The organism is Micromonospora sp. NPDC049559, from assembly GCF_040676675.1.
GTDB lineage: Bacteria > Actinomycetota > Actinomycetes > Mycobacteriales > Micromonosporaceae > JBFAPK01.
The window spans coordinates 113,458-169,846 of record NZ_JBFAPK010000002.1 but is presented as its reverse complement, the minus strand read 5'-3'; the positions used below and the strand labels follow the sequence as shown (position 1 = coordinate 169,846).

Here is a 56,389-nt window from a genome sequence, read left to right as displayed (position 1 = left end):
GGCACCACCCCCACCGCCGCGCCGCCGGCCAGCAGCAGCCCGATCGCCAGCAGCATCGTGACCGGGGTACGGGACGGACGGCTCTCGGTCTCCGACTCCCGCGCGGCGCCGGTGGCCTGCTCCGGGTGCGCCGCGCTGGGTCGGCGCCCCCGGCCGAGGAAGATCCGTACGCCGGCCCGGAGCACGGCCCCGCCGGTGGCCGCCGAGACCAGCACGAAGACCGCGACGAGCCAGGGGTGGCCGGCGGCCTCGGCCGCCTCCTCCGCGACCGCCTTGCCCAGTCCCGGTCCGGCCGGGGGCAGCCCCGCCAGCGCCAGGCCGCCGAGCAGGAAGTACCAGGTGCCGGTGTTGCGCCAGCCGCCGCCCCGGCCGTAGAGCTGGCCCTCGTCGAGGGTCTGGAACCGGCTCAGCAGCGCCCCGGCGACCAGGAAGAGGGCGCCCTTCACGCCGGCGTGGCCGAGCACGTAGAGGGCGGTGCCGGCGACGGAGTCGGGATCGCCGATCGCCACGCCGATCAGGAAGAGGCCGACGTGCGCGATGGTGGAGTACGCCAGCAGCCGCTTGAGGTGCCGCTGGCCGAGGCACATGACGCTGCCCAGCACGGCGGTCAGCACGCCGAGGGTCAGGAACGCGGGCCGCACCGCCGACGCCGGGACGGTCGCCGCGAAGACCGTGGTGTGCACCCGGGCCACCGCGTAGACACCCAGCTCCACCATGACGCCCGACATCAGTACGCAGACCGGCGTCGGCGCCACGGCGTGCGCGTCGGCGAGCCAGAAGTGCAGCGGCACCATCGCGGCCTTGACCAGGAAACCCGTGAGCACCAGGACGAACGCGGCGACCACGAGCCCGTCCGCCGGGCGTCCGGACAGCGCGGCGCCCAGCGGTGCGAGGCCGAGCTGGCCGGTACGCGCGTAGAGCAGCCCGATCCCGGTCAGCATCAGGTACGCCCCGAGCGAGTTCACCACCGCGAAGTTGAACCCGCCCTGCACCGAGTCCGGCTCCTCGATGCGCAGGCCGGTCAGCGCGTACGCGGCGGCCCCCATCAGCTCGAAGAAGACGAACATGTTGAACAGGTCGCCGCTGAGCGCGAAGCCGGTCATCCCGGCCAGGAAGAGCAGCATCAGCGCCTGGTAGTGGGCCTCGGCGTCCTCCAGGTACCGGTAGCTGTAGAGCAGCGCGCAGCAGCTCAGCAGGGCGGCCAGGCAGGCCAGGCCGGCGCCGAACGGGTCGGCGACCAGCACCACGCCGACCGAGACGCCCTCGCGCGGGCGCCACCCGCCGGCCCACTCCACCGCCCGTCCGCCGACCGTGGCCGCGACCAGGGCGCTCGTCAGGGTGGCGACGACGACGGCGGTACCGATGGCGAAGACGTCCACGGCCGGGCGCGGCACCCGTTCACCGGCCACCAGCACCAGACCGGCGGCGACGATCGGCAGTACCACGGCCAGCGGCGCCAGCCCGCTCAGCGACTCGGGCCGCACCTCAGCCCCGCAGGCTCTGCAACCGGTCCGGGTCGACCGTGCGGTGGGTCTTGTCCACCTGGATCGCGAGCGCCAGCAGCAGCGCGGTGACCGTCGCCGAGACGACGATGTCGGTGAAGGCGAGGGCCTGCACGACGGGGTCCACCACCGGGAGGCTGACCGGCGAGCCGGGGCTGAAGACCGGGGCGGGGGCGTCCCACTGGTAGCCGACGGCGAGCAGCAGCACGTACGTGCCGGACTGCGACACCGACAGGCTGACGGCGGTGTGCACCAGGTTGTGGCTGCGGACGATGCCGAGGGCCCCGACGAGGACCAACCAGCCGGCGACGCCGTACGCCAGCACCCGCACCGCTACCGCCTCTCCTCGGCGACGGCCTGGGTGAGGAACTGGCCGAGCAGCACGACCGCCCCGGCGCCCACCGCCAGGCCGACGACGACGTTGAGCACCGGCACCGTGCCGGCGGACAGGAGCTGCTGGAACGGCCCGTACGGCAGCACGTTGGCGAGCAGGCCGGCGCCGAGCGCGAGCCCGCCGAGCCCGACCCCGGCGAAGGCGAGGGTGCTGGCCCCCTCGACCCACTGGTACCACTCGATCGGGCGCAGCCGGCGCAGGCTGCGGTAACCGCCGGAGAGGTAGAGCAGGTGCAGCCCGGTGGCGAGCACGACGCCGCCCTGGAAGCCGCCGCCGGGCGTGAGGTGCCCGTGCACGACCAGGTTCAGTCCGATCAGCAGGATCAGCGGCAGCAGCAGGTACGCGACGAGCGCGACCGCCTCCGGTTGCCTCGGGTCGGCCAGCGGATGGTGCTCGTGCTCGCCCGGCCGGGTGCGCAGCAGCGCCGCCGCCCCGATCACCGACGCGAGCAGGATGACCTCCTCGCCCAGCGTGTCCAGCCCGCGCTGGTCGAAGGTGACCGAGGCGACCACGTTGGCGGTGGCGTGCCCCAGCGCAGCCGGCACCGCGAGGTCGCGGTACGGGTGCGCGGCCCCGCCGAACGGCGGCATCCCCGCGACCGCGAGCGCGAACATCGCCGCGAGCCCGGCGGCGCCGACGGCGAAGACGAGCAGCCGTACCCGTCGGTTCACCGTGGTCTCCGGCCGATTTTGCGTACGGTGAGCATGACCATCAGGGGCACCAGCGCGGTGCCGACGGCGAGCTGGGAGAGCGCCACGTCCGGGGCCTGTAGGACCAGGAAGAGCAGCGTCAGCAGCAGGCCGTACACCGACAGGGTGATCGCCTGACGGCCCGGGTCCCCGGTCAGCGCGACCGCCGTGCCGGCGACGGCCACCAGGACCAGCGCGACCGCGATCAGGGCGGCGTTCATTCGGGCGACCCTCGCGGTACGAGCCCGCGCTGCTCGGCCACCGCCTGCCCGATCGCGGCGTTCAGCACCGGACCGGCCAGCGCGGCGACCGCGACGGTGAGCACGACGAGCGCGGCGGCCAGGTGCCGGCCGAGGTCGACGGCGAGGCCGAGCCCCACCAGCGGGGTACCGAGCGACGTCACCGGGGTCACGAAGTGCAGCCGGTCCAGCAGGTCCCGGCAGGCCACCGCGCCCAGCGCGGACGCCACGCAGACGAGCACGCCGGCCGCGACCGCCGCCCGCGACGCCAGCTGCCAGCCGTTCATGGCCGCGACGCCAGCAGCCGCACGAAGACCAGCGTGCCGGCGAACGACAGCGCCGCGAGCACCAGCGGCACGATCAGGTACGAGGTCTGGCCGTAGCCGACGGCCAGCAGCAGGAGCAGCGGTACGAGCAGCGCCCCGACGAACTGGAGGCCGACCAGCCGCGCGTAGGGTTCGCCGCGCAGTCCCAGCCGGAGCGCGGGAGCGAGCGCGCCGAGCAGCAGGACCAGGCCCGCGACGAGCCAGGTCACCGGGTGACCGTCCGCTCCGGACTCGGCCGGCCCGATCCGAGCACGTGCAGCACGGCCGGTCCGTCGGCCGGCCAGCGCAGCACCACGCTGCCGGGGGTGGCCGAGAGCACGATGGTGCCCCAGGCCCGCCGGAGGTCCCGCCGCGCGGCCGGTTCCCCGGGCGGCGTCGCGGTGCCACGGGTCCGCCCGGCGCTGCGGTTCCGGCCGGCGGTGCCACGGGTTCGCCCGCCGGCGGCGCCGCGGGTCCGCCCGCCAACGGCGCGGGTCCGCAGCAGTCCGGGCAGCACCCGGCCGAGCAGGCGCGCGGTGTCGGCCGGCACCGCCGGAACCAGGAGCAGCGGCCAGGTCGCCCAGGCCGGCCGGGGCCGCCAGGCGCGCCGGATCGCCCGCCGGGCCGCCACCGCGACCACCGCGGTCGGCAGCGCGCAGACCGCGCCGGCGACCAGCTCCTCGGCCGCGCGGGAGGAGAGCATGGCGAGCCACGCCAGCAGCAGCACCGCGTACCAGGTCGCCGTCTCCGCCACCCACCGCATGCGCACCTCCCCGCCGGAGCCGAATATATCCCGAAAGCCGGCAAAGCCCCCTTAGATCGCATTAGTCTCCTGAAACGCAACTATGGGATGTGGACGCACGATCGGGGGCGGGCGGTGGCGGCGACGAGCGGACTCCGGGCGACCCGTCGCCGGTATGCGCCCGTCGTCGCCGGCTGCGGCCTGCTGCTCCTCGCCGGGTGCGCGGGCGACGCGCCCTCGACCCTCGACGCGGCCGGCGGCGGGGCCCGGCGGGTGGAGGGGCTCTGGTGGCTGCTCTTCTGGGTCTCGGTCGCCGTCTTCGTCGAGGTGATGGCGCTGCTGGCCTGGGCGTTGGTCTTCCGCCGGGGCCGCAGCCGCGCGGTCGACCGGTCCGATCCGATCCGGTTCGTGGCGGTCGCCGGCGCCGGCGTGCCGGTCGTCATCCTGCTGACCGTCTACGGGTTCGGCCTGCGGGACCTGGCCGCGCTCGGCGCCCAGCCGGCCGCCGGGGCGGTGACCGTCGACGTGACCGGGCACAAGTGGTGGTGGGAGGTGCGCTACGACGGGGTCGATGGCGCGACGGCCAACGAGGTACGGATCCCGGTGGGGGAGAAGGTGCGGGTCCGGCTGCGCACCGCCGACGTGCTGCACAGCTTCTGGGTGCCGCAGCTGATGCCGAAGACCGACCTGATCGCCGGCAAGGTACGCGAGACCTGGCTGCGCGCCGACCGCCCGGGGGAGTACCGCGGGCAGTGCGCCGAGTACTGCGGCCTCCAGCACGCGCACATGGCCCTGCTGGTGGTGGCCCAGCCCCGGGCGGAGTTCGACGACTGGCTGACCCGGCTGCCGGCGCCCGCCCGGGCGCCGCGCACCGACGCCGAACGCCGGGGGCAGCAGGCGTTCCTTCAGGCCGCCTGCGCCGGCTGCCACACCGTACGCGGCACCGCCGCCGCCGGCACGGTCGGACCCGACCTGTCCCAGCTCGGCGCCAGGTGGAGCCTGGGCGCGGGCGCGGTACCGAACGACGCCGGCCACCTGGGCGGCTGGATCGCCAACGCGCAGACCGTCAAGCCCGGCAACGCCATGCCGCCGCAGCCGGTGGACGCGGCGCGACTGCCCGACCTGATCTCCTACCTGCGGTCGCTGCGGTAGCCGGCCGGCCGAGGATAGTGATGTCGTCCATCGCCGAACAGGCACCCACCGGCCCTCCCCGGGAGGCGATCGAGCGGCTCGCCGGCCACTGGGAGGAGGCGCCGACCCTGCGCAACTGGTTCACCACGGTGGACCACAAGCGGATCGGCCGGCGCTACCTCGTCACCGCGGCGACCTTCTTCGGTTTCGCCGGGGCGAGCGCGCTGGCGATGCGGACGCAGCTGGCCCGACCGGAGGCCGGGATCCTCTCGCCGGGCGAGTACAACCAGCTGTTCACCATGCACGGCACGGCGATGATCTTCCTCTTCTCGACGCCGATGCTGTTCGGGTTCGGCAACTTCCTCGTACCGCTGATGGTCGGGGCGCGGGACATGGCGTTCCCGCGACTGAACGCCTTCGGCTACTGGGTGTTCCTGCTGGCCGGGCTCTTCATGTGGGCCAGCGTGCCGGCCGGCGCGGCGCCGAACGGCGGCTGGTTCGCGTACGTGCCGCTGACCGACGAGCGGAACCTGCCCGGGCTGCACCTGGACGTCTACACGCTGGGGCTGCTCTTCCTCGGCGTCTCCACCACGGCCGGGGCGATCAACTTCATCGTCACCGCGCTGAAGCTGCGCGCGCCGGGCATGTCGCTCAACCGCGTACCGATCTTCGTGTGGGCGATCGTGGCGACCTCGTTCATGGTGGTCTTCGCGCTGCCGCCGCTGAACCTGGACAACATCCTGCTCTTCCTCGACCGCCGCTTCGACACCCGCTTCTTCGACCCCGGCCTCGGCGGCAACGTGCTGCTCTGGCAGCACCTCTTCTGGATCTTCGGGCATCCGGACGTCTACATCATCGTGATGCCGGCCCTCGGCATCGTCTCCTCGGTGCTGCCGGCCTTCTGCCGGCGCGGCATCGTCGGCTACCCGCTGATCGTGCTGGCGATCGTCGCGATCGCGATCCTCTCCTTCGGCGTCTGGGTGCACCACATGTTCGCCACCGGACTGCCGCAGTTGTCGCTGAGCTTCTTCAGCGCCGCCAGCACCATCATCACGATCCCGTCCGGGCTGCAGATCTTCGCCTGGCTGGCGACCATGCTGCTGGGCCGGATCAGGCTCGGCGTGCCGTTCCTCTTCGTGGTCGGCTTCATCGTCACCTTCGTCATCGGCGGCCTCACCGGGGTGATGTTCGCGCTGACCGCCTTCGACCAGCAGGTCACCGACTCCTACTTCGTCGTCGCCCACTTCCACTACGTGCTCTTCGGCGGCGCCGTCTTCCCGATCCTCGCCGGCGTCTACTACTGGCTGCCCAAGCTCACCGGCCGGATGTACGCCGAGCGGCTGGGCCGCTGGGCGTTCTGGCTGGTCTTCGTCGGGATGAACGTCACCTTCTTCCCGATGCACCTCTCCGGCCTGCTCGGCATGCCCCGCCGCGTCTACACGTACCCGGGCGGGCTCGGCTGGGACCCGTGGAACCTGGCCGCCACCGTCGGGGCGTACCTGCTGGCGGTGGGGTTGCTGCTGGTCGCGCTCGGGGTGCTGCACGCGCTGCGGCGCGGCCGGCCGGCCCCGGACGACCCGTGGGGCGGCGACAGCCTGGAATGGGCCACCACCTCCCCGCCGCAGCCCTACAACTTCCCCGTCCTGCCCCGGGTGCACAGCCTGCACCCGGTCTGGGACCCGCGTACGGCCGAGTCGACGGGTCCCGGCGCGACCGAGGACCGGATCCTGTCCGAGGGCCGCAAGACCCTCCTCACCAGCGAGTTCGACGGCAACCCCGAGCGGGCGGTGGAGATGCCCGAGGAGACGTGGGTACCGCTGATCACCGCGCTCGGGCTGCTGGTGGTCTTCCTCGCCCTGCTCTTCGCCTGGTACCTGCTGGCGGCCGCCGCCGGGGTGCTGGTCGCCGGCGCCGTCGCGGTCTGGCTGCTGCCGCTGCGGACACCGGCCGAGGCGGGGTGAGGCGATGAGCGAGCAGTCCGGTACGCGGCGGCCGGGGCCGCCACAGCAGCGGGGCGCGCGGCCGGTGCGCGACGCGGCGGGCGCGCGAGGGCTGGCGACCGAGGAGCCGGCCGGCCGGTCGACGGCCTGGTGGGGGATGGTCCTCTTCGTCGCCACCGAGGCCACCCTGGTGGCGTCCCTGCTCGGCACCTACTTCTACCTGCGGTTCCAGTTCGGCGAGCCCTGGCCGCCGGGCGGCGTCGCGCGGCCGGAACTGCTGCACCCGCTGATCATGACGGGCCTGCTGCTGGCCAGCGGCGTACCGCTGCTCTGGGCGCAGGCCGGCGGCCGGCGGGACCGCTGGGGCCGGCTGCCGGTGGCGCTCGGCGCGGCGGCGCTGCTCACCGCCGGCTTCCTGGTCGTGCAGGGCATCGAGTACGCCGACCAGCTCGACCGGTTCACCCTCACCAGCCACGCGTACGGCTCCCTCTTCTACGGCGTCACCGGCCTGCACGCCGTGCACGTCTGCGTCGGGCTGCTGCTGCTGTTCTGGCTGCTCGCCGCCGTGGCCCGGGACCGCACCGGCGCCGGGCGGCGGGAGCGGATCCGGCTCGCCGTCGTCTACTGGTACTTCCTCGAGGTGGTCTGGCTGGGTGTCCTGTTCACCGTCTACCTCTCGCCGAGGCTCTGATGGGCGACCGCGCCGAGACCGTGCCGAGCGACCCGGGCGCCACCGGCGCCTCCCGGCTGGGCGGGCTGCTGCTCTGGTTCGCCGTCCTCGGCGGCACGCTGGCCTGGGCGGTGCACGCCCTCGCCGCCTGGAGCATGGACGAGCTGGCCTGCGAGGCGGGGCACGACGACCTGGCCGGCTTCCCGCTGTCGGCGGCGGTCGGCGTCGCGGTGGCCGTACCGGGGGCGGTCGCGCTGGCCGCGCTCGCCGTCTCCTGGCTGGCCTGGCGGCGTACCCGGGCCGGGACGCCCGAGGGGCGCGAACGGCCGGTCGGCCGGGCCCACATGATCGCCTTCGTCGGGCTGTGGCTGAACCTGTTCGCGCTGGCCATCATCGCCCTCGGCGGGGTGAACACCCTGGTGTTGCCGGCATGCCAGCGGTGATCGGGGCGAGCCCGGCGGCGGTGGCGCTGGGGCTGCCGCCGGGGTTGGGGTTGCCGGTGGCGGTGCCGCCCGCGCCGCTGGCGCACGGGCCCACCGGCGCGCGGGCCTGGTCCGACCTCGCGCTCGTGGTCTCGCTCGCGCTGCTCTGCGCCGGGTACGCGCGCGGCGTGCACGAGCTGTGGCACCGCCGGGGCCTCGGCGCGGTCGTGCCCCGCTGGCGGGCGGTCGCCTTCGGCCTCGGCGTCGCCGCGATCCTCGCCGCGCTGACCGGGCCGGTGCACGAGCGGGCCGAGCGCTCCTTCGCGGGTCACATGGCCCAGCACATGATCCTGCTGGTCGTGGCCGGTCCGCTGCTCGCCGCCGGGGCGGCCGGGCTGCCGCTCGCGCTGGCGGCACCCCGACGTCTGCGCCGCCGCTGGGCCCGCTGGCGCGGCGCCCGGGTCGGGACCTGGCTGCGCCGCCCGGGCCGGCTCGCGGTGACGGCCGCGCTCGCCCACGCCGGCGCGCTCTGGGCGTGGCACCTGCCCGCCGGCTACCGGCTGGCCGAGCGCGACGAGCTGGCGCACGCCGTCGAGCACGCCTCGTTCGTCGGTACGGCCCTGCTGCTCTGGTCCCTGGTCTGGGGCGCCCGGCGGCAACGGCTGCCCGGACCGGTCGCCGTGCTGCTCCTCTTCGCCACGATGCTGGCCGCCTCGGCCCTCGGCGCGGCGCTCACCCTGGCGTCCGCGCCGATCTACCCCGGGGACGTACTCGCCCGGTACGGCGGAGACCCGCTCGCCGACCAGCAGCGCGCCGGCCTGGTGATGTGGATACCGATGGACGTGGTCGTCCTCGCCGCGGCCGTGGCGCTGTTCCTGCGCTGGCTGTCGCGGCTGGACCGGGCCGCGCCGGCCGGTCGCGACCTGTTGCCTCCGGCCGCCCCGCCGGTCCGGTCCACGGCACGGTCGTCGGCCGGACGGGAGACGCCGCGATGAGGACCGGGCGTCACGTTTCGTACCGGGCGCTGCTCGCGGTGCTGGCGGCGGTGGTCGGGCTGGCCGCCTGCGCCGAGGTGCCGCCCCCGGCGCCGCCGGAGACGCGCTCGGGCTTCCCGGAGCGGGGCGCGAAACTGATCTCGCAGTACGGCTGCGGCGGCTGCCACACCGTACCCGGGGTCGACCGGGCCGAGGGCCTGGTGGGACCGCCCCTGACCCGGTTCGGTTCGCGCTCGTACATCGCCGGGGAGCTGCCGAACAACGAGGAGAACCTGCGCCGCTGGATCCAGGACCCGCGCGCGGTCGAGCCCGGTACGGCCATGCCGGACCTCGGCGTGAGCGAGACCGACGCCCGCGACATCGCCGCGTACCTGTTCACGCTCGACTGACCGGGACGGAGTGCCAGGACGATGAGGGTCGGACAGCGGCGGCGGTACCTCCGCGCGTCGGTGATCCCGATGATCCTCTGCCTGGTCGCGGCGCCCGGACCGGTGCTGCCCGTCGCGGCGGCCCCCGTACCGACGCCGGGCGCCACGACGACCGGGCCCGCGACGACCGGAGCCGCCACGACGCCGGGCGCTACGACAGCCGGCGCCGCGACCGCCCGACCGGTCGGGCCGGACGCCGGCCGGGGCGAGCGGCTGTACCTCAGCTCGTGTGCGAGCTGCCACGGTCCGGCGGGGCAGGGGAGCCAACGCGGGCCGTCGCTGGTCGGGGCCGGCCCGGCCGCGGTGGACTTCTACGTCGGTACCGGCCGGATGCCGCTGGTGCTGGAGGCGGACCAGGCGCCCCGCCGCGCCCCGGTCTTCTCGCCCGACGACATCCGCGCCCTCGTGCGGCACGTGGAGAGCTTCGGCGGCGGCGGGCCGCCGATCCCCGAGGTCGCCTCCGGTGATCTGCGCGACGGCCGGGAGCTGTTCCAGGCCAACTGCGCGGCCTGCCACTCCGCCACCGGCGCGGGCGCGGTACTGACCAACGGCTGGGTCGCCCCGTCGCTGGACCGGGCCACCCCCGTCCAGGTGGCCGAGGCGATCCGGGTCGGTCCCGGGCTGATGCCGGCCTTTCCGGAGACCGTGCTGAACCGCGCGCAGGTCGACGCGGTCGCCGGCTACGTGCAGGAGCTGCGCGGGCCGAGGCTGGACCGGGGCGGCGCCTCGCTGGGGCGGCTGGGACCGGTCACCGAGGGGCTGGTGGCCTGGCTGGTCGGCCTGGTGCTGCTGGTGCTGGCCGCCCGCTGGCTGGGAAGCCGGGCCGACCGGTGACCGGGCGGCTCGACCTGGCACCCGCGGCGACGCCGGAGGAGGACGAGCGGCGCGAGGCCGCGCGGCGGGAACGGGCCGCCAGCCGGTGGATCGGCCTGGCCTTCGGCGCCAGCGCGTGCGGCGCGGCCGGCTTCGCCGCCGTCTACGCCACCGGCGGCCAGACCCAGCTGGAGGGGCTGTCGCTGGCGGTGGCCTTCGCCGGGCTCGCGGCGGGGCTGGGGCTCTGGTCGCGCCGGCTGCTGCCCAGCGGCGGGTACGTCGAGGAGCACGAGCCGTTCGACTCGCCACCGGTCGAGGTGCGGCTCACCACCGAGGCGCTGGCCGGTCCGGAGAGCCCGCTGCGCCGGCGGGGCCTGCTCGGCCTGCTCACGCTGGCCCTCGGCGCGCTGGCCGGCGCGGCGCTGTTCCCGCTGCGCTCCCTGCTGCCGTTCGACCGGGCCCGGCCCGCGCACGCGCTGCGGGTGACCCCGTGGGCGGCCGGGGTGCGGCTGGTCCGCGCCGACGGCAGCCCGGTACGCCCCGACGACGTTCCCGCCGAGACGTTCGTTCCCGTCTTCCCCGAGGGGCACCCGGACCGCGGCGACACGCCGGCCTTCGCGGTACGCCTCGACCCGGCGCGGTTCACCACGCCGCCGCCGGGCGGGCACGTCGACGGCATCGTGGTCTACTCGCTGCTCTGCACGCACGCCGGCTGTCCCGTCGCGCTCTACCTGCGGGGCACCGCCCGCGTGCTCTGCCCCTGCCACCAGTCCAACTTCGACCTGCTCGCCGCCGCCCGGGCCATCGCCGGACCGGCCTCCCGACCGCTGCCCGGGCTCCCGATCGCCGTCGACCCGGCCGGCTTCCTCGTCGCCACCGGCGACTTCACCTCCCCGCCGGGGCCCGGCTTCTGGAGCCACGAGTGATCACCAGGTGGCTGGTGCGCGCGGTGCTGCGGTCCGTGGACGGGCGGCTGCGGGTCGCGCCGCTGCTGCGTCGGGGGCTCGCGAAGGTCTTCCCGGACCACTGGGCGTTCATGCTGGGCGAGATCGCCCTCTACAGCTTCGTGACGCTCGTGCTGACCGGGGTCTACCTGACGCTCTTCTTCGAGGCGAGCACGGTGGAGACCACCTACACCGGCTCGTACGCGCCGCTGGACGGCGCCCGAACCTCGGCCGCGTACGCCTCGACCGTACGGCTCAGCTTCGACGTACGGGCCGGGCTGCTGATGCGCCAGACCCACCACTGGGCGGCGCTGCTCTTCGTCGCGGCGATCGTGCTGCACCTGCTGCGGATCTTCTTCACCGGCGCGTTCCGCAGACCGCGCGGGATCAACTGGGTCATCGGCGTCACCATGCTCGCGCTCGCCCTGTTCAACGGCTTCACCGGCTACTCGATCCCGGACGACCTGCTCTCCGGCATCGGGCTGCGGATCCTCTACTCGGTGGCGCAGTCGATCCCGGTCGTCGGGGAGTGGCTGGTCTTCCTCGCCTTCGGCGGCGAGTTCCCGTCCGACGACGCGGTACCGCGGATGTTCGTCACCCACGTCCTGCTCGTCCCCGCCGCGTTGGCCGTACTGATCGCCGCGCACCTGGGCATCCTGGTCCGGCAGAAGCACAGCCAGTTCCCCGGACCCGGACGCACCGAGAACAACGTGGTGGGCTCGCGCTTCTGGCCCGCGTACACCATCCGCACGCTGGCCCTGTTCGCCTGGGTCTTCGCCGTCCTCTTCGGCCTCGGCGGGCTGGCCCAGATCAACCCGATCTGGATCTACGGCCCGTACGACCCGGCGCAGGCCACCTCGCCCGCCCAGCCCGACTGGTACATCATCTGGGGCGACGGGGCGCTGCGCCTCTTCCCCGGGGTCGACTTCGACATCGCCGGCCACCTGGTGCCCGCGCCGTTCTGGCCGGGAATCGTGCTGGGCGGACTGACCTTCGCGGGGCTCTACCTCTGGCCGCTGCTCGAACGCCTCGCCGGGGCCGACCGGCGCGCCCACGAGCTGCTCGACCGGCCGCGCGAGCACCCCGTCCGCGTCGGCGTGGGCGTCGCCGTGCTGACCTTCTTCGCCGTGCTGCTGGTCGCCGGCTCCGACGACGTCATCGCCAAGCTGCTGAAGGTCCCGGTGCTGGACGTCCTCTCCGTACTGCGGGTGGTGGCACTGGCGGCGCCGGTCCCGGCCGGCCTCTGCGGCTACCTGGCCGCCCGCGCGCTGCGCGCCAACGGCGGCCGGGGGATCGGCGAACTGACCCGGCGGGACCTGCGGGCCGCTCCCCAACAGCGGACCGGGCCGGGGGAGCGGGACGCCTCCGCCGCCCCCGCCGGACCGCTCGACGGCGCGGACGGTCGGGTCGAGCTCTGGCGGGACCCGGACGGGACCTGGCGCTGGCGGTACCGCTCCGGCGAGGTCACGCTCACCGCGAACCTGGCGTACCTGTCGCGGGAGGAGGCCGAGCGGAGCGCGACGACCGCGTACCGGCGGGCCCCGGTCGTGGCGGTCGAGCCGCCCGTGCCGGCCGTCGCCACCGCCGCGCGGCGAACCGCTCGCCGCGCCGCGCCCGTGGGCGGGTGGCTGGCCCTGCTGGCGATCGGCACCTGGCGTCGCCGGCGCCGCTGACCCGGCCTCTGTTGCCGGACCGCCGCCCGGCGCCGGCAGCGCCGCTGACCCGGGCTCCGCACCCGGCCGAGGGCGTGGCCACGGCTCAGGTGACCCCGGCGCCGCCCGGCGCGGACAGGGTCACCGCGGTCTCCAGCAGCAGGGCGTGGACGAACGCCTGGGGCAGGTTGCCGCGCAGCTGCCGCTGCTGGACGTCGTACTCCTCGGTGTAGAGGCCGGGTGGACCGCAGCCGGCGCGGTTGCGCTCGAACCAGCGGTGCGCGCCGACCGCGTCGCCCGCCTGATGGCTGGCGAGCGCGGCGATGAATCCGCAGAGCAGAAAGGCGCCCTCGGCGTCGCCCAACGGTCGCTCGTCCGGCCGGTACCGGTACAGGTAGCCGTCCTCGGCGAGTTCGGTGAGGACCGCGCGCCGGGTCGCGACGCTGCGCGGGTCCTCCGGCGGGAGCGCCCCACGGACCACGGGCAGGAGCAGCGCGGCGTCGACCCGGGCGTCGTCGTACGCGCGCTGCCAGCGTCCCGAGCCGTGCAGGGCGCGGCGGCCGACGTCGGCGAGGATCGTGTCGGCCAGCGAGGACCAGCGGGCGGCCTGGCTCGCGGGAGCGACCCGGGCGGCGGCCCGCAGACCGGCGACGCAGGTCAGCTTCGAGTGGGTCCACTGTCGCGGCGCCAGTTCCCAGATCCCGCTGTCGGCGTCCCGCCACCGCCGCTCGACGGCGCCGGCCGCGACCTGCGCGGCCTGCCACGAGCCCGCGTCCAGGCGGTCCCGGCGGGCGGCGGCGGCCAACAGCAGCAGGCACTCGCCGAACGCGTCGAGCTGGAACTGGCCGCGCACCCAGTTGCCGACCCGGACCTCGCCGCCCGGATAGCCGGGCAGGTGCGGCAGCGGGCGCTGGTCGGGCACCGGCAGCCCCTCGGCCGTGTAGGCGGGTGCCATCGCCGCGCCGTCGTCGGCGAGCCGGGTCCGGACGAACTCCACCGCCCGGTCGAGCAGGTCTTCCGCTCCCGCGGCCGCCGCGGCCAGGCCGGTGTAGCACTGGTCGCGGATCCAGGCGTACCGGTAGTCGTAGTTGCGGCCGGTGCGGGCCCGCTCGGGCAGCGAGGTGGTGACGGCGGCGACGGTACCGCCGCCCGGTCGGGTGAGTCCGCGCAGGACGGCGTGGGCGAACCGCGCGTCGCGGCGGGCGACGCAGTCGGAGAACGACGGGATGCCGGACCGCCACGCGTGCCGCGTGCTCCGCCACGTGGACTCCGGGTCGGGCGGGGGCTGCCGGATCGGATCGGCCGAGATCTCCAACACCAGATCGCACCGGTCGCCCGCGGCGATCCTGAGCGTACCGGTCAGCGCGCACGCGTCCTCCGGACACAGGCGCGCGGCACCGCTGAAGCGCAGGTACAGGTCGCCGCTGCGGGCCGACCAGCCGGCGCCCTCGCGGCGCAGCTCGCTCAGGCCGGACCGCCCGAAGTCGGCGGCCGGTTCCAGCCGCACGGTCAGCTCCGCGTCGTGGTCGAGGGCATGGACGCGGCGCAACAGCACCAGCCGACGCTCGTCGCCGGGGAAGGCGAGGGCCTCCCGTGACTCCACGATCCCGCCGGTGGTGACCCACCGGCTGGTCCAGACGAGGGTGCCGGGCTCGTAGTAGCCGCCCCAGACGGTACGTGGATCCGTGGGGGTGAGGCCGTATCGGCCGCGGGCGCCGAGGAGACCGCCGAAGACGCTGGCGCTGTCCCAGCCCGGCGCGCAGAGCCAGTCGATGTTGCCGGCGGGGTCGACCAGGGCGCCGCGGTACCCGTCGGCCAACAGCGCGTACTCGCGCAGCACGGACGGGCCGGCCGGTCGACCGGCGACGGGGTGTCGCACGCCGTCGGCCCCAGGAACGATCATGACCGAGGGGGTGCGAGCGGTTCCATGCGTCCTCCCCGCTGGTCGTGGGCCGGCCGGCGTGGATACCCGGACGGGCCGGCCTGACACCCGCGCGAAGTGATCCCGTCCCCGGGTGGGTGTGCCGCCGGACCCTCGCGCCCACGCCGACGTCGGCCCCGGCCGCTCGGACGATCGGCCTTGATCAATGAGAGGGATTACCATCGGCGAGCGGGTGGTGACCGGTCGCGGCAGCCCGACCGGGCCGGCCGGAGGAAACCGCGTTCGAGGTGGTGGGTCGTGGTTGGACGGCGACGGTACGGCATCGTCCTCGGGCGCTTCCAGCCCCCGCACCTCGGCCACGTCGAGTACCTGCGGGCGGCCCGGCGACGCTGCGAGCGGCTGGTCGTCGGTGTCACCAACCCGGACCTGTACGCGCTCGCCGACGCCGCGGAGGACCCGGCCCGCTCGGCGGGGCGGAACAACCCCTTCACCTACCACCAGCGGGCGCTGATGCTGGAGGCGGCCTGCGCCGACGACGGCTGGTCCCGGGACGACTACCTGATCGTGCCCGCGCCGATCAACCAGCTCGACCGGCTGGGCCAGTACCTTCCCCCGCCCGACCAGGCCACCTTCTTCGTGACGATCTACGACGCGTGGGGAGAGGCCAAGGGGCGGCACCTCGAAGCGCTCGGTTACCCGGTCGAGACGCTGTGGCGACGGACGATGGCCGAACGGCTCACCACCGGTACCGAGATCCGCGCCGGCCTGCGCGCCGGAACCCTGGACTGGAAGCGGTATGTCTCCCCGGGGGTGGCCGCGCTGCTGGAAGGCTACGGGCGTGACCTTTGAGGCGGGTGGCGCGACGGCGGTCCGGCCGCTGGGCGCCGACCGGTCGCCCGGCGCCCGGACCTCTGGACGGCGTACCACCGCGTGCGCCGCGCCGGCGAGTTCGACGTGCTGATCGTCAACCTCGCCGACCTGGCCGCGTCCGCGAGCCTGCTCGCCGTCACCGACCCGGTCTGGCAGGCCCGACTCGCGCGGCGGTTCGGCGTCAGCTTCACCGATGGTGCGGGCTGGGCGGACGGGTTGTTCCTCCGCAAGACACACCTGGTGCCCCTGCTCGACCTCGCCGGACGCTAGGCCGTGTCCCGGGCCGCCGAGGGACGGCGGAAAGTGTCGGAGAAACGGCATGATATTCCGGTCTGTCCGTTCCCGTGCCGGTCGGGCGCGGCCGGGCCGAGATACCGGGCGGGCGCCGGCGCCGGGCGTGAAGTGGACGAGGCCGGGTAGCCCTGGTTGCGGCGACTCGGCGACGGCGGGAGGTTGTGGCGATGACGGGACCCGGGCAGACCGGCGGTAGCCCGCCCCCGATCGGCGACCGGCTCGCCTTGGACCTCGCGGACCTGGTACGCCAGGAGTTGTCGCGACTGCGGTTCGAGGCGCTGGCCGCCGTACGCCGTGCCGGGCCCGGCGCCGGGTGGGGAGGCGCGTTCGTGCTCGGTGCCGGGGTGGCGGCGGTGCTCGGGGTGGGCGCCACCTCCACGGCGCTGCGTAAGTCGTTCGAGTCCGCGCTGCCGCCGGGCCGGGCGGCGGCAGTCCTGGCCGGTGCGTATTTCGCGGGCGCCGCGGCCCTGGGCGTCGTCGGCCTGCGCCGGCTGCGCGCGGCCGGCTGCCGGCTGCGGCTCGTCTGAGCCCGAGCCGGCGCCGGAGGGGCACCGCTTCCGCTGGGCCGGACCAGCCGCCGGTCGGAGCGGCCGGCCCCCGTCGGGGGCATTCGGGCAGGCGCTACGGTGTTAGCGGCCGGAGGGATCATGAGGGTGCTCCTCCGGAGCCGCTGAGGGGGTACGCGCCGTGATCGGGGTCGAGGAGATCGAGGCGGCGGGCCGACGCATCGCCGGTCACGTGGTGCGTACGCCGACCGTGCCGAGCCCCGGGCTGTCGGAGCTGCTGGGCGTACCGGTGACCGCGAAGCTGGAGCTGCTCCAGCGCACCGGCTCGTTCAAGGCGCGCGGGGCCACCGCGAAGCTGCTCGGGCTCAGCGAGGCGGAGCGGGCGGCCGGGGTGGTCGCGGTGAGCGGCGGCAACCACGCGATCGCGGTGGCGGTGATGGCGGGCGCGTTGGATGTGAAGGCCACGGTCGTCATGCCCCGCTCGGCCCCGCGCCGCGCGGTCGAGATCGCCACCGCGGCCGGGGCCACGGTACGCCTGACCGACGACATGGCCGGGGCGTTCGCGCTGATGTCCCGGTTGCAGGCCGAGGGGCTGACGCTGCTGCACCCGTTCGACGATCCGGTGGTGGTCGCGGGTCAGGGCACGGTCGGGCTGGAGCTGGCCGACGACGCCGGCGAACTGACCGACGTGCTGGTCAGCATCGGCGGCGGCGCGCTGATCTCGGGGGTCGCCGCCGCCCTGGCGGCCCGCCGCCCCGGGGTACGGATCTGGGGCGTGGAGACCGTGGGCGCCCAGGCGATGTCCGACGCGCTGGCCGCGGGCGGTCCGATCCCGGTCACGCTCTCCTCGGTGGTTTCCACGCTGAGCGCGCCGGCCGTCTCGCAGCTCACCTTCGACCACGTCACCGCCCTGGTCGAAGAGGTGCTCGTGGTCCCCGACGCGGAGGCGGTACGGGGCAGCCTCGACCTGGCGAACCACGCGAAGGTCTGGGCCGAACCCGCCGCCGGCTGCCTCCTGCCCGCCGCCCGACGGGTGATCGAGCGGGTCGGCGAGAACGTCCGGCTGGGGCTGGTGATCTGCGGCGGCAACGCCACCACGAGCGACGTCGCGGCCCTGGCCGAGCGCTTTCACCTGGTCTGACGCGGCCCGCCGCGCCGGCTTCACCCGGCTGACCGTTTCGGCTTCACCCGGCCGGGCGCGCCGGCCTCGCGGGCTCAGCCCTGGTCGCGGCGGGCGCGCCGCCGGCCCTCCCGCAGCGCCTGCACCCGGGCGACCGGGATGGTGTGCCCCTCCGCGATCAGGTCGGTGGGGATGGCCTGCGGCGGCGGCATCAGGTCGGCCCACGGATCGCCCTCGGCGACCAGCGGCGGCACGGTACGGATGGTGAAGTCGGCCGGGGTGACCCGGTCCAGTTCCGCCCAGGACACCGGGAACGAGACCGGCGTCCCCGGTCGCAGGCGCGGGCTGTAGGCCGCCACCACGGTCGCCCCGCCGGCCCGGGTCGAGTCGACGAAGACCCTTCCCGCCCGGTCCTCGCGGATGAACGCGGTGGTGGCGAGCGCGGGGTCGAGGCGTTCGGCCCGCGCCGCGAGGGCACGGGTCGCCGCGGCCACGTCGTCGACCGGGACCGAGCCGTCGATCGGTACGAAGACGTGCACTCCCTTCGCGCCGCTGGTCTTGACCGCCCCCGCCAGCCCGGTCTCGGCCAGTGCCTGGCGTACCAGGTGGGCGGCGCGCACCGCCAGGGCGAACGCGTCGCCGGCCGGCGGGTCGAGGTCGAGCACGAGGTGGGTGGGGCGGTCCCGGGGCTCGACGCGGTGCAGCGTCGGGTGGTACTCCACCGCCCGCTGGTTGGCGAACCAGAGCAGCGTACGGCGGTCGTCGCAGAGGGCGTACCGCACCTCGCGCCGGGACGCCTCCGCCCACACCGGCACGGTCCGCACCCAGTCCGGGGTGTACCGGGGGACGTTCTTCTGCATGAACGGCGCCTGGCCGCGCAGCACCCGGATCACCGAGAGGGGCCGGTCCCGCAACTGCGGGAGGATCCGGTCCCGGACCGAGTCGAGGTAGTCCACCAGGTCCCGTTTGGTGGCGCCGGCCCCGTCGAACAGCGGCTGGTCGAGGTTGGTCAGCGGTACCCCGTCGCGCGTCTCGTCGTTCCCGCTCATCAGCCCACCCTCACGCCGCAGCCCGGGGAGGTCAACTCGGCGGCCCGGCGCGTCCGCGTGTTGCGGACATGTTGACTCCGCATGACGGATTTCGATACCTTCACGTGAACGCCTGCCCGCCTCGCGACATCCTTCCACATATGTGTACAGGAGGCAGTGTGGTGAAAAGACGCCCTGTGGTGACGGGACCGGTTGCCTGGGCCGCCGTCGCGCTTCTCGCGCTCTCCGGGTGCTCGTCCACCAGCCCCGGCAACGGCCGGCAGAACCCCGACGCGCCCATCGAGATCTGGATCCGCCAGCCGCCCGCCTCCGACTCCGAGAAGACCGCGCAGCGCCTGGCCGAGGCGTTCACCAAGGAAAGCGGCGTACCGACCAAGGTGGTCGCGATCTTCGACGACTTCGAGACCAAGCTCCAGCAGCAGGCCACCCAGCGGAACCTGCCGGACATCGTCATCAACGACACCGCCGGACTCGGCAACATGCAGCAGCAGGGCTGGCTGCGCGAGGTCGACCGGGCCGCCTTCCCCGGCGCGGACAAGCTCTCCGACCGGGCCTGGAAGGCGGCGCAGGCCAGCGACAGCAGGTACTACGGCGTGCCGTTCTCGGCGCAGGCGTTCGCGCTGCTGGTCCGCGCGGACTGGCGGGCCCGGCTCGGCCTGCCCGAGCCGAAGACCTGGCAGCAGCTCGCCGACCTGGGCAAGGCCTTTACCGAGCGCGACCCCGACGGGAACGGCAAGAAGGACACGTACGGCTTCGACATTCCCGGCACCACCCAGCGGGGGTACATGTCCTGGTACTTCTCCTCCCTGCTCTGGGCCAACGGCGGCGACTTCATCAGCGCCAGCGGCCCCGGCAAGTGGCGCCCCGCGATCGACGGCGACCGGGCGGTGGAGGCGGCGACCTGGTTGCAGAGCCAGTTCTGCGCCAACAGGTCCGTGATCCCCGGCGCGGTCAACCTGAACACCACCAGCGCCCACGAGGTCTTCGAGAAGGGGCAGGCCGGCATCTACCTGGTCGGCCCGTACGTGCTGGCGCGCTTCGTCGGCAACGTGGGCAGCGACAAGATCGAGGTCTTCCCGGTGCCGAACGGGCCCTCCGGCGGGCCCGGCACCCTCGCCGAGGGGGAGAACGTCTACCTGATGGCCGGCTCGGAGAACCAGGCCGGGCAGCAGAAGTTCGCCGAGTTCGCCACCTCGGTCGCCGGCCAGACGATCGGCATGAACGGCGACAACAACGGCGCGATCGTCCGCCTGCCGGTGAGCCGGGACGTGGACATGGCCGCCGTCCGCAAGGACCCGCGCTGGCAGGTGTTCCAGTCGGCGTACGAGACCGCCGGGGTCTACACCCCCAGCGTGCCGAACTGGACCCCGATCCGGCAGACCTCGGCCGACTCCCTCAACGCGGTGATGGCCAACTGTGCCGCCGACGTACGGCAGGCGCTGGCGAAGCTCGCCGACCAGCTCGGCGCGGAACTGTCCAAACAGGATGCACTGGCCTCCTGACACGCCCGGGAAGGGACCGTGATGGTGCAGACCAGCCGGGCGGGCGCGGACCCGGGTGCCGCCCCGCCCCGGCCGCCGGGGCCGGGCGCGCCGCCGGCCGGTGACCGCGCGGCGCGCCGGAGCCGGCGGCGCGGCGGGGTGGTGCCGTGGCTGTTCCTCGCCCCGGCGCTGATCCTCTTCCTCTACTTCAAGTTCATCCCGATGGCCCAGGGCCTGAAGATGAGCTTCTACGAGGTACGCACCTTCCTCGGGGACCGCTACGTCGGCGGCGAGAACTACCGGACCATCGTCACCGACCGGTCCTTCGTCGACGCCATGTGGCACACCGTGCTCCTCGCGGTCGGCACCACCGCCGGCTCGATCCTGCTCGGGCTGGTGCTGGCCCTGCTCGTCGAGGGACAGGCGCGCCACCTCTGGCTGGTGCGTACCGCCGCGTTCCTGCCGGTGGTGACGACCATGGCGGTGGTCGCCGAGGTCTGGCGGATCATGTACTACCCGGCGGCGGACGGCCCGCTCAACACGATCATCGGCTGGCTCGGCGTCGCGCCGCAGCCGTACCTGGCCGACGAGCACTCCTCCCTCGCCTCGATCCTGGCGGTGGGGGTCTGGCGCGGCGCGCCGTACGACATGATGATCATCCTGGCCGGGCTGGCCGGCGTCGACCGTACGCTCTACGAGGCCGCCGCCGTGGACGGCGCCGCCACCTGGCGGCGGTTCCGCCACGTCACCATGCCCGCGCTCGGCCCGGTCTTCGGCATCCTCTTCACCCTCGCGGCGATCCGGGGGCTGCGCGTCTTCACCGAGGTCTTCCTGCTCACCAACGGGGCGCCCAACGGCTCGACCGAGGTGCTGATGACGTTGATCTACAAGCTCGGGCTCCAGCGCGGCGAACTCGGCATCGCCGCCGCCGGCTCGATCGTGCTGTTCGCCGCCACCGCCGTCCTGACGGTCTGCGTCCGGCTGCTGCGCCGCAGGGAGAGCCTCGGATGAGAAGCGAGAGCTACGACACCGTGCTCGGGCTGGACCACCGCCGTGGCTGGGTCGCCACGCTCGGCCGGATCGTCCTGTACGGCGCGATCGTGCTGGTCTTCGCCGGTCCGCTGCTCGCCCTGCTGGTCGGGGCGTTCAGCCGGGTGGTCGACCCGTCGCGGTTCTCCCTGGTCCCCGACGGGGGCTTCACGCTGGAGAACTTCGTGGCGGCCGGCCACCGGGACGTCTACACCTACCTGCTCAACTCGTTCGTGGTGGTGGGCTTCGGGCTGCTGCTCCAGGTGCTGGTGAGCGTCTTCGCCGCGTACGCGCTGGCCCGCAAGCGGATGCGCGGCGCCGCCGTGGTCATGCTGCTGATCCTGGCCACCATGATCCTGCCCGAGGAGGTGCTGGCGATCCCGCTCTCGGTGGTCCTGGCCGACGTGCCGCCGCTGCACCTCAACCTCATCGGCTCGTACGCCGGGATGATCCTGCCGGTCGCGGCCTGGGGCTTCTCCATCCTGGTGATGACGGAGTTCATGCGGGAGGTGCCGGTCGAGCTGGAGGAGGCGGCCCGGATCGACGGCGCGGGAGAGCTGCGCACCTTCTTCTCGGTCATCCTGCCGCTGTGCCGGCCGGCGCTCGGTGTCATCGGCGTCTTCGGCTTCACGATGATCTGGGACCAGTACCTGCTCCCGCTCATCGTGGCCACCGAGCCGTCGCAGTACACCCTGCCCATCGCGCTGCGGACGCTGCGCTCGGACGAGGAGGTCGGACTCGGCGTCCTGCTCGCGGCGGCGCTGCTCGCCCTGCTCCCGTCGGTGCTGGCGTTCCTGGCCTTCCAGCGACAGTTCATGAAGGGACTCACCAGCGGCGCCATCAAGGGCTGACGGCAGCGCGGCAGGCGGGCGGGCCGGTCAGCGCAGCGCGGCCACCACGTCGGCGAGGAGCGCCTGCCGCCGCCGTCCGGCCAGCCCCAGGTGGTAGAGGCTGAGCCGGCGCGCCCCGGCGGCCACCAACCGCCGGGCGTGCCCAACCACCGCCGCCGGCTCGGCCGGCGGCAGCACCGTGACGTACGCGTCCACGACCGCGCCGGTACGCGCCGCGCGGGCGACCGCGTCGACGCTGGCCGGGGTGGTCGGCCAGGCCGGCACGAGCAGCGCGTCGACCTGCCGCACCGCGCCCGGCGTGAGCCCGGGGGAGGGGCCGGTCGCCCACGGGTCGGGCTGGGCGTGCAGGGTCACCGGCACGCCGGGCGCGTGCTCGCGTACCGCCGCCAGCACCTGGGCGCGCAGCGCGTCGGTGGCCTCCCGGCGGGTGGCGAGCAGCGCCGCGCCGAGCGCGGGATCGAGCCCCGCCGCACCGGAGGCGGACGCCGGTTCGCGCCCCGCGTCGGCGCGTACCGCCGCCCGCAGCGCGGCCAGCACCCCGGCCGGTGCCAGTCCCCGCGCCCGCCACCCGTCCCGGCAGGCGGGGCAGCAGCAGATCGAGAGCACCCGGGCGGCGTCCGCGTCCCACGCGCCCTCGGTCTTCTCGTGGTGGCCGAGGTGGGCGAGCCCCAACTGGCCGCACGCCTCCAGCGAGACCCCGGCCACCGGTACGTCCCGCAGCGCCTCGGCGGTCAGCGTGGTGGCGTAGTCGCGGACCTCGGCCCAGGCCGGGCAGAGGGCGTACGGATAGCGCTCGCCGAAGCAGTTGGTGACCGCCACGTCCGGGTACGCAGTGCCGAGGCGGGTGCTGTGCGTCAGCACGATCCAGGCGGTGACCGGCAGCCCGGCGGCGTCCAGCGTCGTCGCGGCGGCGCCGAACGGGTCCGGGTCGGCCAGCCAGGCCGGCGCGAGCGGGCGCAGCCGGCGCCCGTCCCAGACCTCGGGGCGCACCGGGCGGTAGAGCGCGGCGTGGCTGGCGTCGACCGTCTGGTGGGCCGGGTGCAGCGGGGTCGCCGCCCGGGTCGAGTGGTACGCCGCCGCCAGCGTCACGCCGTCCACGCCGAGGTCCCGCACCCGCCCCGGGAACGCCGGGTCGCCGAGCACGTCCCACGGGTACGCGTGCCCGCTGACGCCTGGCACCCTGCCCGGTACCCCGCCCGCTGGCGCGGGCGCCGCCTCGCCGTTCGCCGGGCCGCCGGCGCCCGTCACCACCGGGGCCGCCGGCGCTCGTAGTCCGGCTCGAACCGGCGCAGGTAGCCGGTGTCGTCGCGGCGGCGCAGGCCGCAGCGCAGGTAGTCCTCGTGCATCCGGGCCAGCGCGTCCCGGTCCAGCCGCACGCCCAGTCCGGGCAGCGCCGGTACGGTCACCGCCCCGTCGCTGATCTCCAGCGGTCGCTCGACCACGTCCACTCCGGACTGCCACGGGGTGTGGGTGTCCGCCGCGTACGCCAGGTTCGGGGTGGCGGCGGCCAGGTGGGTCATCGCGGCGAGACTGATGCCGAGATGGCTGTTCGAGTGCATCGAGACGCCGACGCCCCAGGTCCGGCAGATGGCCGCCAACTCGGCCGAGCGCCGCAGCCCGCCCCAGTAGTGGTGGTCGGCGAGCACGACGCCGACCGCCCGCCGGGCGAACGCCTCGGGGATGTCGTCGAACCCGATCACGCACATGTTGGTGGCCAACGGGGTGGGCGTACCGGCCGCCACCCGGGCCATCCCCGCGATGCCCTCGGTCGGGTCCTCCAGGTACTCCAGCAGCCCCTCGGTCCGCTCCGCCACCCGCAGCGAGGTCGCCACGCTCCACGCGCCGTTCGGGTCCAGCCGCAGCGGGTGCCCCGGGAAGGCGTCCCGCAGCGCCTCGATCGCCGCGATCTCCTCCTCGGGCGGGAAGACCCCGCCCTTCAGCTTGACCGACCCGAAGCCGTACCGGTCGACCAGGCGTCGGGCCTGCGCGACGATGCCCGCCGGGTCCAGCGCCTCGCCCCACTCGTCCGGTTCGGCCCCGGGATGGCCGGCCCACTTGTAGAACAGGTACGCCGAGTAGGGGATCCGGTCGCGGTGCGCCCCGCCGAGCAGCGCGTGCACCGGACGGCCGATCGCCTGCCCCTGCGCGTCGAGGGCGGCCACCTCGAACGGGGACCAGACCCGCAGCAGCGTCTTGGCCGGGCTGGAGGGGCCGGTCAGCCCGTGCGCGTCCGGTGCGTCCACCGCGCCGACCGCCCGGGCCACCCGCCGGTACGCCGCCGCCAGGTCGAAGACGTCCGTCCCGGGCAGCGCGGCGGCGGCCCGGCGCAGCAGGTCGAGGTGGTCGTCGTCGCCGTACGTCTCGCCGAGGCCGATCGGCCCGTCGCCGGTGCGTACCTCCACGACGGCCCGCAGCGCCCACGGCTGGTGCACGCCGACGGCGTTGAGCAGGGGCGGGTCCGGGAAGGCGACCGGCGTGACCACCACCTCGGTGATCTCCAGCCGGCCGCTCACCGGTCCGCCGCTGACCGGTTCGCCGGCCGCGGGTTCCCCGCTCACCGGGACCGCCCGGCGCGCGCCGCCAGCACGGCCCGGCCCTCGGCGAGGATCTCGGCGAGCCGCTCGACGTGTTCGGGCGGCGGGTCGACCAGGGGCGGGCGGACCGGACCGACGGCGAGCCCGCCGAGCCGGGCGCCGGCCTTCACGAGCGCCACCGCGTACCCGGGCACCTGGTCGCGCAGCGCGGCGAACGGCAGGTAGAAGCCGGCGAGCAGCGCCTCCGCCGTACGGGTGTCCTCCGTGGTCACCGCGCGGTGGAAGGCGGTCGCGATGTCGGGCGCGAAGCAGAGCACCGCCGAGGAGTAGGTCTCCACCCCGATCGCCCGGTACGCCCGCACGGAGAGTTCGGCGGTGGGGAGCCCGTTGAGGAAGCCGAACTCGGCGGCCCGGGGGTGTCCGCTGGTGCGTACCGCGGTCACCAGCCGCAGCATGGCGACCACGTCACCGCGGCCGTCCTTGACGGCGGTGACGTTCGGGATGTCCAGCAGCGCCACCGCCGCGGCCGGGTCGAGCACGGCGTTGGCCCGCTGGTAGACGGTGATCGGCAGGGCGCTGGCCGACGCCACGTACCGGATGTGCCGGACCAGTCCGGCCGGGGTCGAGGCGACCAGGTACGGCGGGAGCAGCAGCAGCCCGTCGGCGCCGCACTCGGCCGCGGCGGCGGCGAAGGCGCGGGCGAGTCGCGGCCCGCCGCCGGCGCCGGCCACCACCGGCACGCGACCGCCGGCGACCCGGACGGCCGTGGCGACCACGTCCCGGTACTCGTCGAGGTCCAGCGCGGTGAACTCGCCGGTGCCGCAGGCGACGAAGAGCGCCGCCGGTCCCGCCGCCAACTGCTGGTCCAGGTGCGCGGCGAAGACCGCGAGGTCCACCCGGTCGTCGGGGGTGAACGGGGTCAGGGGAAAGGACAACAGGCCGTTCGGACGCATGCAGGTCCTCTCGTCCGAAGCGCCGCTCGGCTTCGGCCGCGTTCCGGCGCCACGATGGATCCTGGTCATTGTCCATGTATGTGGACAACTTCTGTCTATCTGGCATCGATGCAACGACACGTTAGCGTCCGCTAAGATGACGGTCAACCGTCAACTGTCGTCGATGTATCAGGGGAAGAATCATGGGTCGTCGCCCCGCCGGTACCGTCGGGAACCCGGCCGACGAGTCGGCCGTCCCGCGCACCAGGGCGCGGTCGACCCGGGCCAACCCCGGCGACACCGGCCCGGCCGACCTGGTCAAGTCGGCCGAGCGGACGGTCCGCATCCTGGAGGTGCTCGCCGCCTCGCCGACCCGGCTGACCCTCTCCGAGCTGCAGGAACGCATCGGCTACCCGCGCTCCAGCCTGCACGCCCTGATCCGTACGCTGCGGGCGCTCAAGTGGGTGGAGTCCGACGAGGGCGGCTCGGCCTTCGGGGTCGGCCCGCACGCGCTGCTCTCCGGCACCGCCTACCTGGACCGCGACCGGGCCCTGCAGCACGCGTACGCGACGCTGGAGGACCTGCGCGCCGAGACGGGCTACACCATCCACTACGCCCGCCGGGACGACGCGCACATCATCTACCTGGCCAGCCGCGAGGCGCGCGACTCGGTGCGTACCGTTTCCCGGGTGGGTCGCCGGCTGCCGACGTACCTGACCGCGCTCGGCCAGGCGCTGCTCGCCGAGCTGACCGACGACGAGGTGGACCAGATCCTGCCCGCCGAGCTGACCCGCTACACGCCCGAGACCATCACCGACCGCGCCGCCCTGCACGCCGAGCTGGAGGCGGTACGCAACCGGGGCTGGGCCTTCGAGCGGGAGCAGGGCACCCCCGGCGTCGCCTGCGTGGCCGTGGCGGTCGACTACCGCATCCCGGCCACCGACGCCATCTCCTGCTCGATGCCGGTGCGGCTGGCCGAGGGCGAGGAGCTGGACCGGGTGGCGAACGCGATGCTCGCGCACACCCGCCGCCTCGCCGCCACCCTGCGCCGCGAGGGCATCCGGTAACGCGCCGGGCCGGGAGCGCGCCGGGCCGGGAGCGCGCCGGGCCGGGAGCGCGCCGGGCCGGGAGCGCGCCGGCTGGCGGACGCCTGGCGTGCCCGCCGGTCAGTACGACTCGCCCAGCGGCACGTCGCACCACTGCCCGCCGACCCGGTTCAGCACCGGATCGCCGACGAAGTCGGGCTCGCCGTGCTCGGCGACGAGCTGGGCCGCGTACTCCTCGGCGTCGTCGCGCGGGAAGTAGCCGATCTCCTCGCCCTCGGCCAGCGACCACCAGCGGCGGGTGTTGCGGCTGATCCCCCAGACCATCCGGAACCCCCGTCCGGTGGTCGCCAGGCACGCCTCGACGAGCCGCGCGCCGTCGTCGGGCGAGAGCCACATGGCCAGGCCGCGCAGTCCGGGCGGGGTCGGGAACCAGAGGCCGATGCGCAGGCAGATCACGTCCAGGCCGAACCGGTCGGCGTAGAGCTGGCCGGCGGCCTCGACCGCCACCTTGCTCCAGCCGTACAGGGTGTCCGGGCGGGCCGGTACCGCCGCCGGCAGGTCGCCGTCGGGCGCCAGGTCCCGGCCCTGGAAGCCGGCCGCGTGGTTGGAGGAGGCGAGCACCACCCGGCGTACGCCGGCGCGCCGGGCCGCCTCCAGCACGCAGTACGTGCCGTACGCGTTGAGGCGTAGCACCTCCTCGACGCCGGCCTCCCGGCTCTGCCCGCCCAGGTGGACGATCGCGTCCACGTCGCGGCACGCCTCGACCATCGCGTCGAGGTCGGTCACCGACCCGGAGACGATCTCCTCGGCCGGCGCGGCGGTGCCGCCGGTCGGGGGATGCTCGGCGGGCGGCCGGACGTCGAGCAGGCGCAGCACCCGGCCGGGACGGACCAGGCGGGGGCGGAGCAGCGTGGCCACCTGGCCCGCGCCGCCGGTGATCAGGACACGTTGGGTGACCATGCGAAGGGCTCCTCACTGGTCGGAACGGGACGGATCTCGTGGTGGACGGCCGCTTCCGCGCGCCAATCGGCCGTTCGGCGTACCACGCGGTGCCAGTGGTCCACTATCCTGCGTGATGTTCGCGATCGAATCAAGCATTCACATACATGGACGTCTGTCGCGAGGGTGCAGAGTGTCCGGCCCGGCCGCTGGGGCGACGGTTGATCAGCGTCTACGCTGTGCTGAAGCGTTTCAAGGCGATGTCCGGGAGACCTCGTGACCACTGCTCACCCGAACGACGTCCACGCGGCCTGGTTGCCGCCGGAGGCGTTTCGACCCGTCGGCTCGCGCCACACCCTCGTCCACGGCGACGGCACCCTCGTCGAGACGGTGCTGGGCGAACTCGCGGAGGCCACCGCCCGCCACGGCGGCACCGCCCGGCGGACCTCACCGACCGGCGACCCGCCCGCGGGCGACGACCGGCCGGCACCGGCCGTCCCCGACCTGGTGCTCGCGCTCACCACGGCGGGGCCGCTGCCGGCGGCGGTCCCGGCCGAGCTGCGGGGGCCCTTCGAGGCGGGAACGGCGGGCCCGCTCGGTGCGGAGGGCTTCGCGCTGGCCCGGCGGGACGGGGTCACCATGGTGCTCGCCGAACGGCCGGCCGGGCTGCTCTACGGCCTGTTCCACCTGGTCCGCCTCGGCGAGTCGGCCTTCGGCGCCGACCTGCCCGTGGAGCGGCACCGACCGGCGATGCGCCGGCGCATGGTCGACCACTGGGACAACGTGGACGTGCACCCCGTCATGGGGCAGGTCGAGCGCGGCTACGCGGGCGGCTCGATCTTCTGGCGGGCGGGCGAGGCCCGCGGCGACCTGGCCCGGGTGCGGGCGTACGGGCGGCTGCTCGCCGCCTGCGGCGTCAACGCGGTCGCGGTCAACAACGTGAACGTGCACGCCACCGAGGCGCACCTGCTGACCGACCGGCTCGGCGACGTCGCCGCGATCGCGGACGTGCTGCGCCCGTACGGGATCCGGGTGCACCTCTCGGTCAACTTCGCCTCGCCCGTCGCGCTCGGCGGGCTGTCGACGGCTGACCCGCTCGACGGGGACGTACGGGAATGGTGGGCCAAGGTCACCCGGCAGGTCTACGAGACCATCCCCGACTTCGGCGGCTACCTGGTGAAGGCCGACTCCGAGGGGCAGCCCGGCCCGTTCGCGTACGGCCGCGACCACGCCGACGGCGCGAACCTGCTCGCCGACGCGCTGACGCCGTTCGGCGGGGTGGTGCACTGGCGGTGCTTCGTCTACAACCACCGGCAGGACTGGCGGGACCGCTCGACCGACCGGGCGCGGGCCGCGTACGACCACTTCGCCCCGCTGGACGGGCGGTTCCGCGACAACGTGATCCTTCAGGTGAAGCACGGCCCGATCGACTTCCAGCCGCGCGAACCGGTCTCCCCGGTGCTCGCGGCCATGCCGCGCACCCGGTTGGCGGTGGAGTTCCAGGCGACGCAGGAGTACACCGGCCAGCAGCGGCACGTCTGCTACCTCGGCCCGTACTGGAGCGAGGTGCTGGGCTTCGCGCCGTGGGGAGCGGGCCGCCCCACCGTCGCCGCCGTCGCCGCCGGCGTGGGGGAGGACGGGCTGGACGGCGGGCTGGTGGCCGTCTCCAACGTGGGCGACGACGCCTACTGGACCGGCCATCCGCTGGCCCAGGCGAACCTCTACGCCTTCGGCCGGCTCGCCTGGGCGCCCGAGCTGGACCCGGTCGCGATCCTCGACGAGTGGATCGACCTGACCTTCGTGCCGTCGGCGACCGGCGATCCCGAGCGGCTACGCCGTACACTGCACGAGCTGATGGACGACTCGTGGCGCACGTACGAGCGGTACACCGCGCCGCTGGGCGTCGGCTTCATGGTCCGGCCGGCGGACCACTACGGCCCCGACGTGGACGGGTACGAGTACACGCCGTGGGGGACGTACCACTTCGCCGACCGGGACGGCGTGGGCGTCGACCGTACCCGCGCCACCGGGACCGGCTTCACCGGCCAGTACCCGCCGCCCTGGTCCGACCGGTACGAGTCGCTCGCCGACTGCCCCGACGAGCTGCTGCTCTTCTTCCACCACGTCCCGTACGGGCACGTGCTGCGCGGCGGGTCGACGGTGATCCAGCACATCTACGACACCCACTTCGCGGGCGCCGAGCGGGTGGCCGAGCTGCGGCGGAGCTGGGCGGAGATCGCCACGGCGGGCCTGGTCGACCCGGCGCTGCACGACCGGGTGACCGAGCGCCTCGACGAGCAGCTGCGCTCGGCCGAGGAGTGGCGCGACCAGATCAACACGTACTTCTTCCGCAAGTCCGGCGTGCCCGACGCCCACGGCCGCCCCATCCACCCCTGACCCCCGCGATCTAGGGCAAATCCTCGTGAAATGATCTCCATTCACGAGGATTTGCCCTAGATCGACGGGGCGGGCGACGCGCGGGTTAGGCGGTGTGGCGGAGCACGAGGACGCCGCGCGGGTCGAGCCGCAGCGGCTGGCCGGGTGCGATCCGGTCGCCGGTGAGCAGGTCCACGCCGCCGACGTGGGCGGTCGCCTCGACCGGCTCGGCGTCGTGGTTGAGCAGGAACAGCAGCCGCGTCCCGTCGGGCGCGACCCGTACGGCCGCTTCGAGGTTCGGTACGTCGGCGTAGGGTCCGACCAGGTCGTGCCGTTCCAGCACCCGCCGGAGCACCCAGGAGACGCCCGCCTGGTCCAGCCCCGTCGCGACGTACCAGCCGTGCCCGGCGCCGAAGTCGTTGCGGGTCACGGCCGGCGTACCGGCGTAGAAGTCGGCCCCGTACGTGCCGACCACCTCGGCCCCCTCCGGGACGACCAGCTCGAACACCAGCCGCGACTCGACCTCGACCGGGGCGTCCCCGCCGGTGAGGCGCACCGGGTTGACCACCTCCGGCGCCCGGGCGTCCCACTCGTCGATCCGGATTCCCATCAGCGCCCCGAGCGGGCCCGGTACGTCCATCAGGAAGGCGTTGTCGAACTCGTCCACCCGGCCCGACAGGTACGTCGTCACGACCGACCCGCCGCGCGCCGCCACCTCCTCCAGCCGGGCGGCCAGGTCGCCCTTGACCATGTGCAGCGCGGGCGCCACGACCACGTCGTAGCGGGACAGGTCCGCGGTCACCGGCACCACGTCGAGGTCGACCCCGGCGTCCCAGAGGGCGCGGTGGTAGGCGAGCACCACCTGCTGGTACCGGACGTGCCGGGACGGGCCGTCGGAGATCTCCAGCGCCCACCAGCTGTCCCAGTCGAAGAGCAGCGCGACCCGGGCCGGGGTCCGGGCGCCGAGCGTCGTCGGACCGAGCCGCTCCAGTTCGGCGCCGAGCGCCGCCACCTCCTGGAAGACCCGGGTGTCCTGCCGACCGGCGTGCCCGATCACCGCGCCGTGGTACTTCTCGCAGGCGCCGCGCGAGGCCCGCATCTGGAAGAAGAGCACCGCGTCCGCGCCGTGCGCCACCGCCTGCCAGCTCCAGAGCCGCATCACCCCGGGGCGCTTGAGCGGGTTGACGTCCCGCGAGGCGGTGTAGCTGGGGGTCTGCTCCATCAGCCAGAACGGCTGGCCGTCCTTGAGCCCGCGCATCAGGTCGTGGGCCAGCGCCATCCAGGACGGGGACTCGTCGTCCGGCGGGTAGTTGTCCCAGGAGGCGAAGTCGAGGTGCGGCGCCCAGCGGTGGTAGTCGATCGGCCGGTACATGCCCATGAAGTTCGTGGTGACCGGCAGGTCGCTCGACTCGCGGATCGCGGCCTTCTCGTCCCGGAAGTTGGCGAGCATGGCGTCCGACATGAACCGCAGGTAGTCCAGGGTGGTGCCCTGGAAGGCGGTGTGGTTCGGCCCGCGCCAGTGCTCGGTCAGCGCCGACGGCGGTTCGATCTCGTCCCAGTCGGTGAAGGTGTGCGACCAGAAGGTGGTGTACCAGGCCGAGTTGAGGGCCGTCAGGGTGCCGTACCTCGCCCGCAGCCAGTCGCGGAACCCGGCCGCGCAGAGCTCGCAGTAGCACGCGCCGCCGTACTCGTTGCCGACGTGCCAGGCCACGACCGCCGGGTTACCGGCGTACCGCCGCGCGACGCGGCGCGCCAGCTCCGCCGAGAGCCGGCGGAACACCGGCGAGTTGGGGCAGGAGTTGTGCCGCTGCCCGAACCGGTGCCGGCGGCCCTCGAAGTCCGTGCGGGTCACCTCCGGGTACGCCCGCGCCAGCCAGGCCGGATGCGCGCCGGTGCCGGTGGCCAGGCAGATCCGCCGGCCCGCCGCGGCGGCCCGCGCCACCACCCGGTCCAGTACCGTGAAGTCGTACGTCTCCGGTGCGGGCTGGGTCAGCGCCCAGTCGAAGACGCCGAGCGTCACGGTGTCGATCCGAGCCGCGTCGAAGAGGCGGTAGTCCTCCTTCCACACGTCCTCGGGCCACTGTTCCGGGTTGTAGTCCCCGCCGAAGGGCACCTTCGGCGTCGCCGGTAGGGATCCGCTCACGCGGTGAACTCCTTCTCGATCTTGCTGATCATCGGGCGGCAGGTCCGCAGCAGCGCCAGCACCAGCGGCGAACCGAGCAGCCCGAGCACCGCCTCGGAGGCGAACGCGGTGACGAGGACGGCCGCCAGCAGCACGCCGGCGTTGCCGAGCGCGACCACCGGGTCGCGTACCAGGAAGTAGAGCGCGAGGCGGGCGACGTCGCGCACCCGGAAGCGGAACAGGGAGGTGATCACCAGGGCGTTGACGCCCCAGAGGGTCGCCACGACGGCGACCAGGACCAGCGGCACCCGCCACCAGTCCGGCACCGCCGCGGCGGCGAAGTACGTCAGGTTCGCGGCGACGACGGTCAGCCACAGCAGCCACGGCAGCCAGATGGCCAGCACGCCCCGGACGTTGGCCCGGTAGCCACGCCAGAAGGCGCGCGCCGGATGCAGGTCGGTCAGGTCCGGGCGGTGCCGGTGCAGCGCGTAGAGCGCGGCGGAGAGCGCCGGGCCGAGCGGCAGCGCACAGGCGGCGAAGAGCGGCAGGTTGCTGGCGTCGCGCTCCAGCAGCAGCAGTGCCACCACGCCCGGCGCCGTGGTGAGCAGGAGCAGCAGCCCGACCACCAGCAGGCTGTAGATCAGCGCCGCGACGCGCGAGAGGGGTCCCTCGCCGAACTGCCGCCGCGTCCCGACCGCCTCGCTCATCCGCGCTCCCGAGGGTCGGCCCCGTCCGGCGGCAGGCCGAGCAGGCGCCGCTCGTCCCACCAGGGCGGGGTCTCGTCGACCACCGCCGTGATCTCCACGAGGGTCACCTCGTGCCGGGCCAGGGTGAGATCGAGTTCGACGCGCCCGTCGGCGACGGGCAGGCTCCGATGGGTACGGGCCGGCTCGGCCGCCTCACGCAGCGCGTCGAGCTGCCGGGGACGGGGCGAGCGCGGGCGGCCCATCTCGCACCAGGCGGCCCACGCGTTGCCGGCCTCCTCGCTCACCGACGAACGGAGCATGAAGGCCGACGTCGCGGCCGCGCCGGGCAGCGGGATCGACAGGGCCAGCGGGTGCCGCTCGGGTACCGGCTCCCGGCCCGTCACGTCCACCGGCGCCCAGGCGAGGACCGTGACCCGGCCGGTGCCGTCCCGGGTCACCAGGTGGTCCGCCCCGCGCGCCAGCACCTCCGGGCCCATCCGGGCCATGAAGGCGTACAGGTGGTAGGTGGGCTTCTTGATCTGGCGGTGGGTGAGCAGCCCGAAGCCGCCGTGGAAGAGCGAGGTCGGCACCCCCTGCTCCTCGAACATGTCGCTGAAGGTCCAGTACGAGAAGGAGTCGACCAGGTCGCCCCCGGCGGCCACCACGGGAGCCAGATACGCCGCGTGGAAGGCGGTGTCGTGGATCGGGTTGTCCGGCCGGTACGAGGAGTTGAACTCGGTGATGTGCACCGGCAGCTCCGCCAGCGCGGTGCCGCGCAGGTGCCGCCGGGGGCTGGCGAACTGCTCCAGCAGCGTGGCGGCGGGGGCGAGGGTCTGGTGCACGCCGAACGGCACGTGCTGCGCCGGCCCGGAGGTGTACGCGTGCCGGCTCACGAAGTCGACCGGTACCGAGCGGGCGGTGACGAACTCGGCGAACGGCGCCAGCCACTCGTCCGCGCCGGGGGAGATGGCCGGCCCGCCGACCCGCAGCTCGGCGTCCACCTCCTTCACCGCGTGCGCGGTCACCTCGTACAGCCGGTGGTAGGCGTCGGCGTCCGCGCCGTGCCAGAACTCCTTGAGGTTCGGCTCGTTCCACACCTCGATCGGCCAGCCGCGCACCTCGTCGAGCCCGTACCGGTCCACCAGGTGCGCCACCGTGGCCCGGACCAGCTCCGCCCACTCCCGCCAGGAGCGGGGCGGGGTGACGTTGCCGCGCCACCAGAAGACGGTCTGGTCGCCGGAGGCGAGCGCGGCGGGCATGAAGCCCAGCTCCACGAAGGGACGGATGCCGAGGTCGAGATAGGCGTCGATCACCTGGTCCACGTACGTGAACGCGTGCCGGACCCGGCTCGACCCCTGGTGCTCGTACGGCTGGTACACGCCGACGCCGTCGCTCAGCAGGCCGTGCCCCCGGATGTGCCGGAATCCGATCTCCCGCTGCACCAGGGCCAGCGAGTCCTGGTAGTCGCGCCGCAGCGCCAGCTCGAAGCGCCCGGTACCGACGCAGGCGCGCCAGGCATCGCCGAGCCGCCCGACGGCCCGCTCCGGTACGACGATCCGCATTCCTTCTCCCTCTTTCCCTCCGATGGTGTCCCTAGCCGCGCGCCGCGAGCCACCCGCGCCCGAGCACACGCGGGCGAAGCCCGTCGTGCGCGCAGGGCGCCCCAGCGAGTGAGCGAAGCGGCGCGGCGGTGTCCCCAGGCCGTGTCCTGCCGATCATTGCCGGCCTGCGTCGGGCCCAGACGACGACCGGCTGCGTTGTCGATTCGTCCGGATACAACACCGGTATCCGGACGAATCTCCGCCTTGCCGGACCGCCGTCTGGATCCCGCCTCGGCTCGACATGATCGGCAGGACACGGCCTGGCCGAGGAGCGTGCCGCGAAGCGGTCGCGCCCCGCAGGCGAAGGACACCGCCTCTCAGCGCCGCGGAGCGAGCGAGCGCGGCAGCTCAGCCGTGGTCCTTCTGGTAGCGGTCGTGGGCCTTGTTGACCAGATCCAGGTACGAGCCCATGTTCTTGGCCTTGAGCTCGTTGACGTAGGCGTCCCACTGTCCGAGGTCGCGCTGGCCGAGGATGAACTTCAGCGACCCCTGGACGACGTAGTCCTTCAGCCCGCTCTCCCAGAGCGTCGCCTGCTCGCGTTCCTCGTCGCTGAACGGGTGTGGGGGCGCGACGGGGACGGTCGGCCGGGCGTTCAGGATGTTCTGGAACTCCATCTCCTCGGGAGAGAAGAAGGACTGGACCAGCTCCAGGCGGCCGCCGTACGCGAAGACGCCGTTGTAGAAGCCGAAGTCCTTCTGCAGGTGCTTGGTCCCCTTGGGGTTGAGCCCGATGACGTTGACGTCCGGGGCGAGCGTGCGCTTGCCGGAGGCGTCCTTGGTGTAGGTCGTCCCCTCGACGCCCCACTTGGCGAACTCCTGCCCGGCGTCGGAGTACCAGAGCCAGTCGATGAACTGCATCATCGCCACGAAGTTCTTGCTCTCGCGCGCCTTCGTGGAGATCATGATGCCGTTCTCCAGGCGCGGGGCGGGGTTGACCGGTCCGATCGGACCGGCCGGCAGCGGGATCTTGATCATCCGGGCATTCGGGAGGGTCTTGGCCAGGTCCGGCCGGTAGTCGTTGACCAGCGTCTGCGCGTTGGTGCTGATCACGAAGGACTTGCCGCTGGCGAGCTTCTGGCGCGCCTGGTCGTCGGTCTGGGTGAAGCTCTCCGGGTCGAGCAGCCCCTCGGTCACCAGCTTGTTGAGGTACTGGAGGACCTGCCGCCACTGGTCCGAGGCGCCGGTGTAGACGAACTTCTTGGCGTTCGCGTCCCAGCTGACGTGCTGGTAGTTCCAGCCGCCGCCGGCCAGCCCGTGGGTGAGGGCGAGCATGTTCAGCAGGTTGCCGCCGGGGTTGGGCTTGCTGAACCGGTCCGAGAACGGGTACGAGTTCGGGTACGCCGCCTTCATCGCCTTGAGCATCGTGTAGACGTCGTCCCAGGTGGTCGGGACCTTGAGGTTGAGCTGTTCGAGGATGTCGCTGCGGACCGCGAGCGAGTAGTCCTGCCAGGGCTTCTCGTGCAGGCCGGGCAGCAGGTAGAACTTGCCGTCCTCCTGCCGCAGCGAGTCGATCTCCGGCTTGAGGCTCCACTTCTCGATCTTGTCCTTGAAGTTCGGCATGAGATCGAGATAGTCGCTGACCGGCAGGATCGCGCCGGAGGAGACGTACGCGTCCTCCTGCGGGTGGTACGTCTTCGGGATGATGAACGGCGCGTCGCCCGCCCCGATCAGTACGCTGCGCTTCTGCTCGTAGTCGCTCAGCGGTACGGCCACCGGCTGGAGGGTGACGCCCGTGCGCTTGGTCAGCTCCGACCAGAACAGCCAGTCGCTCTTCAGCTGGTAGTTCGGGTGGTTGTTGTAGAGGATCGAGAACGAGACCGCCTCGGTGGCCTTGAACTGGTCGCCGACGCCGTACTTGTCCATGGCGCCGGCCCGGTTGCCCGAGAGGTCTTTGTTGTCGGACTCGCCGCCGTCGCCGCAGCCGGCGAGGGAGGCGACGGCGGCCGCACCGGCGGCGAAGAGCACCTGGCGCCGCGATAGCTGGACCATGAGGGCTTCCTTTCGGGAGTGGGAGGGGCGGTGTGTGGCGCGCCGAACCGGTGGGCGGGCTATCCCTTCACGGCGCCGAGCATGACGCCGGAGACGAAGTAGCGCTGGATGAAGGGGTAGACCGCCAGGATGGGCAGGACCGTCAGCACGATGGTCACGGACTGGATGGTGGCGGCGGACTGGACGATGTCGCTGGAGGTGCCGAGCCCGCCGCCGGTCGAGGTGGCGTCGGTGGCGCCCGCGATTAGATTGCGCAGGTACACGGTCACCGGGAACAGCTCCAGGCGGTCCATGTAGAGGAACGCGGCGAACCAGGAGTTCCAGAAGGAGACGGCGTAGAACAGCACCATCGTGGCGACCATCGCCTTCGACAGCGGCAGCACGATCCGCAGCAGCGTCCCGTACGTGTTCAGCCCGTCGACGGCGGCGGCCTCCTCCAGCTCGCCCGGCAGGCTCTCGAAGAACGCCTTCATGACGAGCAGGTTGAACACGTTGATGGCGTTGGGCAGCGCGATCGCCCAGACGGTGTTCTTCAGGCCGAGGCTGGTGACCAGGACGTAGTTGGGGATCAGGCCGCCGGTGAAGAACATGGTGAAGACGGCGATCCCGACCAGCGCGGTCCGGCCCCGCAGGTGCTTCTTGGACAGCACGTAGGCGTAGCAGATGGTCAGCGCCACCGAGATGAGGGTGGAGACCACGGTGTAGAAGATGGTGTTGCCGTAGCTGGTCCAGAACATCGAGTCGGACATCACGGCCTGGTACGCGGCGACGTTGAACCCGCGCGGGACGAGGTTCACCTTCCCCGCGATGATGTACGCGTTGTCGCTGAGCGAGCGCGCCACGATGTTGACGAACGGGTAGAGCGTCACCACCACGACGCCGGTAAGGATGATGGCGTTGACCACCTGGAAGATCCGGTAGCCCCGGCTGGGCCGCTGGCCGCGCGGGCGGCCGACCGGTCGTTCGAGGGCCTTCGTGTCGACGGTCACCACAGGCTCGTCCCTACCGTGCGTCGCGAGATCGCGTTGGCCGAGAGGACCAGCGTCAGCCCGATCACGGACTCGAACAGGCCGATCGCGGCGGCGTAGCTGAGGTTCCCGGAGACGATGCCCACCCGGTACAGGTAGGTGGAGATGACGTCGGCCGTCGGGTACGTCAGCGGGTTGTAGAGCAGCAGGATCTTCTCGAACCCGACCGCCATGAAGGTGCCGATGTTCAGGATCAGCAGCGTCATCATGGTCGGGCGGATGCCGGGCAGCGTCACGTGCCAGATCTGGCGCCACCGGTTCGCGCCGTCGATCCGGGCCGCCTCGTACAGGTTCTCGTCGATGGCGGTGAGCGCGGCGAGGTAGAGGATCGTCCCCCAGCCGACCGTCTGCCACACCTCGGAGGAGACGTAGATCGTCCGGAACCAGCCGGCCTGCTGGAGGAACTGCACCGGCTCCCCGCCGACGGCGCCGATCACCTGGTTCACCGTGCCGTCGACCGAGAGCAGCTGCATGACCATGGCGGCCACGATCACGATCGACAGGAAGTGCGGCAGGTACGACACGGACTGCACGAACCGCTTGAGCGTCCGGCTGCGTACCTCGTTGAGCAGCAGCGCGAGCACGATCGGCAGCGGGAAGCAGAAGAGCAGGGTCAGCGCCCCGAGCACCAGCGTGTTGGTGAAGACGTCCCAGAACGCCGGGTCGCTCAGGAAGAGCTTGACGTAGCGCAGCCCCACCCAGTACTCGCCGAGCACGTTGCCACCGGGCCGGAAGCGCCGGAACGCGATGACGTTGCCGATCATCGGCAGGTACCGGAAGACCAGGAAGAACAGCAGCGGCAGGATCGCCAGCGAGTAGAGCTGCCAGTCCCGGCGCAGCGCCCGCCGCCAGCTCCGCGAGCGGCGACGGGTACGGCGACCACGGGCGGCGCCCGCCGCCGGATCGGGCTCCCGGGTACCGGGCGGACGCTCCAGCGTCTCCGGTGTGCTCATGCGGGCCCCTCCTCCACCGTCCGCGGGGCCGCCGCGTGGCGCTCGACGCGCGCCAGCGACCGCAGTCGTCGCCGGTGGCCGACCTCGCGCTCGGCGCCGACAAGGCGCAGTGGCACGACCGCCATCACCTCCTCACTCGATCGTCCGAACCGCAGCTCCACGTCGCCGGGCTCGATGATGCGTCTGCCGTCGATCCCGATGAACGACGCGACGTCGGCCGGGACCACGAACGTCGCCCGCGCGCTTTCGCCCGGATCGAGCGGTACGCGGGCGTAGCCGACCAGGCGGACCACCGGGCGGGTGGTCTGCGCGACCGGGTCGTGCAGGTAGAGCTGCACGACCTCGGTGCCGGGCCGGGAGCCGCTGTTGCGGACCGTGACCTGGACGCGCACCTCGCCGTCCACCGGCCAGGCCGCCGGCCCGCCCGGCGCACCGGCCGCCGGCGCGACCGCGGCGCGGACCCGGGCGCGGCCCGCCGGGTCGGCCTCCGCCGGGGGTACGAGCGCGGCGGCGTCGCTCCACTCGAAGCTGGTGTAGCTCAGGCCGTGTCCGAACGGGAACGCCGGGGTCGGGTCGACCGAGGAGACGCCCGAGCGGCGCCCCAGCGGCGGGGCGAGGTAGGTGGTGGGGATCCCGCCCGCGTGGCGGGGTACGCCGACGGGCAGGCGCCCGGACGGCTCGACCGCGCCGGTGAGCACCTCGGCCAGCGCCTGACCGCCGCGCTGACCGGGGAAGAATGCCTGCACCACGCCGGCGGCGGCGTCGAACTCCGGCCCGAGCGCGTACGGCCGCCCGGTGAGCAGCACCAGCACCACCGGCGTACCGGTGGCGAGCACGGCCCGTACCAGCTCGCCCTGTACGCCCGGCAGGCGCAGGTCCTCGGCGTCGCACCCCTCGCCGGAGGTGCCGCGCCCGAACAGTCCCGCCCGGTCGCCGACCGCGAGCACGCAGACGTCGGCCCCGGCGGCGGCCGTGACCGCCGCGGCGATGCCCGAGGTGTCGTCGCCGGTGATGTCGCAGCCCGGCGCGTGGTCGAGCCCCGGTACGAGCCGGCCCAGGGCCGCGCGCAGCGAGGGAAGGTCCACCCCGAGCCCGTACTCGGGGTGGTGCACCCCGACGTGGGCGGGGAACGAGTAGCAGCCGAGCATCGCCATCGGGTCGTCCGCGAGCGGGCCGACCAGCGCCACCCGGCGGCCCGGGGCGAGCGGCAGCACCCCGCCGGCGTTGCGCAGCAGGACCACGGACTCCCGGGCCAGGCGCAGCGCGATGTCCTGGGCCTCCTCGTCGTCCAGCCGCAGCCGGTCGACCTCCTCGGGCATCGGCTGCCAGCCCTCGTCGAGGAGACCGAGCTGCGCCTTCTGCGTCAGCACCCGGTGCAGCGCGCGGTCGACCAGCGCCTCGTCCACCTCGCCGGCGCGTACCGCCGCGACCAGGGGCGCGCCGAAGGTGTCCACCGTGGGCAGCTCGACGTCGATCCCGGCCCGCAGGGCGATCCCGGCCGCGTCCCCGCCCCCGGCGGCGACGCGGTGCGTCGTCTCCAGGAACCGCACCGCGAAGTAGTCGGAGACCACCGTCCCGGTGAACCCCCACTCGTCGCGCAGCAGCCCGGTCAGCAGCTCGGCGTCGGCCGCCGCCGGCACGCCGTCGACCTCCGCGTACGAGTTCATCACCGACCGCGCACCGCCCACCCGCAGCGCCATCTCGAACGGGGGCAGGACCACCTCGGCCAGCTCCCGGCGGCCCATCGGTACCGGCGCGTGGTTGCGGCCGCCCCGGGAGGCGGAGTACCCGGCGAAGTGCTTGAGCGTCGCCACGATCCCGGCCTCCTCCAGCCCGCGCACGTACGCCGCGCCGATCGTGCCGACCAGGTACGGGTCCTCGCCGATCGTCTCCTCGGTACGGCCCCAGCGGTAGTCGCGGGTCACGTCCAGCACCGGGGCCAGCCCCTGGTGGACCCCGGCCGCCCGCATCGACCGGGCGATCCGGCCGGCCATCTCCTCGACCAGCTCCGGGTCGAAGGAGGCGCCCCAGCTCAGCGGGGCCGGGTAGACGGTCGCCCGCCAGGCCGCGAAGCCGGTGAGGCACTCCTCGTGCACCTGGGCGGGGATTCCGAACCGGCTCGCCGCGACGATCTGCGCCTGGGACGCGGCCAGCGACCGCGCGCCGTGGGCGGGGTCGACCGGCGCGGTACCGAACGGCCGGGTCAGCTGGCCGAGGCCGTGCCGGATCACCTCGCTCCAGCGGGGCGGGTCCCGCATCATGTCGTCCTGGTGCGGCGCGACGCCCTCGCCCGAGGCGTCGGCGCCGACCCAGACCCCGACGAGCTGGGCGACCTTCTCCTCCAGCGACATCAGCGGGACGAGCGCCGCGGCCCGCTCGGCGGCCGAGCGTCGCGGATCGCGCCACGACGCGTCCGATCCGTTCGAGGGGCCGTCGTGGACGGACAATTCGCTCTTCATGCCACCCCTTCAGTCGGATCGTGGCGTCGTCCAGGGCCGGGCGGCGGCAGGATCGCGTCGGCGTGATAGCGAAAGTTTCGGAAATTTCTGCGTTACCTGTGTCGGGCAACTTAAGCGTCCCGAGGTACCGTGTCAAGGTTCTCTGAACTGGCTCATCCGGGCGCGAATACGGGATCTGTCCGATCGGGACAATGGTCGCGGCGGATGGCTACCCGGCGATCATGTCTCGATTGCGTTTCCGTGATGCTAGAGTGCCTGCCGAAACTTTCGGTCACGACCTGTGAGGATGCGATGGCCAAGTCCCGTCCCGTCGCGGGACCCGGTTCCGCCACGATCGCGACCATCGCCGACGAGGTCGGCGTCTCCACGGCGACCGTCTCCAAGGTCCTCAATGGCCGCTCCGACGTCGCACCGGAGACCCGGGCCCGGGTGGAGGCGAGCCTGGAGCGGCACCGGTACCGCCGCCGCCCCCGGCGGCAGCCGGCCGACCTGGCGCAGATCGACGTCGTCTTCCACGAGTTCGACTCCGCCTGGGCGATGGAGATCATTCGCGGGGTGGAGGCGGTGACCGCGCCCGCGAAGGTCGACGTGATCCTCTCCCAGCTGGGCGGCGCGCACCGTCCGCCACCGCAGTGGCTGGAGGGGGTGCTGCTGCGCCGGCCGCTCGGCGTGCTCCTCGTGCTCTGCAACCTCACCGAGCCGCAGCGGCAGCAGCTGCGCCGCCGGTCGATCCCGTTCGTGGTGGTCGACACCGACAGCGCCACCTCCGCCGCGGTACCGACGGTCGGGTCCAACAACTGGAACGGCGGCCTGATGGCCACCCGCCACCTGCTGGAGCTGGGTCACCGCCGGATCGCGATCATCTCGGGACCCGAGGACGTGCTGTGCAGCCGGGCCCGCGCCGCCGGGTTCCGGTTCGCGCACGACGAGGCCGGGGTGCCGGTCGACCCCGAGCTGGTCCGGTACGGCAGCTTCTACCTCGATGCCGGCTACCAGCACGGACTGGAGCTGCTGGCCCGGCCGGACCGCCCCACCGCCATCTTCGCCGGCTCCGACCTGCAGGCCATGGGGGTCCTGCGCGCGGCGCGGCAGCTCGGCCTCGACGTGCCCGGCGACCTCTCGGTGATCGGGTACGACAACCTGCCGATGACCGCCTGGATCGGGCCGGCCCTCACCACGGTCAACCAGCCGCTGCGGGACATGGCCGGCACCGCCACCCAGATGCTGCTCGACCTGGCACAGGGGAACGATCTCGCGACGAGCCGGATCGACTTCGTCACCGAGCTGGTGGTCCGCGAGAGCACCGCCCCACCCCGCCGCCACTGACCCCGCGCCGTCCCTGACCCCGCGACCCGTTCCCCGCCGCTCCCGTCCCGCCGATCCCCGCTCCCTGCGAACCCCTGCGAGGACCCATGCCCCTCTTCGACCTCCCGCTCGACCAGCTGGAGCGGTACGCGCCCGTCGTGGCCGAGCCCGCCGACTTCGACGCGTTCTGGCGCGCCACCCTGGACGAGGCGGACGCCCGGCCGGTGCTCGTCGACGTCCGGCCGGAGCGGACCGACCTGCGCCTGGTCGACACCTGGGACGTCACGTTCTCCGGCTTCGGCGGCGACCCGGTCCGGGCCTGGTACAGCCGTCCCGCCGGGGTGGAGACCCCGCTGCCCGCCGTGGTCGAGTACCTCGGCTACGGGCGCGGGCGTGGGCTGCCGCACGAGCGGCTGACCTGGGTGGCGGCCGGTTACGGGCACCTGCTGATGGACAGCCGGGGGCAGGGCGGCCAGTACGGTACCGGCGGCGACACCCCCGACCCGTACGGCGGCGCGCTCGGCGGACCCGGGCCGGTCACCCGGGGCATCCTGAACCCGGCCGACTACTACTACCGGCGGCTCGTCACCGACGCGGTCCGGGCGGTCGGCGCGGTGCGCGCGCTGCCGGGCGTCGACGCCGGCCGGGTCGTCGCCAGCGGCAACAGCCAGGGCGGCGGTCTCGCCCTGGCGGTGGCGGGGCTGGTCCCGGACCTGGCCGCCGTGATCAGTACGGCCCCGTTCCTCTGCCACGTCCAGCGGGCCATCGAGATCACCGACGTGGCGCCGTACGGCGAGATCGTCAACTACCTGGCGGTGTACCGCGAGGCGGAGGAGGCGGTGCGACGCACGCTCTCCTACGTGGACGGGGTCGCCTTCGCGCGCCGGGCGGTCGCGCCGGCGCACTTCGGTGTCGGGCTGCGTGACACCGTCTGCCCGCCCAGCACGGTCTTCGCCGCCTACAACCAGTACGGCGCCGCCACCGGCCGGGCGACGCCCCCGGAGCGGGAGATCCACGTCTACCCGTTCAACCACCACGAGGGCGGTGAGGCGGTCCAGGTGCGCCGCCAGCTGCGCTGGCTCGCCTCGCTCCTGGCCGCCGATCGGAGGCCGGCCGCGCGTACCCGCTGACTCCCGACGCCCGGCGACCGCACCCCGGTCCGGCGCGCTCAGGCGGGGCGCGGGATCCGTAGGGCGGGCGCGGAGAGCGCTACGAAGATCGCCAACAGTGCCGGAATCGCCAGCGCCGCGGGCAGGCCGCTCAGCTCGGCGACGCCGCCGATCAGCACCGGCCCGACGAAGAAGCCGAGGTAGCCGATGCCGACCACCCGGGCCAGGGCGCTGCCGGACCGGGTCGGGTTGCGGTGGCCGGCGGCGGAGAAGACCTGGGGCGCGATGCAGGACAGCCCGGCGCCGAGGCATCCGAAGCCGACCAGCCCGGCGACCGGGTGCCCGACGAGCAGGGCGGTACCGAGCCCGACCCCGGCCAGCACCCCGCAGCCGCGGACGAGGCCGACCGGGCCGAAGCGCGTGGTGAGCCGGTCACCGGCGAGGCGACCGGCCATCATCGCGAGGGAGAAGGCCGCGTAGGCGCCGGCCGCCAGCCCGGCCGAGCTGCCGAGCGAGTCGCGCAGGTAGACGCTGCTCCAGTCGGCCGCGGCGCCCTCGCCGACGAGACAGCAGAACGCGAGCAGGCCGAGCAGCCCCACGCCGCGCAGCCGCCCCGGCGGCGCCGTTCCACCCGCGCCGGCCGGGTCCGTGGCGCCGTGCGGGCCGGCGGTGCCGGCCGGGTCCGTGGCGCCGTGCGGGTCGGCGGCACTGGCCGGGTAGGCGGTGCTGGCCGGTTCCGCCTCGCTGGCGGGCGCCCCGGTGCCGGCGGAGATCCCGCGGGCCGCCACCGTCGCGAGCAGCAGCGCCAGCGCGCCGGACGCGGCGAAGGTGGTCGCGGGACTGAGCCCCGCCTGCGCGAACGCTCCGCCGATTCCCGCGCCGGCGAAGCCGCCGATGCTGTAGACCGCGTGGAACGATGACATGATCGGTCGCTGCCAGGCCCGTTCCACGGCGACGGCGTGTGCGTTCATCGCGATGTTCAGCGCCCCGTGCACCGCGCCGAAGGCGATCAGGCAGAGGGCCAGGCCGGCCAGGTTCGGGGCGTACCCGGGCAGGACGAGCAGCGCGCCGTCGGCGAGCGCCACCGGTACGAGCACCCGGGCGGCGCCGTACCTGTCGACGAGGCGACCGGCCGCCTGCATCCCGACGATCGAGCCGGTGGCGAGCGCCAGCAGCGCGACGCTGAGCTGCCCGTCGGAGAGGTCGAGGGCGCGCTTGACCGCGGGGATTCGCGCCGTCCAGGTGCCGATGAGCAGGCCCGAGAACAGGAAGAGCAGCTGTACGGCAAGGCGCTCCCGCAGCAGCCCGGCGCGGTCGGCGAGCGCGCCGGTCACGGTCGGGCCCGGGAGGTGGTGGTGGCCTCGCGATTCCCCGCGTCTGTCACCAGCCCATTCGAACACCGCCGGGGCCGGGCGGCAATGATCTGAAGGTCATCGATGGAAGCGGCGGCGCCCGGCGGCGACCGGGGATCCCGTTCGGGATCCACCTCACGCTGGTCTGCGAGATGCCCTCCGCCGCCTGGGGACCGATGGCGGAGAGGGAGAAAATTCCCTCCCTCCTGGACGATGCCGGTCGCCTCTTCGCGCCCTCGCCCGCCCGGCGAGCCGCCCTGCTCGGCCAGGCCCGCCTCGACGAGGTCGAGATCGAGTTCCGGGCACAGATCGATGCCGTCGCCGACGCCGGGCTCACCCCGACCCACCTCGACTTCCACTGCCTGGCGGATGGGGGACGGGACGACATCCTCGGGCGGACCGTACGGCTCGCCACGGAGTACGGCCTGATGCGCCGGACGGACTACGAGTTCCTGACCTCACCACGGGCCCGCGAACTCCTGCGTCAGGAAGGCATCGTCGTACTCGACTACCGTACGATCCAGCAGGTCTGGTCCCGGCTGGCCGGCCCGCGCTGAACGGCCGGCTGCCGGGCGACCCCGGGAGCGCGAGAGGGGACACCCATGCCGGTCCGGTCGGGCGAGCCGCGGATCGAGGCGTGGAGCGTGGACGGCCTGCTGCTGGAGCGGTACCGGTATCCGTCCGGCCCACCCGTCGCCTATCCGCGCCACACCCACGACGAGTACCAGCTGTGCCTCAACTTCGAGCTGCCCGGCCGCGTCTGGTACGCCCGGGCCTGGCACGAGGTGGCGCCCCGGAGCATGACCGTGATCCTGCCCGGCGAGGTGCACGAGACCCGCGACGTCGACCATCGCGCGGCCGGTGCCGACTACCGGGTCTTCTACCTCGACCGCGGGTCGGTCGACGCCCTCGTCACCGAGCTGGGCGACCGCCCCGGCGGTACCCCGAGCTTCCGTGACCTGGTGGTCCCCGACGCCGAGCTGTTCGACCGCTTCACCCGGCTGCACCGGGCGTACCAGGTGGCCGAGTCGCGGCTGGCCCGCGACTGCCTGCTGCAATCGGCCCTCGCGGGACTGCTCCGCCGGCACGGCGGCGCCCGGCCGGTCGGGCGGACGACCGGCCACTCCGGCCGCGCGGCGCACCGGGCCCGGGCGTACCTGCGGGACAACCTCGCCAGCAACGTCTCCCTGGCCGAGCTGGCGCGGGTGGTGCACCTGAGCCCCTACCACCTGGCACGCAGCTTCACCCGCGAGTTCGGGCTCGCCCCGCACGCCTACCTGGTCCAGGCGCGGATCAACCTCGCCCGGCGGCTCCTGCTCCAGGCGACCAGCGTGACCGAGGTCGCCTACCGGACCGGCTTCCACGATCCCAGCCACTTCACCCGGCACTTCGTCCGCGTGGTCGGCGCGCGTCCCGGGCAGTACGCCAGGTCCGCAAGAACGTACAACTGACCGCCCTCCGCACGCTCCTACGCTGGCCGCAGACCCGCACCGGAGGGAGCAGGAGTTGCGCGACGAGACCAAAGGCGGGAGCCGACGTACCGGGAGCCGACGTGCCGGGCCCCGGACCTGGCCACGGATCCCGGCCCGAGCGACCGCCCGGACCGCCGCGATGACGGTGCTGGCGATCGCGACGGTGACCGGCTGCGGCGGCGACCCGTCCGGCGGTACGGCCGCCGGCGGCGCGAGCGCCTCGTCCCCGGTAGGGACGGCGGCGCCGGTAGGGACAGCGGAGCTGCTCCCCGCCGGGCGGGCCTACGTCGAGGCGGTCAACAACGGGGACCTGGACGCCCTGGTCGCGGCCTTCACCGCGGACGGCACCGTGGTCGACGTGTCGCGGCGCATCACCGGGCACGGCGCCATCCGTACCTGGGCGGAGCGGGAGGTCATCGGCGGTCGGCTCGAGGTGGTGACGGTGAGCCCGATGCCCGGCGGACAGGACGTGCTCGTGCACTGGGCACCGGAGGGCGCCGCCGGTTGGCGCGCCCACTACCGGTTCACCTACTCCGGTGACCGCCTCGCCGTGGCCGACCTGCAGTACGCGTGAACCGCGTCCACGACGCCCGGGCGGCCGGGCGGGCCGCCGCGGTGCGGCACGAGAGGGGAGACGGGCGGATGCCAGCCGACGACAAGCAGGAGGAGCCGATGGAGACGTACGGATCGGTGCCGCGCCGGGCGGTGCTGGCGGGCGCGGTCGGCGCCGCCGGCGGGGTGGCGGCCGGCGGGGTACCGGCCGTGGCCGCCGTACCGCACCCCGACGCCGGGTTGCGCGCGTTGGGTGACGTGGAGAGCGTCCGGGCGGTGGTCGACGGCATCGACGACGCCGTGGACGCGAAGGACTGGACGCGGTGCCGCGCGTTCTTCACCGACGAGGTGGAGGTCGACTTCGCGGCCTTGAACGGTGGACCGGCCACCCGGATGCCCGCCGACGAGCTGGTCGGCGGGTGGCGGCGCAACCTCTACCCCGACAAGACCAGCTTCCACCAGCGTACGAACCACCGGATCACCGTCGACGGCGACCGGGCCCGCGTCTGGTCCAAGGGGTACGCCTTCAACAAGCTCGCCCGCCCGCTCGGCGACGCGGTCTGGGAGGTGTGGGGGATCTACGCCCACCGGCTCGTGCGGACCCGCGACGGCTGGCGCTGCGCGGCGATCGGGTTGACCGAGGTGACGCACGCCCGGGGCAACGAGCTGGCCTGGACCCACGTCCCGCCGCGCTGACCGTCGGGCGGCCGGCGGGGGACGTCAGACGACCTCCGCCGAGCTGCCGGTCCGCCCGGCCGTGAGCTCCCACGCGGCCAGGATCAGGCCGATGTGCGAGAACGCCTGCGGGAAGTTGCCCAGCTGCTCGGCGGTCCGCGGGTCGATCTGCTCGGCGAAGAGGCCCAGGTCGTTGGCGGTACCCGTGACGTTGTCGAAGAGCGCGGCGGCCCGGTCGTGTTCGCCGGCGAGCGCGAGGCACTGCACGAGCCAGAAGGAGCAGAGGATGAACGCCGCCGGGTCGCCGTCCCAGCGGCGGACGAGACCGTCGTGGCCGAGTCGCCGCTCGATCAGGTCGATGGTGGCGCGCATCCGCGGGTCCGTGGCCGGGACGAAGCCGACGATCGGCATGACCATGACACTCGCGTCGAGCCGGTCCGAGCCGAACGCGCCGGTGTAGGCGCCCAGCTCGGCGTTCCAACCCTCGCGCAGGATCGTCTCCCGCGCGGCGTCGCGTTCCCGCGCCCACCGGGCCACGTCGCCGCCGTCGCCGATGCGCTCGCCGAAGCGTACGGCGCGGTCCAGCGCGACCCAGCAGAAAACCTTCGACGACAGGTAGTGCCGTTCGGCGTCGCGCGCCTCCCACATGCCGGCGTCCGGGTCCCGCCAACTGGCCGCCGCCCGGTCGGCGAGCGCGCGCAACAGGTCCCTGACCTCGTCGCGCATCGGGTCGAGGTAGTCCCGCAGCCGCCAGGCCGAGTCCAGCACCTCGCCCATCACGTCGAGCTGGCGTTGCCGCCACGCCTCGTTGCCGACCAGGACCGGCGCGCTGCCGCCGTACCCGCGCAGCGTCTCCATCGTCCGTTCGCTGAGGTCGCGCTCGCCCTCGACGCCGAACATGATCGGTACCGGTTGGTGGTGGTCGACCCGGCCGACCGCGGCGGCCACCCACTCGAAGAGCCGGGTCGCCTCGTCGGGGCAGGCGGCGACCCAGAGCGCGCGCATGGTCAGGCAGAAGTCCCGCAGCCACGCGTACCGGTAGTCGTAGTTGCGGTCCCCGCCCAGTTCCTCCGGGAGCGAGGTGGTCGCCGCCGCCACGACCGCACCACTGGGCTGGTAGGTGAGCCCCTGCAACACCAGCGCGTTGTGGCGCATCAGGTCCTGGTAGGGGCCCCGGTACTCGTGCAGCCGGGACCAGGAGCGCCACGCCTCCACGGTGTCGCCGAGCGGGTCCGCCTCGGCCGGCCCGCCCGGCGGCCCGGGGTCGCCGTAGGTGGGGGAGTACGCCAGGGAGAAGCTCTCCCGCTGGCCCGGCCCGACCGTGAACTCGGCCGTCGCCGTACCGTCGGACGAGGTCACCGGCGTGCTGGCGCGCATGGTCAGCGTGGTGGGACCGGCCGTGGCCCGCAGCGTCCCGTCGTGCGAGACCAGGTACGCGTCCCGGCGGCCGTACTCGAACCTCGGGCAGCAGGACATCGCCATCGGTACGACGCCAGACAGGCCCTCGACCACCCGTACCAGGACGCGCGGCGATCGGCGGCCGATCTCGTGCCCCCGCACCCCCGGCTCCAGCGCGAGCCCGTCGGTGACCGCGACCTCGCCGTGCGCGGTGGTGAAGACGGTGCGTAGCACCAGGCTGCCCTCGACGTAGGCGCGCCGGACCTCGAACGGCTCGCGGGGCCGCAGCAGCCAGTGGCCGCCCTGCGGATCGAGCAGCCGGGCGAAGACGGACGGCCCGTCGAAGCGGCCGGGACACCACCAGTTGACCGAGCCTCGCCGGTCCACCAGCGCCGCGCTGCGCCCGTCCGCGAGCAGCCCGTGGTCCGCAATCCGATCGCCCGCCATGCCGCGCTCTACCCGTCTGGCGCCGTTTCATACCGCGCGTCCTGGGTCCGGATCCGCCCGGACCGGCCGCGCCGCCGGGCGGCGATGCCATCGGGCGCGGGTTCGCTCGTTGCACCTGGTGGAGGCGGACAGCGAGGCAGCTGGTGGAGGCGGACAGCGAGGTGAGACGGCATGCGCGCAGCGACCGCGGCGCCGGTCACGGCGGCCCTCGCCGGCGCCGCCGCGCTCTCGGTGGCGATGGCGGCGACCCGCCGCGACCACGGGCTCGGCCTCGCCCCGGCCTGGGCGTGGGTGCTGACCAGCCTCCAGGTGAGCGCCCTCTTCGCCGCCGGCAGGGGACAGCGGACCGGCTGGTTGTTCGGCGCCAGCATCCAGGTCTGCTGGATCACGTACGCCGTGCTCACCTCGCAGTACGGCTTCGTCCCCGGCTGTCTGGTCTCGCTCGTCGTGCAGGGCTACTCCTACCGGCGGGCGGTGCGGAGCCCGGCGGGCGAGGCGTCCCGGGCGGACCGGGCGGAGCAGGGGCGGGAGTTCGAGCCCGGCAACACCGCCGGCTGAACCGGACGGGGCCCGCCGGGTTCACGCTCCGGTGTAGAGAATGGCGTCGACCTCGATGTCGAACCCGACGAGCGGGACCGGCAGGGTGGTGCGCACCGGCAGGTTCTCGGTGCCGAAGAACTCCACGTAGACCTGGTTCATCTCGGCGAAGTCGGCGAAGTCGCGCAGGTAGACGCCGACGCGTACGGCCTGGGAGAGGTCGGCGCCGGCGGCCTCGGCCACCCGGGCGAGGTTGGTGAACGCCGCCCGCGCCTGCTCGACGAAGCTGCCGCGCACCCAGGTGCCGTCCGGCAGCACCGGGCAGGCGCCGGCGAGGTAGACGTGGTCACCCGCCACGACGGCCTGCGAGTACGGTCCGCCGGGCGGGGCGGCCTGGTCGGTGCTGACGACGCGCTTGGACATCTGCTCGGTCAACCTTCCTCGGAAACGGGATCGGCAACCGGCTCGCGGACGGCCGCGGCCGGGTCGAGGGGAACGGCAGCCTGCTGGCGCGGGAACTGCTCGGCCAGCCCCTCCGGGCCGACGAGCGGGGCCGTGAGCAGCGCCCGTACCGTGCCGGCGCGCCGCTGCAACGCCTGCCGCTGCGCGGCGGTGAGCGGGATCCACGGTCGCGGCGGCTCGGGCAGGCGGGGCGGCAGCAGCCGGCCGGCGACGTAGGTGGCGTCGTTGACCAGCCGCCGGGGCGCGTACCGCCGCTGCCGGTGCGCGTCGACCAGCTCGAACGGGCCGTCCTCGACGGTGAAGACGGCGAGGTCGGCCGGGGCGCCCGGGGTGAGCGTGCCGATCCCGTCGGGCAGCCGGAGTGCCCGCGCGGGCCGTACCGTCGCCGCCGCGACCACCTCGTCCAGCGTCAGCCCGACGGCGAGCAGCTTCGCCATCGTGGTGGGCAGGTCGAAGGCGGGCCCGTAGAGGCAGCGGGCGTGCAGGTCCGACGAGACGCTGTACGGGGTGAGCCCGGCCGCGAGCTGCGCCTCCAGCACGTCGAAGGCGAAGCCGCCGGAGCCGTGTCCGATGTCGAGGAGGACCCCGGCCGCGTGCGCCTCGCGCAGGGCCGGGCTGACCGGTCCGCCCCCGTCCGCCGCGGCGGCGATCGCGCTGGCGCAGTGGGTGACGATGTCGCCGGGCCGCAGCAGCGCCAGCACGTCGGCGAGCCGCGGCGGCGTGGTACCGATGTGCACCATCACCGGCAGGCCGCAGGCGGCGGCCACCTCGACGCCCCGGCGCAGCGGCTCGGTACCGTGCCGGCCGACGGTCTCCCGGTCGACGCGTACCTTGATGCCGGCGACCAGGTCCCGGTTGTCGGCGACGGTCGCGACGGCGAGGTCGACGTCGCAGTTCTCCAGGTCGCGGCTCTCGCCGGTGCGCCCGGTCAGCCCCACCGCCGAGATGTTGAGCAGGACCGGTACCCGGACCCGGAAGTCCCGGATCGCGCGCCGGAACGCCTCGATCGAGTACGCCCCGGCGGAGCCGGCGTCGACCCAGGTGGTGACCCCGGAGTACCACGCGACCGGGTCGGGGTGGATGCCCCAGTAGGTGGCCCCGGCGTAGACGTGCGTGTGCAGGTCGACCAGTCCGGGGGTGAGCAGCTTGCCGCGCAGGTCGACGACGTGCCGGGCGTCCCGGTGGGGCAGGTCCGCCCCGACGGCCGCGATCCGTCCGCCCCGCACCGCCACGTCGTACCGGCCGGATCGGCCGCCGCCCGGGTCGAGCACCCGCGCGCCGGTCAGCAGCAGGTCATCCGTCACGGCGTCCGCCGTCGACAGGCCCGTCGCCGTCGCGCCCACCGTCCCCGCCCGCCGCGTCCCCGGGCCCGGCGGGAGCGGTCGCGCCGGCGGCGAGCGCCGCGCCGATGCCGAGCCGGTAGAGGCGGCTGGGTCGGCCCTTGCGGTTGACCTGGGCGCTGCCCTCCGGGATGACCAGGCCCGACTCGCTGAGCTTGCGGATCAGCCGGCGCCCGCTCGGGTCGGTGATGCCGAGCGAGCCGGCGAGGTCGCTGGGGGAGACGGCCTGCCCGTCGAGGCCGCGTTCGACGGCGGCGAGGCGGGAGAGGGTGGCGGGGCTGAGCCCGACCCGCTCGGCCAGCCGCTCGATGCCGGCGCCGTGCGCCCGGTAGGTGAAGTGCAGCGGGTGGCCCGCCGGGCCCATCGGCCCGATCATCACCCCGCTCTCCTCGATCAGGTACGCGCCGGGGGAGTCGTCCTGCTCCGCCCGGTTCGCGGCCCGTTCGGCCAGGGCCACGCAGGTACGGGCCGACGGGCCGACGCCGAAGCCGGCGACCACCCGTACGCCGAGGGTGTCCTGGGCCTGGGCGAGCACGGGCAGGCTCACCCAGTTGTGGGTGACCGCCTCGAACAGGGCCTGGTGGGCGAAGACGATGACGCCGCGCCGGCCCCGGTCCTCGATCCAGCCGTCGGCGTACTCGGGGGTGTTGAGCAGCATGTTCATCAGCCCGATCCGGGCCCGGTCCAGGTTCGCCGACCGTTCCGGCTTGGCGATGAGGAAGACCCCGGCGGCGAACCGGCGCTCGCTGGCCCGTTTGGACTGGCTCCGCAGCGCGAGTTCGTGCAGCTCCGCGCGGATGGTGCCGAGCCCGGCGAGACCGCTGAGCACCGGCACCGCGCCGGCGAACGCGGCGACGACCCCGGTGCGTACGCTGATCACGTACCGGCCGCCGAAGCGGTCGAGGAAGCGGCGGTGGAACTCCACGATCTCGGCGACGGGCTGGTCCGGGTCGAAGGGGAGGCAGGCGATGCGCTCGCGGTCGAGGTCGAGCGCGGCGGCGACCTCGTCGACCGTCTCCTGGTCGAAGGTGTCGATGCTGACGGGCGTGGCCGGCCAGCCGCGGGCCAGCGCCCGGCACCAGGCCAGGGCGAGGTCGAGGCCGGCCGAGCGGGTCACGGTGACCGGCAGGTCGGGCGGGAGCAGGTCCCGGCAGCGGGCGTACGGGACCGGTCCGAGCAACAGCCCGTCGAGTCGCTGGCGGTCGAGCAGGCCGGCGGTGCGGGCCCGGATCTCGTCCTCCGCCTCGTAGTCGACCCATTCGAGGCGTACCCCGGTGAGGGTTCGGGCGGCCTCCTGGAAGAGGCGGTGGTGGCTGCGGTGTACGACCAGTCCGATCACCAGCGTCACCGGTCGTCGCCGCCCCTCAAATACGATCTGGTTCGTAAGTGGCTCGTAGAGCCCGCTCCAGAGTGCGTCTTCGGGCCCTGATGGTCAAGCACGAGTTCACGAGGGAGAGTGCGGCATGTTCACGAGGGAGAGGGCGGGCATGCGACCGGACGAGTACGTCGACTGGCGGAGCAAGGGCTTCTGGTGGCCGGAGGGGACGGTGGACGGGGCCACCCTCGCGGCCGGCGGGCACCATCTCTTCGACGGCACCTTCACCTGGCCGGTGCTGACCGCCCGGGGCACGGCGATCACGCGGAACATCCGTACCCTGGCGGAGTTCTGCCGGCGGCACGGGCTGGAGTTCGCGCCGCACGGCAAGACCACGATGGCGCCGACGCTGCTCGACGCGCAGCTGCGCGCCGGCGCCTGGGCGATCACCGTGGCCACCGCGAACCAGGCGCTGGTCTGCCGCCGGCTGGGCATTCCCCGGGTGCTGCTCGCCAACCAGCTGCTCGACCCGACCGCGCTGCGCTGGCTCGCCGGGGAGGCCGAGCGGGGCTTCGAGCTGCTCCTCCAGGTCGACTCGGTGGCCGGGGCGCGGGCCGCCGCCGACGCGCTCGCCGCGGCCGGCGGCACCCGCCCGCTGCGGGTCCTCGTCGAACTCGGCTTCCCCGGCGGCCGTACCGGTTGCCGCGACACCGCCGCGCTGGTCGAGGTGGCCCGGGCGGTGGCCGCAGCCGAGCGGATCGAGCTGGCCGGCGTCACCGGGTACGAGGGCGGGCTGCCCGGGGTCGACGAGGTAGAGGGCTACCTCGACGGCTTCGTGGCGGCCACCCGCGAGCTCTCCGCCGAGGGGCTGCTCCCCGCCGAGGTGCTGGTCTCGGCCGGGGGCAGCGCCTACTTCGACGTGGTCGCGCGGCGACTGGCCGGGCAGTGGCTGCCCGGCCACACCCTGCGGACCGTGCTGCGCAGCGGGGCGTACGTCACCCACGACGAGGGCTTCTACCGTGAGCACACGCCGTTCCGGCGGATCCCCGGCGAGGGCTCGCTCGACGCCGCGCTGGAGCTGTGGGCGCAGGTGCTGTCCACTCCGGAGCCGGGGCTGGCCATCGCCGGGCTGGGCAAGCGCGACGTGTCGTACGACGAGGGGCTGCCGGTGCCGCTGCGGTTGCGCCGCGCCGACGGTACGACGGTGCCGGCCGGCGGGCTGCGGGTGACCCGCCTCAACGACCACCACGCCTACCTCGCCGTACCGCCGGACGCCCCCGACGCGCCCGGGCCGGGCGACCTGGTCTGCTTCGGCATCTCGCACCCCTGCACCGCCTTCGACAAGTGGCGGGCGATACCGGTGCTGGCCGACGACGACACCGTCAGCGACGTGCTCCATCTCTACTTCTGACCGGGCCGGGCGTGGATTCTGACGGGGCCGGGTGTGGGCGGTCGCCGTCGGTGACGAGGGCGCGTCCCGGACGATCGCACGGCACGAAAATCGACGCAAGCCTTGACGAGCCGCGAACCAGCGCCCCACGCTAAGACCCGTCCGTTCCTACGAACCACTTCCGAACCTAGCCCGTATCGCGGCGCGGTCACCCCCCGAGACCTCCCGCCCGCCGAGCCGGCGGACCGCCGGGCCTGACCCCCTCCGGAGACCCCCATGAACGCTCGACTGGCGGCCTTCCTCGCCGCGCTGACCGCGACCGGGCTCCTGGTCACCGGCTGCGCCCCCTCGGTCTCGTCCAACTCCGACGGTGCCGACGAGAAGTCCGGCACGCTGCGGGTCTGGCTCTTCGACGAGCCGAACCGGGCGCCCAAGGAGCAGGTCGTGAACGAGGCGGTCGCCGAGTTCACCGCGGCGCACCCGGGCGTGACCGTCGACGTCGGATACATCCCGGTCGCCACCCGGGCGGAAAAGTTCAAGGGCGCCTTCAACGACCCGGCCAGCGCGCCGGACGTCGTCGAGTACGGCAACACGGACCTGCCGGAGTACGTCGCCGCGGGCGGGCTCGCCGAGATCGGCAGCGACGTGGCGGCCTGGTCGGAGGGGGCGGACATCTCCTCGGACCTGCGGGCCAGCGCCACCATCGACGGCAAGCTCTACGGCGTCCCCTGGTACGTCGGCATCCGCGCCCTCTACTACCGCACCGACGTCTTCACCGAGCTGGGCCTGGCGCCGCCGACCTCCCGGGATCAGCTCGTCGCCGCCGCCCGGCGCATCCGCGCGGCGAAGCCGGAGATGTTCGGGCTCGCCGTCGGCGGCAAATACACGTACGCGGCCATGCCGTTCCTCTGGGACGCCGGCGGGGACCTCGCCGTCAAGCAGGGGAGTGGCTACGTACCGGCGATCAACTCGGCGGCGTCGCGGGCCGGTGTGGAGGCGTACACCGACCTGATCGCGCCGGACAACTGCCCGCCGCAGCAGTGCGCCGACCTCACCGGCGGCAAGACCGTCGAGCTGTTCGCCAGCGGCAAGGCCGGCATGGGCATCCTCGGCAACTTCAACCGCGGCGCCGTCGAGGCCGGCGCGGTCAAGGGCAGGTACGCGGTCGTGCCGCTGCCCGGCGCGAAGGCCGGCACGATCGCCCCCGCCTTCGCGGGTGGCAACAACCTCGGCATCATGCGCAACACCAAGCGCCGGACCCTCGCGGTCGACTTCCTGCGGCTGCTCGGCGGCAAGAAGTACCAGCAGAAGATGTACGCGGCGATGGGGAACCTGCCCGGCCTGACCTCGGCGCGTACGGAGCTGGCGGCGAGCGAACCGTTCCTCAAGCCGTTCTTCGACACCATGGCGGCGGGCACCCGGTTCGTTCCGCTCGACCCGGGCTGGGGCAAGATCGACGCGCAGGCGGTCATCCCGACGATGCTCGAAAAGATCGTCACCGGTAAGGCCAGCGTGGACCAGGCGACCGACGAGGCCGCCGCGGCGATGCAGACCGCGTTCCGGCGATGACCACCGCCGTACCGGCGCTGGGGGAGACGGGGACCGGCCCGGCCCGGTCCCCGTCTCCCCGGGTACGGCCCGGTCGCCGTACGCCGTTCTGGCTGCTGCTGCCGGCGGTGCTGGTACTGGTGCCGCTCTTCGCGTACCCGATCTACCAGCTCGGCCTGATCTCGGTACTCGACTTCCGGCAGGCCCAGGTCAGCGGCGGCCAACCGACCCGCTTCGTCGGGTTCGACAACTACGCCGCCCTGCTGCACGACGGTCGGTTCTGGTCGGTGCTGCTCGCGACCGTCGGCTTCGCCGCCGCCTGCGTGCTGGCCACGCTCGCCGTCGGCGCGGCGTTCGCGGTCCTGCTCACCCGGGTCGGTCGCTGGCCCCGGCTCGCGCTCTCGCTCGCGGCGATGGCGGCGTGGGCCGCCCCGGCGGTGACCGGGTCGACGGTGTGGATGTTCCTCTTCGACGCCAACCTCGGGCTGGTCAACCAGGTGCTCGGCCTGGACGGGTTCAACTGGACCTACGGCCGGTACACCACGTTCGCGCTGGTCGGGGCCGCGGTGGTCTGGCACTCGTTCCCGTTCGTCATGATCACGCTGTACGCCGGCATCGCCGCGATCCCGGACGGGGTCCTGGAGGCCGCCGAGCTGGACGGGGCGAGCGGCTGGCAGTCGTTCCGGCGGGTCGTGGTGCCGATGCTGCGCCCGCTGATCACCATCGTGGTCATCCAGTCGATCATCTGGGACTTCAAGATCTTCACCCAGATCTACGTCATGACCGGCGGGGGCGGCATCGCCGGACAGAACCTCACCCTCAACGTGTACGCCTACCAGCAGGCCTTCGCGGCCTCCGAGTACGGCCTCGGCTC

53 protein-coding genes (2 of these 53 running past the window's edge) are annotated in these 56,389 nt (G+C 73.9%); 28 read left to right on the top strand and 25 right to left on the bottom strand.

Annotated elements, in window-relative coordinates; translation table 11 throughout:
* The 7 genes in view from AB0J86_RS03885 to AB0J86_RS03855 are tightly spaced (at most 2 nt apart) and all read right to left on the bottom strand, a layout consistent with a single transcriptional unit that may run on beyond the window.
* Positions 1–1,484, bottom strand: the 5' portion of a protein-coding gene (locus AB0J86_RS03885; protein WP_363852091.1) for a complex I subunit 5 family protein. The gene continues 343 nt to the left of window position 1, outside the view; only the first 1,484 of its 1,827 coding nucleotides appear in the window; its start codon is at positions 1,482–1,484; the stop codon falls past the left edge of the window.
* Position 1,485: 1 nt separating this feature from the next.
* Positions 1,486–1,833 (bottom strand): sodium:proton antiporter, encoded by a 348-nt coding sequence (locus tag AB0J86_RS03880; RefSeq protein WP_363852088.1) that lies wholly within the window; start codon positions 1,831–1,833, stop codon positions 1,486–1,488.
* Between the two features lie 2 nt (positions 1,834–1,835).
* Positions 1,836–2,567, bottom strand: coding sequence for an MnhB domain-containing protein (locus AB0J86_RS03875; protein WP_363852085.1), 732 nt, complete (start codon positions 2,565–2,567; stop codon positions 1,836–1,838).
* Positions 2,564–2,806 carry a DUF4040 domain-containing protein gene (locus AB0J86_RS03870; protein WP_363852082.1) on the bottom strand — a complete coding sequence of 81 codons (243 nt, stop codon included), beginning with the start codon at positions 2,804–2,806 and terminating at the stop codon, positions 2,564–2,566. The genes AB0J86_RS03875 and AB0J86_RS03870 overlap by 4 nt, the downstream gene beginning before the upstream one ends.
* Positions 2,803–3,111, bottom strand: a complete 309-nt coding sequence (locus AB0J86_RS03865) for a monovalent cation/H(+) antiporter subunit G (RefSeq protein ID WP_363852079.1) — start codon at positions 3,109–3,111, stop codon at positions 2,803–2,805. The genes AB0J86_RS03870 and AB0J86_RS03865 overlap by 4 nt, the downstream gene beginning before the upstream one ends.
* Positions 3,108–3,359: a monovalent cation/H+ antiporter complex subunit F gene (locus AB0J86_RS03860; RefSeq protein ID WP_363852076.1), complete on the bottom strand. Its 252-nt coding sequence runs from the start codon at positions 3,357–3,359 to the stop codon at positions 3,108–3,110. The genes AB0J86_RS03865 and AB0J86_RS03860 overlap by 4 nt, the downstream gene beginning before the upstream one ends.
* A complete protein-coding gene (locus AB0J86_RS03855) occupies positions 3,356–3,892 on the bottom strand; it encodes a hypothetical protein (RefSeq protein ID WP_363852073.1) in 537 nt (178 codons plus the stop codon). The genes AB0J86_RS03860 and AB0J86_RS03855 overlap by 4 nt, the downstream gene beginning before the upstream one ends.
* A gap of 87 nt (positions 3,893–3,979) precedes the next feature.
* Between AB0J86_RS03855 and coxB the strand changes: the two genes are divergently transcribed.
* From coxB to AB0J86_RS03810, 9 genes are read left to right on the top strand one after another with little or no spacing between them, the layout of a single operon-like run.
* On the top strand, positions 3,980–5,023 hold the full coding sequence (coxB, locus tag AB0J86_RS03850; RefSeq protein WP_363852069.1) for a cytochrome c oxidase subunit II: 1,044 nt from the start codon (positions 3,980–3,982) through the stop codon (positions 5,021–5,023).
* Positions 5,024–5,043: 20 nt separating this feature from the next.
* A complete protein-coding gene (gene ctaD / locus AB0J86_RS03845; protein ID WP_363852066.1) occupies positions 5,044–6,963 on the top strand; it encodes a cytochrome c oxidase subunit I in 1,920 nt (639 codons plus the stop codon).
* A 4-nt stretch (positions 6,964–6,967) separates the two neighbouring features.
* Entirely contained in the window at positions 6,968–7,633 is a 666-nt protein-coding gene (locus tag AB0J86_RS03840; protein WP_363852063.1) for a heme-copper oxidase subunit III, read from the top strand.
* Positions 7,633–8,055, top strand: coding sequence for a hypothetical protein (locus AB0J86_RS03835; RefSeq protein WP_363852060.1), 423 nt, complete (start codon positions 7,633–7,635; stop codon positions 8,053–8,055). Before AB0J86_RS03840 ends, AB0J86_RS03835 begins: the two co-directional genes overlap by 1 nt.
* On the top strand, positions 8,043–9,029 hold the full coding sequence (locus AB0J86_RS03830; protein WP_363852057.1) for a cytochrome c oxidase assembly protein: 987 nt from the start codon (positions 8,043–8,045) through the stop codon (positions 9,027–9,029). The genes AB0J86_RS03835 and AB0J86_RS03830 overlap by 13 nt, the downstream gene beginning before the upstream one ends.
* Positions 9,026–9,418, top strand: a complete 393-nt coding sequence (locus tag AB0J86_RS03825; protein ID WP_363852054.1) for a c-type cytochrome — start codon at positions 9,026–9,028, stop codon at positions 9,416–9,418. Before AB0J86_RS03830 ends, AB0J86_RS03825 begins: the two co-directional genes overlap by 4 nt.
* 21 nt (positions 9,419–9,439) lie before the next feature.
* A complete protein-coding gene (locus tag AB0J86_RS03820; protein WP_363852051.1) occupies positions 9,440–10,291 on the top strand; it encodes a c-type cytochrome in 852 nt (283 codons plus the stop codon).
* Complete coding sequence (locus tag AB0J86_RS03815; protein WP_363852048.1) at positions 10,288–11,196, top strand: Rieske 2Fe-2S domain-containing protein; 909 nt, start codon at positions 10,288–10,290, stop codon at positions 11,194–11,196. The genes AB0J86_RS03820 and AB0J86_RS03815 overlap by 4 nt, the downstream gene beginning before the upstream one ends.
* Positions 11,193–12,887, top strand: a complete 1,695-nt coding sequence (locus AB0J86_RS03810) for a ubiquinol-cytochrome c reductase cytochrome b subunit (RefSeq protein WP_363852045.1) — start codon at positions 11,193–11,195, stop codon at positions 12,885–12,887. Before AB0J86_RS03815 ends, AB0J86_RS03810 begins: the two co-directional genes overlap by 4 nt.
* Before the next feature lie 85 nt (positions 12,888–12,972).
* On the opposite strand, the gene AB0J86_RS03805 is transcribed toward AB0J86_RS03810, so the two are convergent.
* Complete coding sequence (locus AB0J86_RS03805) at positions 12,973–14,769, bottom strand: glycoside hydrolase family 15 protein (protein WP_363852042.1); 1,797 nt, start codon at positions 14,767–14,769, stop codon at positions 12,973–12,975.
* 276 nt (positions 14,770–15,045) lie between these two features.
* Between AB0J86_RS03805 and AB0J86_RS03800 the strand changes: the two genes are divergently transcribed.
* The 4 genes from AB0J86_RS03800 to AB0J86_RS03785 all read left to right on the top strand — a co-directional run bounded on the left by AB0J86_RS03800 (position 15,046) and on the right by AB0J86_RS03785 (position 17,559).
* A complete protein-coding gene (locus tag AB0J86_RS03800) occupies positions 15,046–15,597 on the top strand; it encodes an adenylyltransferase/cytidyltransferase family protein (RefSeq protein ID WP_363852039.1) in 552 nt (183 codons plus the stop codon).
* A gap of 81 nt (positions 15,598–15,678) precedes the next feature.
* Complete coding sequence (locus tag AB0J86_RS03795) at positions 15,679–15,888, top strand: hypothetical protein (protein ID WP_363852036.1); 210 nt, start codon at positions 15,679–15,681, stop codon at positions 15,886–15,888.
* A 191-nt stretch (positions 15,889–16,079) separates the two neighbouring features.
* Entirely contained in the window at positions 16,080–16,439 is a 360-nt protein-coding gene (locus AB0J86_RS03790; protein WP_363852033.1) for a phage holin family protein, read from the top strand.
* A 160-nt stretch (positions 16,440–16,599) separates the two neighbouring features.
* Positions 16,600–17,559 carry a threonine/serine dehydratase gene (locus AB0J86_RS03785; protein ID WP_363852030.1) on the top strand — a complete coding sequence of 320 codons (960 nt, stop codon included), beginning with the start codon at positions 16,600–16,602 and terminating at the stop codon, positions 17,557–17,559.
* Positions 17,560–17,633: 74 nt separating this feature from the next.
* Here AB0J86_RS03785 and ligD read toward each other — a convergent pair whose 3' ends face one another.
* A complete protein-coding gene (gene ligD / locus AB0J86_RS03780) occupies positions 17,634–18,587 on the bottom strand; it encodes a non-homologous end-joining DNA ligase (RefSeq protein WP_363852027.1) in 954 nt (317 codons plus the stop codon).
* A gap of 161 nt (positions 18,588–18,748) precedes the next feature.
* Here ligD and AB0J86_RS03775 point away from each other — a divergent pair, with 161 nt between their 5' ends.
* The 3 genes from AB0J86_RS03775 to AB0J86_RS03765 are packed head-to-tail and all read left to right on the top strand — an operon-like array spanning position 18,749 to position 21,948.
* On the top strand, positions 18,749–20,089 hold the full coding sequence (locus AB0J86_RS03775; protein ID WP_363852024.1) for a sugar ABC transporter substrate-binding protein: 1,341 nt from the start codon (positions 18,749–18,751) through the stop codon (positions 20,087–20,089).
* Between the two features lie 21 nt (positions 20,090–20,110).
* A complete protein-coding gene (locus AB0J86_RS03770; protein WP_363852021.1) occupies positions 20,111–21,079 on the top strand; it encodes a sugar ABC transporter permease in 969 nt (322 codons plus the stop codon).
* Positions 21,076–21,948 (top strand): carbohydrate ABC transporter permease, encoded by an 873-nt coding sequence (locus AB0J86_RS03765; protein WP_363852018.1) that lies wholly within the window; start codon positions 21,076–21,078, stop codon positions 21,946–21,948. The genes AB0J86_RS03770 and AB0J86_RS03765 overlap by 4 nt, the downstream gene beginning before the upstream one ends.
* Positions 21,949–21,975: 27 nt before the next feature.
* On the opposite strand, the gene AB0J86_RS03760 is transcribed toward AB0J86_RS03765, so the two are convergent.
* The 3 genes from AB0J86_RS03760 to AB0J86_RS03750 all read right to left on the bottom strand — a co-directional run bounded on the left by AB0J86_RS03760 (position 21,976) and on the right by AB0J86_RS03750 (position 25,435).
* Positions 21,976–23,127, bottom strand: a complete 1,152-nt coding sequence (locus AB0J86_RS03760; RefSeq protein WP_363852015.1) for a hypothetical protein — start codon at positions 23,125–23,127, stop codon at positions 21,976–21,978.
* Positions 23,128–23,192: 65 nt separating this feature from the next.
* On the bottom strand, positions 23,193–24,506 hold the full coding sequence (locus AB0J86_RS03755; protein ID WP_363852012.1) for a glucarate dehydratase family protein: 1,314 nt from the start codon (positions 24,504–24,506) through the stop codon (positions 23,193–23,195).
* Positions 24,503–25,435, bottom strand: a complete 933-nt coding sequence (locus AB0J86_RS03750) for a 5-dehydro-4-deoxyglucarate dehydratase (protein WP_363852009.1) — start codon at positions 25,433–25,435, stop codon at positions 24,503–24,505. Before AB0J86_RS03750 ends, AB0J86_RS03755 begins: the two co-directional genes overlap by 4 nt.
* Before the next feature lie 182 nt (positions 25,436–25,617).
* Here AB0J86_RS03750 and AB0J86_RS03745 point away from each other — a divergent pair, with 182 nt between their 5' ends.
* A complete protein-coding gene (locus tag AB0J86_RS03745; protein WP_363852006.1) occupies positions 25,618–26,481 on the top strand; it encodes an IclR family transcriptional regulator in 864 nt (287 codons plus the stop codon).
* 99 nt (positions 26,482–26,580) lie between these two features.
* On the opposite strand, the gene AB0J86_RS03740 is transcribed toward AB0J86_RS03745, so the two are convergent.
* On the bottom strand, positions 26,581–27,420 hold the full coding sequence (locus tag AB0J86_RS03740) for an NAD(P)-dependent oxidoreductase (protein WP_363852003.1): 840 nt from the start codon (positions 27,418–27,420) through the stop codon (positions 26,581–26,583).
* 255 nt (positions 27,421–27,675) lie between these two features.
* Here AB0J86_RS03740 and AB0J86_RS03735 point away from each other — a divergent pair, with 255 nt between their 5' ends.
* Positions 27,676–29,796, top strand: coding sequence for an alpha-glucuronidase (locus AB0J86_RS03735; protein ID WP_363852000.1), 2,121 nt, complete (start codon positions 27,676–27,678; stop codon positions 29,794–29,796).
* 85 nt (positions 29,797–29,881) lie between these two features.
* Here the strand turns inward: AB0J86_RS03735 and AB0J86_RS03730 are convergent, their stop codons facing one another.
* From AB0J86_RS03730 to AB0J86_RS03700, 7 genes are all read right to left on the bottom strand, one after another.
* Positions 29,882–31,918 carry a beta-galactosidase gene (locus AB0J86_RS03730; protein WP_363851997.1) on the bottom strand — a complete coding sequence of 679 codons (2,037 nt, stop codon included), beginning with the start codon at positions 31,916–31,918 and terminating at the stop codon, positions 29,882–29,884.
* Positions 31,915–32,604: a hypothetical protein gene (locus tag AB0J86_RS03725; RefSeq protein WP_363851994.1), complete on the bottom strand. Its 690-nt coding sequence runs from the start codon at positions 32,602–32,604 to the stop codon at positions 31,915–31,917. Before AB0J86_RS03725 ends, AB0J86_RS03730 begins: the two co-directional genes overlap by 4 nt.
* Positions 32,601–34,145: a xylan 1,4-beta-xylosidase gene (locus AB0J86_RS03720; RefSeq protein WP_363851992.1), complete on the bottom strand. Its 1,545-nt coding sequence runs from the start codon at positions 34,143–34,145 to the stop codon at positions 32,601–32,603. Before AB0J86_RS03720 ends, AB0J86_RS03725 begins: the two co-directional genes overlap by 4 nt.
* 387 nt (positions 34,146–34,532) lie before the next feature.
* Positions 34,533–36,173, bottom strand: a complete 1,641-nt coding sequence (locus AB0J86_RS03715) for an extracellular solute-binding protein (RefSeq protein ID WP_363851990.1) — start codon at positions 36,171–36,173, stop codon at positions 34,533–34,535.
* A gap of 59 nt (positions 36,174–36,232) precedes the next feature.
* Entirely contained in the window at positions 36,233–37,162 is a 930-nt protein-coding gene (locus tag AB0J86_RS03710) for a carbohydrate ABC transporter permease (protein WP_363851987.1), read from the bottom strand.
* Complete coding sequence (locus AB0J86_RS03705; protein WP_363851984.1) at positions 37,159–38,154, bottom strand: ABC transporter permease subunit; 996 nt, start codon at positions 38,152–38,154, stop codon at positions 37,159–37,161. The genes AB0J86_RS03710 and AB0J86_RS03705 overlap by 4 nt, the downstream gene beginning before the upstream one ends.
* Positions 38,151–40,613, bottom strand: a complete 2,463-nt coding sequence (locus AB0J86_RS03700) for a glycoside hydrolase family 3 N-terminal domain-containing protein (protein WP_363851981.1) — start codon at positions 40,611–40,613, stop codon at positions 38,151–38,153. Before AB0J86_RS03700 ends, AB0J86_RS03705 begins: the two co-directional genes overlap by 4 nt.
* Positions 40,614–40,904: 291 nt before the next feature.
* Here AB0J86_RS03700 and AB0J86_RS03695 point away from each other — a divergent pair, with 291 nt between their 5' ends.
* Together AB0J86_RS03695 and AB0J86_RS03690 are read left to right on the top strand one after the other, a co-directional pair.
* Positions 40,905–41,939 carry a LacI family DNA-binding transcriptional regulator gene (locus AB0J86_RS03695; RefSeq protein WP_363851978.1) on the top strand — a complete coding sequence of 345 codons (1,035 nt, stop codon included), beginning with the start codon at positions 40,905–40,907 and terminating at the stop codon, positions 41,937–41,939.
* Positions 41,940–42,025: 86 nt separating this feature from the next.
* Positions 42,026–43,048, top strand: coding sequence for an acetylxylan esterase (locus AB0J86_RS03690; protein WP_363851975.1), 1,023 nt, complete (start codon positions 42,026–42,028; stop codon positions 43,046–43,048).
* Between the two features lie 38 nt (positions 43,049–43,086).
* Here AB0J86_RS03690 and AB0J86_RS03685 read toward each other — a convergent pair whose 3' ends face one another.
* Positions 43,087–44,361 carry an MFS transporter gene (locus AB0J86_RS03685; RefSeq protein WP_363851972.1) on the bottom strand — a complete coding sequence of 425 codons (1,275 nt, stop codon included), beginning with the start codon at positions 44,359–44,361 and terminating at the stop codon, positions 43,087–43,089.
* Between the two features lie 32 nt (positions 44,362–44,393).
* Here AB0J86_RS03685 and AB0J86_RS03680 point away from each other — a divergent pair, with 32 nt between their 5' ends.
* The 4 genes from AB0J86_RS03680 to AB0J86_RS03665 all read left to right on the top strand — a co-directional run bounded on the left by AB0J86_RS03680 (position 44,394) and on the right by AB0J86_RS03665 (position 47,099).
* Positions 44,394–44,936 (top strand): ChbG/HpnK family deacetylase, encoded by a 543-nt coding sequence (locus AB0J86_RS03680; RefSeq protein ID WP_363853019.1) that lies wholly within the window; start codon positions 44,394–44,396, stop codon positions 44,934–44,936.
* A gap of 45 nt (positions 44,937–44,981) precedes the next feature.
* Positions 44,982–45,830, top strand: a complete 849-nt coding sequence (locus tag AB0J86_RS03675) for an AraC family transcriptional regulator (protein ID WP_363851969.1) — start codon at positions 44,982–44,984, stop codon at positions 45,828–45,830.
* A 160-nt stretch (positions 45,831–45,990) separates the two neighbouring features.
* Positions 45,991–46,425 (top strand): nuclear transport factor 2 family protein, encoded by a 435-nt coding sequence (locus AB0J86_RS03670; RefSeq protein WP_363851966.1) that lies wholly within the window; start codon positions 45,991–45,993, stop codon positions 46,423–46,425.
* A gap of 68 nt (positions 46,426–46,493) precedes the next feature.
* Entirely contained in the window at positions 46,494–47,099 is a 606-nt protein-coding gene (locus tag AB0J86_RS03665; protein ID WP_363851963.1) for a nuclear transport factor 2 family protein, read from the top strand.
* A gap of 24 nt (positions 47,100–47,123) precedes the next feature.
* Here AB0J86_RS03665 and AB0J86_RS03660 read toward each other — a convergent pair whose 3' ends face one another.
* Entirely contained in the window at positions 47,124–48,923 is a 1,800-nt protein-coding gene (locus AB0J86_RS03660; RefSeq protein WP_363851960.1) for a glycoside hydrolase family 15 protein, read from the bottom strand.
* A 171-nt stretch (positions 48,924–49,094) separates the two neighbouring features.
* On the opposite strand from AB0J86_RS03660, the gene AB0J86_RS03655 reads away from it, so the two are divergent.
* The gene (locus tag AB0J86_RS03655) at positions 49,095–49,481 is read left to right on the top strand and encodes a hypothetical protein (RefSeq protein ID WP_363851957.1); all 387 of its coding nucleotides are present in this window, start codon (positions 49,095–49,097) and stop codon (positions 49,479–49,481) included.
* Positions 49,482–49,502: 21 nt separating this feature from the next.
* On the opposite strand, the gene AB0J86_RS03650 is transcribed toward AB0J86_RS03655, so the two are convergent.
* Genes AB0J86_RS03650 through AB0J86_RS03640 form a run of 3 tightly spaced genes read right to left on the bottom strand, consistent with a single transcriptional unit; the run spans position 49,503 to position 52,610 of the window.
* A complete protein-coding gene (locus tag AB0J86_RS03650) occupies positions 49,503–49,883 on the bottom strand; it encodes a RidA family protein (RefSeq protein WP_363851954.1) in 381 nt (126 codons plus the stop codon).
* A gap of 8 nt (positions 49,884–49,891) precedes the next feature.
* Positions 49,892–51,226, bottom strand: a complete 1,335-nt coding sequence (locus tag AB0J86_RS03645) for an amidohydrolase/deacetylase family metallohydrolase (RefSeq protein ID WP_363851951.1) — start codon at positions 51,224–51,226, stop codon at positions 49,892–49,894.
* A complete protein-coding gene (locus AB0J86_RS03640; RefSeq protein ID WP_363851948.1) occupies positions 51,216–52,610 on the bottom strand; it encodes a transcriptional regulator in 1,395 nt (464 codons plus the stop codon). The genes AB0J86_RS03645 and AB0J86_RS03640 overlap by 11 nt, the downstream gene beginning before the upstream one ends.
* Before the next feature lie 115 nt (positions 52,611–52,725).
* On the opposite strand from AB0J86_RS03640, the gene AB0J86_RS03635 reads away from it, so the two are divergent.
* From AB0J86_RS03635 to AB0J86_RS03625, 3 genes are all read left to right on the top strand, one after another.
* On the top strand, positions 52,726–53,988 hold the full coding sequence (locus AB0J86_RS03635) for an alanine racemase (protein ID WP_363851945.1): 1,263 nt from the start codon (positions 52,726–52,728) through the stop codon (positions 53,986–53,988).
* A 255-nt stretch (positions 53,989–54,243) separates the two neighbouring features.
* Positions 54,244–55,536, top strand: a complete 1,293-nt coding sequence (locus tag AB0J86_RS03630; RefSeq protein WP_363851942.1) for an extracellular solute-binding protein — start codon at positions 54,244–54,246, stop codon at positions 55,534–55,536.
* Positions 55,533–56,389: the 5' portion of a sugar ABC transporter permease gene (locus tag AB0J86_RS03625; protein ID WP_363851939.1), read on the top strand. It continues 88 nt past the right edge of the window; the window shows 857 of its 945 coding nt (coding positions 1–857); it begins with the start codon at positions 55,533–55,535; the stop codon falls past the right edge of the window. The genes AB0J86_RS03630 and AB0J86_RS03625 overlap by 4 nt, the downstream gene beginning before the upstream one ends.

Coding starts and splice junctions, on each gene's coding strand:
- AB0J86_RS03650 (WP_363851954.1), bottom strand. CDS start 49,883: ATGTCCAAGCGCGTCGTCAGCACCGACCAGGCCGCCCCGCCCGGCGGA.
- AB0J86_RS03725 (WP_363851994.1), bottom strand. CDS start 32,604: ATGAGCGAGGCGGTCGGGACGCGGCGGCAGTTCGGCGAGGGACCCCTC.
- AB0J86_RS03805 (WP_363852042.1), bottom strand. CDS start 14,769: ATGATCGTTCCTGGGGCCGACGGCGTGCGACACCCCGTCGCCGGTCGA.
- coxB (WP_363852069.1), top strand. CDS start 3,980: ATGTGGACGCACGATCGGGGGCGGGCGGTGGCGGCGACGAGCGGACTC.
- AB0J86_RS03745 (WP_363852006.1), top strand. CDS start 25,618: ATGGGTCGTCGCCCCGCCGGTACCGTCGGGAACCCGGCCGACGAGTCG.
- AB0J86_RS03825 (WP_363852054.1), top strand. CDS start 9,026: ATGAGGACCGGGCGTCACGTTTCGTACCGGGCGCTGCTCGCGGTGCTG.
- AB0J86_RS03765 (WP_363852018.1), top strand. CDS start 21,076: ATGAGAAGCGAGAGCTACGACACCGTGCTCGGGCTGGACCACCGCCGT.
- AB0J86_RS03770 (WP_363852021.1), top strand. CDS start 20,111: ATGGTGCAGACCAGCCGGGCGGGCGCGGACCCGGGTGCCGCCCCGCCC.
- AB0J86_RS03635 (WP_363851945.1), top strand. CDS start 52,726: ATGTTCACGAGGGAGAGGGCGGGCATGCGACCGGACGAGTACGTCGAC.
- AB0J86_RS03830 (WP_363852057.1), top strand. CDS start 8,043: ATGCCAGCGGTGATCGGGGCGAGCCCGGCGGCGGTGGCGCTGGGGCTG.
- AB0J86_RS03820 (WP_363852051.1), top strand. CDS start 9,440: ATGAGGGTCGGACAGCGGCGGCGGTACCTCCGCGCGTCGGTGATCCCG.
- AB0J86_RS03665 (WP_363851963.1), top strand. CDS start 46,494: ATGCCAGCCGACGACAAGCAGGAGGAGCCGATGGAGACGTACGGATCG.
- AB0J86_RS03670 (WP_363851966.1), top strand. CDS start 45,991: ATGACGGTGCTGGCGATCGCGACGGTGACCGGCTGCGGCGGCGACCCG.
- AB0J86_RS03630 (WP_363851942.1), top strand. CDS start 54,244: ATGAACGCTCGACTGGCGGCCTTCCTCGCCGCGCTGACCGCGACCGGG.
- AB0J86_RS03865 (WP_363852079.1), bottom strand. CDS start 3,111: ATGAACGGCTGGCAGCTGGCGTCGCGGGCGGCGGTCGCGGCCGGCGTG.
- AB0J86_RS03720 (WP_363851992.1), bottom strand. CDS start 34,145: ATGCGGATCGTCGTACCGGAGCGGGCCGTCGGGCGGCTCGGCGATGCC.
- AB0J86_RS03705 (WP_363851984.1), bottom strand. CDS start 38,154: ATGAGCACACCGGAGACGCTGGAGCGTCCGCCCGGTACCCGGGAGCCC.
- AB0J86_RS03750 (WP_363852009.1), bottom strand. CDS start 25,435: ATGCGTCCGAACGGCCTGTTGTCCTTTCCCCTGACCCCGTTCACCCCC.
- ctaD (WP_363852066.1), top strand. CDS start 5,044: ATGTCGTCCATCGCCGAACAGGCACCCACCGGCCCTCCCCGGGAGGCG.
- AB0J86_RS03835 (WP_363852060.1), top strand. CDS start 7,633: ATGGGCGACCGCGCCGAGACCGTGCCGAGCGACCCGGGCGCCACCGGC.
- AB0J86_RS03690 (WP_363851975.1), top strand. CDS start 42,026: ATGCCCCTCTTCGACCTCCCGCTCGACCAGCTGGAGCGGTACGCGCCC.
- AB0J86_RS03655 (WP_363851957.1), top strand. CDS start 49,095: ATGCGCGCAGCGACCGCGGCGCCGGTCACGGCGGCCCTCGCCGGCGCC.
- AB0J86_RS03740 (WP_363852003.1), bottom strand. CDS start 27,420: ATGGTCACCCAACGTGTCCTGATCACCGGCGGCGCGGGCCAGGTGGCC.
- AB0J86_RS03675 (WP_363851969.1), top strand. CDS start 44,982: ATGCCGGTCCGGTCGGGCGAGCCGCGGATCGAGGCGTGGAGCGTGGAC.
- AB0J86_RS03855 (WP_363852073.1), bottom strand. CDS start 3,892: ATGCGGTGGGTGGCGGAGACGGCGACCTGGTACGCGGTGCTGCTGCTG.
- AB0J86_RS03660 (WP_363851960.1), bottom strand. CDS start 48,923: ATGGCGGGCGATCGGATTGCGGACCACGGGCTGCTCGCGGACGGGCGC.
- AB0J86_RS03870 (WP_363852082.1), bottom strand. CDS start 2,806: ATGAACGCCGCCCTGATCGCGGTCGCGCTGGTCCTGGTGGCCGTCGCC.
- AB0J86_RS03790 (WP_363852033.1), top strand. CDS start 16,080: ATGACGGGACCCGGGCAGACCGGCGGTAGCCCGCCCCCGATCGGCGAC.
- AB0J86_RS03715 (WP_363851990.1), bottom strand. CDS start 36,173: ATGGTCCAGCTATCGCGGCGCCAGGTGCTCTTCGCCGCCGGTGCGGCC.
- AB0J86_RS03695 (WP_363851978.1), top strand. CDS start 40,905: ATGGCCAAGTCCCGTCCCGTCGCGGGACCCGGTTCCGCCACGATCGCG.
- ligD (WP_363852027.1), bottom strand. CDS start 18,587: ATGAGCGGGAACGACGAGACGCGCGACGGGGTACCGCTGACCAACCTC.
- AB0J86_RS03840 (WP_363852063.1), top strand. CDS start 6,968: ATGAGCGAGCAGTCCGGTACGCGGCGGCCGGGGCCGCCACAGCAGCGG.
- AB0J86_RS03700 (WP_363851981.1), bottom strand. CDS start 40,613: ATGAAGAGCGAATTGTCCGTCCACGACGGCCCCTCGAACGGATCGGAC.